The sequence below is a fragment of the Anoxynatronum buryatiense genome (genome assembly GCF_900182905.1).
Taxonomy (GTDB): domain Bacteria; phylum Bacillota; class Clostridia; order Peptostreptococcales; family Tindalliaceae; genus Anoxynatronum; species Anoxynatronum buryatiense.
Genome location: NZ_FXUF01000014.1, coordinates 1 through 57671 on the forward strand (window position 1 = coordinate 1; position 57671 = coordinate 57671).

The following is a 57671-nucleotide window of genomic DNA, read 5'->3' on the forward strand; positions in this document are numbered from 1 at the left end:
ATGGCCTCACTTCAACTGATATTGTTTTTCAATTCCGAAAACTTAATTTTGTGTCCGTGGTCACAGCCAGATCTGTTTTGCTCCGGTATACTGATGTAGCAAGCTCATAGAAATCAGCAAAGGAGTTGATCCCATGAATCCCTGGCGCCAGTTTTCAGAAGGCCCCTGGCAAACGCAGGTGGATGTGCGGGACTTTATACAACGAAATTACCAGCCCTATGCAGGTGATGAATCTTTTTTGGCCTCTCTTTCCTCCAAAACACAACGGCTCTGGGAACAGGCCGATGCATTGATTCAACAGGAGATTAAAGCCGGTGTGCTTGACGTTGACACCACCCGCTTCTCCGGCATTGATGCTTTTGGGCCCGGCTATCTCGACCGGGAAAACGAAGTAATCGTTGGTTTTCAGACAGATGCGCCCCTGAAACGCATTGTGAATCCTTACGGCGGCTACCGAATGGTCCAGGATTCTCTGGATGCTTACGGGTATGCCATGAACCCGGAGCTGTCAGCTGTTTTTCAGGAGATCCGCAAAACCCACAACCAGGGCGTTTTTGACGCATATACCGATGAAATGAAAGAAGCCCGTTCTGTGGGACTTCTCACTGGTTTGCCCGATGCCTATGGCCGGGGACGGATTATTGGCGACTACCGGCGCATCCCTCTTTACGGCACCAATTTTCTGATTGAAGAAAAGCAAGCCGATCGAAAACGGCTTCTGAGTGGCCCGGCAACAGAAAAGTTGATTCGCCTGCGGGAAGAGGTCAGTGAGCAGATCAGGGCGCTGAAAGCCATCAACAGCATGGCGGCCCGCTATGGAGTGAATCTTTCTCACCCGGCAGCCAATGCCCGGGAAGCCGTTCAGTTCTTTTACTTTTCCTACCTGGCCGGCGTGAAAGAAAACAACGGAGCTGCCATGTCTCTTGGACGAAACACCGCATTTTTGGATATTTACCTGGAACGGGACCTGCAGGAAGGTGCTTTAACTGAAGCCGAAGCCCAAGAACTGATTGATCAGCTGGTGATTAAGCTGCGGATGGTTCGCCACTTGCGCACACCTGATTACAACGCTCTTTTTGCCGGTGATCCCACCTGGATCACCGAGGCCATTGGCGGCATGGGCCTGGATGGCAGAACCCATGTCACCCGCACCGCTTATCGGTTCCTCCACACTCTTACCAATCTGGATCCTGCCCCAGAGCCCAACATGACGGTGCTTTGGTCTGAAAAACTGCCCACTGCCTTCAAGCGATATTGCATGAAACAGTCTGAAACCACTGGTGCCATTCAATACGAGAATGACGATCTGATGCGCCCTCTGTATGGCGACGATTACGGCATTGCCTGCTGTGTCTCTGCCATGGCCATCGGAAAACAAATGCAGTTCTTCGGCGCACGGGCCAATCTGGGCAAAGCCCTGCTCTACGCCATCAACGGCGGTATGGATGAGTTGAAATACCAGGCAGACGGCACTCCCCACCGCCTTATCGAAGGCATTGAACCTCTCAAGGGGGATGTGCTGGACTATGATCAGGTGATGATTAATTACCGAAAGGTGCTCACTTACCTGGCTCAGCTTTATGCCGACACCATGAGCACTATTCATTACATGCATGACAAATACGCTTACGAGGCCGGTCTCATGGCTCTTCACGACACTCACGTTCACCGGTTTATGGCTTTCGGCATCGCAGGGATTTCCATTGTGGCAGATTCTCTCAGCGCCATTAAATATGCCCGGGTGAAGCCCCTTCGAAACCGTTTTGGCATTGCCGAAGACTTTATTATCGAAGGCAGCTATCCCGCCTATGGCAATGATGATGACCGGGTGGACCAGCTGGCTGTTGACATTGCCCAGTATTTCAGTGATGAACTGAAGTCCAACCCCATCTACCGGGAAGCGGAGCACACCCTCTCCATCCTCACCATCACTTCCAATGTGGTATACGGGAAGAAAACCGGCAGCACTCCTGATGGCCGCAAAAAAGGCGAACCCTTTGCCCCCGGTGCCAATCCCATGCACGGCCGGGATACCATGGGAGCCCTCGCTTCACTGAATACCGTGGCCAAACTGAAATATGAAAGCACCTGCCAGGACGGCATTTCCAACACTTTCTCCATCGTTCCGGAGGCTCTTGGCAAAGAACCGGAGACCCGCCACCGTAATCTGGCCGGTATTCTGGACGGCTACTTCTCTCAGGGGGCTTTCCACCTGAACATCAATGTCTTATCCCGTGAGCTGCTTATGGATGCCATGAAGCACCCTGACAAGTATCCCACCCTTACCATTCGGGTTTCCGGATACGCCGTTCATTTTAACCGCCTGACAGAAGAGCAGAAACAGGAAGTCATTCAACGCACTTTCCATCAGGCTGTCTAACATCGCCTTCTCCTTCTTCGCCGGGCCGAAAGAGCAATGCCTTCGGCCTGGCATTTTTCCTTTTTAAGTCTGCATCTCCTAAAGGAGGATCACAATGCTTCAGGGAAGAATTCACTCCATCGAAACCATGGGCCTGGTTGACGGCCCCGGGGTTCGCACCGTTTTTTTTCTTCAGGGCTGCCCTTTACGCTGCAGCTATTGCCATAACCCGGATTCCCAAAAGACCTGTGGCGGCACTCCCATGACCCCTCAGGAAGTGGTGGCCCTTGCCCGTCGATACCGCCCCTATCACCAGAGCACTGGCGGCGGTGTTACTTTTTCCGGCGGCGAACCCCTCATGCAGGGGGAGTTTTTAGCACAGTGCCTGGCACTTCTAAAAGCGGAAGGTTTTCATACCGCCATTGACACCAGCGGTTTTGGTCCAGAAAAATGGATGGACAGCATTCTGTCCAACACCGACTGTGTTCTTATGGATCTAAAAGCCACTGATCCTGAAACTCACCTGCAGCTCACCGGCAAACCCCTGACAGGCCGTCTTCCTTTTTGGCTACGTCTGCAGGCATTTCAGGGGATGGTTTGGATCAGACATGTGGTGGTTCCCGGATTTTCCGATACCCCCCAGGTGATGGAAGCCCTCTTTCACCAGGCCTGCCAGATAAAGATGGTTGAAAAAATCGAGCTTTTACCGTATCATAAGCATGGAAGCGCAAAATATGCCCTCCTGGGACTGGATGATCCACTGGCCGAAACCCCCGCCATGGATCAACAGCAAACCCGCCAATGGGAAAAACAGCTGATGGACCGCCTTACCGCCTTTAAAGCAAAGCAGCCCGCCATCACTCCCATGGTGCCAAAAGCCTCCTGATGAAGAACCTGACAGGGTGACGGCTTTTGAGAGTTTCATACCCGCCATCAGCCATCTATGAAAAGGATGTTGCCATTGTGTCAAGATGCCCCCAGTGCCGCTGCGAGACCTGTCAGGGCCCTACCTGCCTCAATAAAACACCGCTGCTTTCCAACCTGACCCGGGAAGAAGCGGATAAAATATCTACCGGTGTCTCTTCAAAAATCTTTCATAAAGGAGAGACGCTTTTTCATGCCGGCGATACCGCTGACAGGCTTTATATTGTCTGCAGCGGCAAAGTGAAACTGCTGAAGCACACCGCCGAAGGCAAAGAGCAGATCCTCTATATCCTGAAGGCTGGTGATTTTTTCGGTGCCTTTAACCTGCTAAAGGAAGACTTGTTCGACTGCACGGCTGAAGCCCTCACCGACAGCCTGGTGAGCATGCTGAAAAAATCCGAGTTTGACCGTATCATCCTCTCCAACCCGGAAATCACATTGAAGGTTTTCGAAAAAGCCTACGAGCGCATTATTAAACTGGAAACCCTCATCGAGCGCCTTTCCACTGCCAGCCTGGATGCCCGGGTGGCCGGGTTGCTGCTGAACCTGATCCCTGACTTCGGCACACATACGCCCGAAGGCACCTTATTGCGATTATCCATCAGCCGGGAAGACATGGGCAGCTACTCCGGTATTGCCAGGGAAACCATGAGCCGAAAGCTCCATCTTTTTGACGAACTGGGATATATACAGCTGAAAAGCACCCGCCAGATTCTCATCAAAGACCTGGCAGGTCTCCAGTCACTCCTCCACGAATCACATGAGTAATCACCGATAAGATATATGTAAACGTCCGGAGCACATTTCCGGACGTTTTTATTGTTTTTTATTTATAATGATTATCATTCCCATTTATGGATATAATACTAATGTGTGAGTAGACGGGATTCCCGTAGAATAAACCCATTAACCGAGAATCAAAAGGAGGATACACATGACTTATCAACTACCTAAGTTACCTTACGATTACAATGCACTGGAACCACACATCGACGCATTAACCATGGAAACACACCATTCCAAGCATCATCAAACCTATGTCACCAAACTGAATGAAGCGCTGGAAGGGCATGAAGACTGGCAACAACTGGAAATCAAGGAACTGGTTGCCCGATTAAGCGAACTCCCCGAATCCGTTCGCACTGCAGTGCGCAACAATGGCGGCGGTCATTATAACCACTCCCTGTTCTGGGAGCTCATGTCACCCACTCCCAAAACCGAACCCACTGGAAAACTGGCGGCTAAGATCAATGAAGTCTTTGGCAGTCTGGAAAGCTTCAAAGAGAAGTTTAAACAGGCGGCACTGGGCCGGTTCGGCAGCGGCTGGGCGTGGCTGGTTCTTGACAACGGCCAGTTGGCAGTGGTTTCCACCGCCAATCAGGACAACCCGGTTACCGAAGGCAAAGAAGTGCTCATGGGCATTGACGTATGGGAACATGCTTATTATCTGAAGTATATGAACAAACGCCCTGACTATGTGGATGCCTGGTGGTCAGTGCTGGACTGGAAGAAAGTGGAAGAACGTTTTGAAACCCTGTCAAAATAGCTGATATCACAAAAGAATCACTCTTGTTTAAATATCTAACCCCCGACGTTGCAACAACGTCAGGGGGTTTTTATTTGAAGTCTTTTAACCAGTGATCGTCTCTTTTCATATGCCTGCTCATCTCCATTTGATATGCAAAGCAAGCCTTTTCATGCTGATATCTGACTGAATGATTGCTTTAAGGAACCTATGAAGGATATTGAGAAAGTGGTATAATAACCTTGTTATGTTTTGAATTATTTGCACTATTAACAAGTGGACGATTAACGCCAATAACTGACAGGACGGTGATTAAATGTTTTCCAAGAAAATGATCTTTATGGTTTTTTTATTCTTCCTGCTCCTGAGTATTGCCTCCCCAGTATTTGCCGAAAGCCTTCAAGTGATTGATGCTGGTTCAGCCTGGCCGTCGAATGTGGTCGGTGTCTACACAGCAGATGGAAGCTTCAATGGAAAAACATGTTATCGGGGGCCAGATGGTTATTGGCTCTACCAAACAGAATGGAGCGGCTTAACCGGCTGGTTTATTGGTAAACCACTGGGAGAGAGCGAAATCAACAGCACTGAGGTGCGTTTCTATTCCTTCACAACAGCCGATACCCCACCTTTAAATGTAAACTTTACAGCTACCAATAATGCCCTCGGGTCTGTTCAGGTGACAACGGGCGGCGGCACACCGCCGTCTGTACCCAGTGGCATCTTCACCCATACGGCCACCACTTCTTCTTTTACAAGCAGCTGGTCAGATATACCTGACGCCACCGGATATAAACTGGAAGTATCCACTGCTGACAATTTTTCTTCTTTTGTGACCAATTACGGGCCCTTTGTCATAACCATTCCAGAAGGAACTCCGTTTGCCAACCGTCCAAGGAACCATGTAGTGAGTGGCCTTGCTCCTGGAACCACCTATTATTTTCGCATGAAATCTTTCAATGGATTTGGTGACAGTTCACCTTCGGTGGTTTCATCCATTACCACAGTTCCTGCAGCACCCGTTGTTCAGCCCGCCAGCGATATTTCTGATGTTTCGTTCCAGGCAAATTGGTCTTCCCAGTCTGGTGCCACCCATTATCTTCTTTATGTGTCACTCAACAGCGACTTATCTTCACCCTTTGTTGATGGGCAGTTCGTCTCAACCAGCCATCACCCGGTCACTGGACTCAATGCCAACACAAGCTACTACTACCGCGTCAAAGCAGTCAATGCATCTGGACAAAGTGATCTCTCATCAATTCAGCAAGTGACTACAGGTCCTTCAAAACCCAGTGCTCTGGAAGCTTCCATGATTCAGACAAATGCCTTCACTGCCAATTGGACCGCAGTACCAGAAGCAACCGCCTACTATCTTGACGTGGCAACCGATGGTTCATTTAATCACACGTTACCCGCATACACCGCTAAAAGTCTGGGGAATGTGACTTCACATGTTGTGGATCAAGCCCTTTTGCCGCATACTGCTTACCATTACCGCATCCGTTCGGGCAATGCCCTTGGAACCAGTTCAAACTCAAACATTGTCAGTGTAACCACTGCCGCTGTTTTGCCGGAAGTTACAACTGATTCCGTCACACTGACAGCTCCCGCTGCAGTCGAAATGGTGGGCACCATCATCACTGAAGGCCAGCCCGCATTGACACAGCACGGCTTTGTCTGGAATACGCTGCCAAACCCAACAACTGCACACAGTAAAACTGAGATGGGCGCCTATTCCGGAACAACTCCCTTCACCAGCATCACCGATCTTTCTTATGAGACAACCTATTACATACGTGCCTATGCGCAGAGTAATGCCGGAACTGTTTATGGTGCTCAACTTGAAGTCACAACAGAACCTGAAAAAGTGCCATTGACGATTAAAGTACAGGACGCTGATAAAATCTATGGAGCGGCAGATCCTTCCTTTTCCGTGAGTTATAATGGTTTTGTAGGGGATGACACCAGTGAAGACCTGACCGGAACACTCACTTTTTCACGGGAAGAAGGAGAAACTATCGGTCTTTATGTTGTGTCTTCTTCCGGTCTTTCTTCAGATAAATATGACATTATCTTTCAGCCTGGCAATTTAGCCATTGTTCCAAGGCCACTGACGGTCATTGCAGATTCGGCAGAAAAGATCTATGGACAGGATGATCCACTTTTCTCTTACCAGCTCACCTCCGGCGAACTCGTTGGAAGCGATGCTTTCACCGGTTCTCTTTCAAGGGATACAGGTGAAGATACCGGCAGTTACCTCTTACACCAAGGGTCTCTTTCTGCAGGTGATAACTACCTCATTCATTTCGTGGATGCGGCTCTGACCATTGCGCCAAAGCCACTGACGGTCACTGCCGATTCGGCAGAAAAAATCTATGGGCAGGATGATCCGCTTTTCTCTTACCAGCTCACCTCCGGCGAACTCGTTGGAAGCGATGCTTTCACCGGTTCTCTTTCAAGGGATGCCGGTGAAGATGCCGGCAGTTACCTCTTACACCAGGGGTCTCTTTCTGCAGGTGATAACTACCTCATTCATTTCGTGGATGCGGCTCTGACCATTGCCCCAAAGCCACTGACGGTCACTGCCGATTCGGCAGAAAAAATCTATGGGCAGGATGATCCGCTTTTCTCTTACCAGCTCACCTCCGGCGAACTCGTTGGAAGCGATGCTTTCACCGGTTCTCTTTCAAGGGATGCCGGTGAAGATGCCGGCAGTTACTCCTTGCACCAGGGGTCTCTTTCTGCAGGTGATAACTACCTCATTCATTTCGTGGATGCGGCCCTGACCATTGCCCCAAAGCCACTGACTGTCACTGCCGATTCGGCAGACAAGATCTATGGACAGGATGATCCGCTTTTCTCTTACCAGCTCACCTCCGGCGAACTCGTTGGAAGCGATGCTTTCACCGGTTCTCTCTCAAGGGATGCAGGTGAAGATGCCGGCAGTTACTCCTTACACCAGGGGTCTCTTTCTGCAGGTGATAACTACCTCATTCATTTTGTGGATGCGGCCCTGACCATTGCGCCAAAGCCACTGACTGTCACTGCAGATTCGGCAGAAAAAATCTATGGACAGGATGATCCGCTTTTTACCGTTGCCTATACCGGTTTTGTTTTTGACGATACCCCCGCAGCACTTCATGGTGAACTCTTGTTTGTCAGGGAGCCTGGTAATGACATCGGCACTTATACCATCACCCCTACGGGACTGACTTCCTTCAATTATGAGATCACTTTTATCCCTGGAATATTAACCATCTCACTTTATCATCCAAAACTGCAAGACCTGAAAATCAGTCAGGGTATCATGAACCCCACTTTCAATCCCAATGTAACAAACTATCAGGTTAGCGTCGCCCATCATATATCCAGCCTAACGCTCACACCATTCGCCAATAATTTACTTGAAGTCATTCATATCAACGGCCAGCCAGCCGTTAGCGGCCAATTGTCCAGAAGCATTCCCTTAAGCCCGGGCCTGAATGCCATCACCATATCCATTGCAACCGCAGACGGTCTTCATCAAGAAACCTATCACCTTGCTGTCTCACGGGCATCAGCAGCAGCCAGCGACAGTGAATCAACCTCCAGTTCCCCGCCAACTTCTCAACCTCAGCCTCACAGTAAGCTATTCGTTAAATTAAACCAGGCTTTGTCTGGAGAAGGCACAGCACGATTCACTGCCACGATTAATGCACAAGAAGTATCCAATGTCATTCAAACACTTAAGGCCAACGGTCTGTCCAATCTGATGATTTTGACAGAAGCGGAATCAGGAGCAACTGCCTCAGTCATTGATATTCACGTGCCAGAGCGTACTCTCGTTGAGTTATCTGAAAACAACATCTCTCTGGAAATTGCCACAGCCTTTGGTTCCCTTGAAATTCCAGTTGAACTACTGACTTCACTGATTGATCAGGCAGCCTCATTAAGTATCACCATTGAAAAAATACCCCCTCACGAATCGGTTGTCGCGAGACAACTGGCTGCCGCCACCGGAAATACCCCTCTGGGAGAAGATACGCAGATCCTCACCAACATCAGTGGTCGCACCCGTGTCACCCTTTCCCTGTCGGGAATTGACATGCCTGTAGATTCTGATGAACGACATCACTTGCTTTCATCGCTTGCCGTCTTTGTTTACCACAGCGATGCTACCACCGAAGTGATTGAGGGAACCATTCAATATGATGATGCGGGTAATCCTGTCAGCATTTCCATTTGGGTGAACCACTTTAGTACCTTTGTGATTGTCAAGTTGCCTGAAGACGGCATTCAGCTGTTCATCGATTCAAAAGTGGCGATCTTCAACGGTATCGAGTTCTCGTTGGATGCGGCTCCTTTGATTGATTCAAAGACCAACAGGACTTTAGTACCCGTGAGATTCACAAGCGAAATGTTAGGTGCTGATGTCCAGTGGTTTGCTGATTTGAAACAAGTCCACATCACTGACAACGATCGGCAAATCATTCTCACGATCGATTCCGACAGGGTACTCCTTAACGGCACTGAACACCGGCTGGATTGTGCGGCAACTATTATTGACGGACGTATGTACGTACCTCTTCGATTTATCAGTGAGACCTTGGGTGCATTGGTCGAATGGAATGGCGCAGCAAAAAGCATCATCATTAAAAAATGATATGCTCTATTCCTGCTGTCATTTGCTTGATTTCAGTGGATTCTTCAACTCTCTATTTGGTGCATGAAATGAGAGGCTCACTACACTAAAAAAACCTATACTACCTTTAAAGGAGTTTGATGGAATGGATTGGATTGAACGGCTGAACGGTGCCATTAACCACATCGAAGCACATTTGACGGAGGAGATTGATTACGAGAAGCTGGGACAGATCGCCTGTTGTTCCTCTTTTCATTTTCAGCGGATGTTTGGTTACATGGCAGGCATGCCCCTTTCGGAATACATCCGGCGCCGAAAAATGAGCCGAGCCGCAGTGGAACTGCAGGGCGGCGATGTTAAAGTAATCGACGTCGCCCTAAGGTACGGGTATGAGTCTCCCACTGCTTTCACCCGTGCTTTTCAGAGCATTCACGGCTTTGCACCTTCTCTGGCCAAAACCGAAGGGGTCACACTGAAATCCTTTCCCCCCATCAGATTTCAAATTTCCATTAAAGGAGCGGGTCAAATGGATTACCGCATTGAAAAAAAGGAAGCCTTTCGTGTTGTTGGAGTTAGTATGCCCCTGGAAAAGGAAATCGAAAAGAATTTTGAGTCAGTTCCAGTCTTTTGGAACCAAGCGGCTTCTGAAGGCATCGTGGACGCCTTATGCACCCTCATGAACAGCGCTCCCCAGGGAGTTTTGGGGATTAGTGCTCCCAGCGAAACTTGTGACACCTGGCGGTACTTCATCGCCGTCGCCACCACCTTGCCTGCTGGGAAGTTTGAGGAATACACCGTTCCCGCGGCCACCTGGGCTGTTTTCCCAGGCGAAGGCCAATGCCGCTCCATTCAGGAGCTGGAAAAACGGATTGTCACCGACTGGCTGCCCACCTCAGGGTATGAATATGACAACGCCCCGGACATCGAGGTTTATCTTGATCCAAATCCTGAGAACACAAAGTATGAGGTATGGATCCCCATTCAGAAAAAAAATGACTAACCGGAACGTCTCAAGGCTCCAGTAACAAAGCTCTCACGGGAGATGCTTCAGCCCCTTTTATTTTTAAAGGCACCGCCACCAACAGATAGTCCCCTTGCGCCACATCAGCCAATCGAAGTCCTTCAAGAATCAGTATGCCGTTTCCCAGAAGTGTTTTGTGCGTCATTCGGTCCGGCTGATCACGCTCGATGCCCAGGGAGTCAATTCCCACACCGGTCACTCCCATGTCTTTAAGGTAGACAGCGCCTGATCTTTCCAGGTAGACAAAATCAAGATCGAAGATTTCCTGAAAAGAGTTGCGTGTTTTTAGCAAAATGAACTTTCCAGGCTGAATGTCTTTTTTTTCAAGATCCTGCTGCGTGATTCCGCCGGCTGCTTCTGTCAGATCCACCACCTGACAAGGTGTGATCACTTGTTCCAAACGAAGGTCATCCAGTGTTTCTCCGTCTGGCAGCATATGCAGCGGCATATCCAGATGGGTGCCGGTATGCATTCCCAGGGTTACTGTTGTTTCATAGGCTTCGCCTGTTGTAAAGTCCCGGGTGACTTGAATCCGGGGCTTGTTTTCTTCCCGGTTTTTATAGACCATCATATTTTCTGAGATTTCCATACTGATATCGATGATGGTGCCTGGCCATTTCATTGATTTTCCTCCTTTTCCTCCCATGCTGATGCATGTTTCAACCGCTCCTCATAGACTGGCCCTTGCGATCCTTTCGGGTAGGATTTCACCGCTTCGGGGTGTGCTGCTGCCCAGGACGTCAGATGGTCAATCCATATCCAGGAGGCTTCCACTTCATCCCAATGGGTAAAGGAGCTTTGATCTCCCTTCATGGCGTCCAGCAACAATTTTTCATATGCCTCGGGCGTATTGGTGCCGGCCAGACAGTTCTGGCAGAAATCCATGTTGACGGTCATCAGCTGATCCATTGTTCCCGGTTCTTTCGAGTTAAAGGTCAGGACAACACCTTCCTGAGGCTGGATCTGTATGATGAGCCGATTCGGCGCAAGCTGCTGCTGGGTTTGCCTGAGACTCCATGATCCCATGGGCAGCTTGTACTGGATCATGATGCCAGCTGTTTTTTCTGCCAGCGCTTTCCCTGTGATCAGGAAAAAGGGCACGCCCTCCCAACGGGGATGATCCAGAAAAACTTTCAGGGCTGCGAATGTTTCAGTGGTGGATTCCGGTGCCACTTTCGGTTCGTTGTGATACCCCTCATACTGCCCCAGCACCAGCCTGTTTTCCATGGTTTCAGGTGCAAGGGGTATCAGACTTCTAAGAATCCTCACTTTTTCAGCCCGAAGCTTTTCAGCAGTCAGGAAATTCGGCATTTCCATGGCCGTCAGTGCCAGCATCTGCAACATGTGGTTCTGCAGCATATCCCGCAGTGCTCCAGCCTGGTCATAGTAAGCGCCCCGGGTACCCACCCCTTCCATTTCTGCTGAAACAATCTGCACATGATCAATGTGGTCTTTATTCCAGGTTGGTTCAAAAATCTGGTTGGCCGCACGGATGGTCATCAGATTCTGAACCATTTCCTTGACCAGATAATGATCAATCCGGAAAAGCTCTTCTTCCTCAAAAACCTTCCTCAGTGTCTGGTTTAGTTCTCTGGCAGAGGCGGCATCACGGCCAAAGGGTTTTTCGATCATCATCCGCTGCCAGCCGTGTTTTCGATCAATAAGGCTTTGGTTTTCCAGATGCTGTACAATGGTTCCAAAATATTCAGGCGAGACCGCCATGTAGAAAAGTCGGTTTCCCTCGCTTTCCAGCTTTTTCTCAAGGGTATCCAGTTTCTTTTTCAGCGACCCATACTGATCTTCCTGATCAAACTCAAGGGGCTGGTAGTGGAATCTGTTTGCCAGCTTGCTCCAAATTGCATCTTCAAAAATCTCATGGGTGTGCTCTTCGGATTTCTGCCTGATATGCGTCAGATACTGGTCAGTGGAATACGCTTTTCTGGCAACCGCCACCACTCCGAAAGCTTCAGGGAGCAGTTCTTTTACTTCCAGATGGTAAAGGGCTGGCACCAGTTTGCGACTGGTCAGGTCTCCCGTGGCACCAAAAATAACCATCAGACAGTTCATCTCTCCCCCATCCCACGCCATTAGGCTTCCTCCTTTTTCACCGTTGCATGGCCGCCAAACTGGTTCCTCAGGCCGGCCACCACTTTTCCTGAAAAAGTATCTGCCTGTTGAGACCGATACCGTGTGAAAAGAGATGCGGCAATGACAGGCACCGGCACAGACAGGTCAAGGGCTTCCTGCACGCTCCAGAGGCCTTCACCGGATGCGTGAACAACCCCTTTGATTGAGGCCAGATCAGGGTCTTCCTGAAAGGCTTTTTGTGTCAGATCCATCAACCAGCCCCGAATCACCGAACCGTGGCGCCACACCTCTGCCACCTGGGCATAATCCACCTCAAAAGGGCTTTCCTTTAAAATTTCAAAGCCTTCTCCGATGGCCTGCATCATCCCATATTCAATCCCGTTGTGGATCATTTTTACATAATGTCCGGCACCTTCCGGCCCTACATGGGCCAACCCGCCAGGCACACAGAGATCTCTCAGCACCTCTTCCACCTGGCTGAAATCTTCATCGCTGCCCCCCACCATCATGCAGGCGCCATGCCGGGCACCTTCAATACCGCCGCTGGTGCCAATATCCATGAAATGAATGCCTTTTTCCTTCAGCTCACCGGCACGCCGCAGGGTATCCCGGTAATGGGAGTTACCGCCATCAATCACCAGATCGCCTGCTGCCAGCAAGGGCGTCAGGTCTGTCAACACAGCATCCACCGGCGCTCCCGCTGACACCATGATCCAGATTCTCCGGGGTTGGTCCAGTTGCTTCACCAGATTCTCCAAAGAGTTGGTTCCTGCAATGCCTGCTGCCTGAAGGGCTTTCACTTTTTGAAGGCTCCGGTTATAGCCGATCACGCTCTGACCCCGCTCATGCATGTTCAGGGCCAGTTGGAACCCCATTTTACCCAGTCCGATTAATCCGATTTTCATGTGAATTTCCTCCTTCTCCAATATCCAATAAAGCTTCATTCATTTTCAACTGACAGTACGGTGACGACTGTTGACAGTCAGTCGTATGACAAAAACAGTGATGCGGCGCAAACAGGCTTATGGTAAAAACAACCATTGAAACAGTTTCTTCTGCCAGGGCTTAAAGGAATCTTTTAACTGGGTCAGTGCCGCTCCTCCAAAGATTTCCGATTTGGTGGGGTAGGCATAAATGATGTTCATGAAATCCGACACCTTCAGCTTCTTCACAATGGCCAGGGAAGCCAGGGAAATCATTTCCCCTGCCTGTTCGCAGACCAAGGTGGCGCCGATGACCCTTTTTTTGCGGTCCAGCACCAGCTTCAAGAGCCCTTCCCGGTCGTTTTCGATGATGGCCCGGTCCACCTCCCGAAAAGGATGGGTGATGACAGACCCCAGCAACCCGGCTTCTTTGGCGGTTTTTTCCGCATAACCAGCATGAGCCACCTGGGGGCTGGTGTAGGTGGTCCAGACCACATGGCGGTAATCCACTTTTTTCTTCAGGGACAGAAACAGGTTTCGCACCACAATCCCCGCCTGGTACCCGGCCATGTGGGTGAACTGATGGGGGCCTGCAATATCGCCGCAGGCGTAAATATGCGATTGACTGGTTTGCAGGGTTTCGTTCACCACCACAAATCCCCGCCGGTCAGTTTTCACACCGGCAACCTCCAGACCCATACCTGCCGAAGCCGGCCGGCGGCCCAGGGCGATGAGGAAGGCGTCTCCTTCAAGAACCGAGGATGTATCTTTTGGGGTTTCTTTCAGTGCAAGGCTGATCCGGCTCCCTTCCCGGGAAACACCGGTGATGTCGCAGCCATAGAGGAACCGGATGCCGTCGGCTTCCAGTTTCCGGGCCATGATTTCTCCCACCTCCGGTTCATCCTTCTTGAACAGCTCATGACCCCGAAGAATGACTGTGACCCGGGAACCCAGCTGAACAAAGGCCTGGCCGATCTCCATGGCGATGGGGCCGGCTCCCCAGATCATCAGGTGCTCCGGCAGTTTTTCCAGGGAGAACAGTGTTTCATTGGTGAGATAGCCCACCTTATCCAGTCCTTCCAGTTTTGGAACCTGAGGACCGGAACCGGCTGTAATCACAATTCTTTTTCCTGTGAGAACCCGGTCCCCCGCCTGGACCGTATACGCATCCAGCAACCTACCATGAGACTGGATCACCTCCACTCCCATGGACTGGAAGCGTTCCACTGAATCGTGGGGGGCAATTTCTTCGATGACCCGATGGACCCGGTTCATAACTTTTTCAAGGTTCACAGGCGCCAGGGAACCGTCCAGTCCCATTTTTTCGGACTGCCTGATCCAGTTTGCCAGATGGGCACTGGCCAGCAGGGCTTTGCTGGGAACGCACCCAGTGTTGAGGCAGTCTCCCCCCATTTCATTCCCTTCAATCAGGGCCACCTTTGCACCCAGGGCAGCGGCCCCTCCCGCAGTCACCAGCCCGGCACTGCCGCCGCCAATGACGATGACATGGTATTGATCATCCATTCAGACATCTCCTTCCTGCCCCTTTTTTCCTGGCATTGATGCCGTCAGGAATACATCAGGTGAATCTGTTCCGGCAACCTTATTTCCACCGTCTGGCCGATACTCAGGTCACATTGGAAATCGCCTTCAATCCAGAGGGAGATGTCACCCACCAGCACCTTCACCCGTCGGCTTTTCCCCAGGTAGCGTATGTCTATGATTCTGGCATCTCCATCTCCTGATGTCACGCAGATCCCACGTTCCGGAATCAGGCCGGTGGCCGGTCCTTCAGGTATGCCTACTGATAAAAAGCACCCCAGTTCACAGTGAAACTCTCCCTTAACAACAGATCCTTCCACCAGGTTCCCGGCTTCCATAAAACGGGCAGTTGCCATCTTTTTCGGTCGTTCATAGAGCTCTTGGGGGGTGCCCGACTCCAGCACTTTTCCCTCTTTCAGCAACAGTATTTCATCGGATAGCTGCAGGGCTTCCGTCACATCATGGGTCACAAAAATAACCGTCAGATTCATCTGACGCTGCAACGTCTTCACCTGCTGACCCAATTCCCGTCGAAGGGAAGGGTCCAGACTGGAAAAGGGTTCATCCATCAACACCAGGGGATTTCCAGGTGCCAGGGCCCTGGCAATGGACACTCGCTGCTGCTGCCCCCCGGAAAGGGTTCCCGGGATCCGGAGCTCCAATTCGCTGATTTGAAGCACTGCCAATAATGCCTGCACTTGATTCCTGATTTTCCCCTTGTTCCACCCCGCTGTCTCCAGCCCAAAGGCGATGTTCTGGTATACCGTTAAATGGGGAAAAAGCAGGGGCTGCTGAAAAATCATGGGGATTCTGCGCCCCTCTGCCGGAACTGCCGTCACATCCCGGCCCTCCAGAAGAATGTGGCCCTCCTCCGGCTTTTCCAGGCCGGCAATCAGTTTCAGCAGGGTGGTTTTACCCGTTCCGGAATCTCCCAGTATGGTATGGAAGCAGCCCTTCGGCGTCCGGAAGCTGACAGATTGGATGATAGACTGTCTGTCCAGCTTTTTTGACACATTCACCAGCTCAAGCATGGGCAGTCTCCTTTACAACAATGGTCTCATGCATGACAGGATTGCATTAGAACAGATAATCTGTTTGTGACGAACTTCGGCGAACCCAGCCATCGGCCAGGTAAAACAGGCTCAGGTGAATGGCCAGGAACAGGGTGCCCATGACAGCACCGGTCCCCCACTGGCTGCTGGTCAGAGCTGGGTACATGATCATGGAAAAAGTGAGCACATTACCACCACCCAGCAGTAACACGGAAAAAAGCTCCGAAAAAGACAGTAAAAACCCGATACAAAAGGAAAAAAAGAGGCCGGGCATCATCAGGGGCAGCAACACTTTCCGATGATACTGAATGGTGCTGCAACCCAGTGTTTTGGCAGTTTCTTCCAATTCGCTGCCAATTCCTTTGCAGTAGGCTGTCAGGATTGCCGTGGCATAAGGCAGGCTGATGATCACATGAACTGTCAGGACAGCGGCTCCGGTGTTGGCCAGGGAAAGCCGTAACATCACCAGGTGAAGGCTGAGCATCAGCACCACCGCCGGCACGTACAGGGGCAGGGAAATCAGCGCAAACCATGACAGGGAGGAGGATGGCTCCATCCGGGACAGGCTTCGTGCCGTCACCATTCCCAGCAGTGTGGTGATGAGCCCGGTGAGGAAGGCCAGCCGGACACTGGTGTACAGCCCTGGCAGGAACAGGGCATTGCGCCCCAGGGTGTTTTCCCAAAATTGCAGAGAAAAACCTCTGGGAATCAGCTCCGGAAAGGGAATGGCTGCAACAAAAGAAAAGAGGATGACGTAGCCCATGGGCATAAGCCACAGGACCGAGATCAGTACCAGGCCCACGGAACCTGCACTGATGAACCCTGTCGGTGTGTCCTTTCCCTTGTCTGAAGCGGGAAACCACCGAAAATACGTGGTGCTTTTCAACAGCCGGTTGAGCAGGCTCAGGTACAAGGCAGCGGTGGCGGCACCAAGCACCAGCATCATCATTCCCTGGGCCATGGCTTGGTAATAACTGGAAAGGCCGGGGCGCAGGTACAGGGTGTAGAGGCTGGCTGACAATGGACGGGGAGAAAAGGCACTCATCAGATGGGGAACCTCAAAGGATCCCAGGGCGTAAGCAAAATGAACCAGACAACTCCACAGAATGACCCTGCGGCACAAGGGCAGGTAAATGGCAATCAGCTGCTGCAGCCGTCCGGCACCCAGGGTGCGGGCAACGCTCCGGTAATGGCCGTTGATGCGGGTCATCACTGTCAGGCTCATGAGGGCAACGAAGGGAATTCCTTTAAAGGCGTAGACCCAGATCATGCCCACCCCGGCAGTATCAAAGATCAGCGGGGGAAAGGACTCGGGACTGTCAATGGCCCCCAGGGCCAGGGCCAGTCTCGACAGCAAGCCGGCCTGACCCAGCAACAAAAACGCCAGAAAAACCACGTACAGGTAGGGAAGCACCAGACCTGCCTGCATCACCCGTTCCGACAGGCGGCGCAACACCGCTTTTTCACTGGTGGCAATGCCATAGGCTGTCAGGGTACCTACCACCGCAGCCAACAGGGAAGCGACAACCGCCAAATAGAGGCTGTAAAAGGCGTTCGTCCAAAACTCGGATTGATTCAGCAGGGTCCGGTAGTGGATTAGTGTCAGGGCAGCCCCTGAATCGCCGGGATCAGTGAGGCTCGTTATGAACATGAGCACCAGTCCTCCTGCCACCATCAGGATCAGGGCCATGACAGGGAGCAGTCTTCGGATGTTTCGGTTCATCAGCGTCCCCCCACTTCCTCCTGCCAGATTTCCTTGATCCAGTCAATGGTGTGGGCATGCATTTCAGGCACCCGGTAAGCCGCCAGCATTTCCAGGGAAGGCATCCCCGGCTGGGATTCAATGGCGGCCAGTTCCTGCTGCAGTTCAACTGTCAGACGGGAAGGATCAATGGCGGGCATATCCCCCCACACCTCCGGTTTGTACTTGTGCAGCTGGGCTTCAGGGCTTTGGAGAAAATCGATGACCAGCAGGGCGCCGGCCTTTTCAGGGGCATTGAAAGGCACCGCCAGGTAATGGGAGTTGCCAATGCTGCCACTGTCAAAAATCAGGGTTTCCACGGTTTCCGGAAAGACCCCTTCCCGGATGAGGCCCAGCACCTTTCCCACTTCAAAGCCCATGGAAAAGGCGGTTTCCCCGTTGCGGAAAAAATCATCCAGCTGTGCCTGGGAGGCGGGGTAGGCTTTCCCTTGGTGCCATAGGTGGGGTTGCAGCTCCCGGAAATAGGCCATGACCGGCTGTGAAATCTCATGGATTTCTTCCCGGCTCATTTCCCGGGTGAGTTCCCCTTCTGTCAGGCTGGCGAGCTCATAATAGGCAGACCGGATAAAGGCAGCCCCGGCAAAATCATCCACCGGGTTGGGGTAGGTAAACCTTCCCGGATTCTCCCGCGCCCAGGTCAGAAGCTCTCCATAACTCCGGGGCGGCTCCGGAATGCGGGCGGCGTCGTAGGCCATGATCAGTTGGGCACGGCCCCAGAGGGCTTCAAACCCATCAATGGGCACTCCGGTGTCAAAATGAAGGTCCGGGGATTCCGGGTTCATGTAGGCCTGCTGGTTAGGCAGCAGGTGGGTAAAAGGCCCCCAGAGGAGGTCGGCTTCCCGGGCAGTCCGAAAGTTTTCTCCGTTGATCCAGACCAGGTCTGCGGTTCCTCTGCTGAGACCGCTGCGTTTCTCGTTGATGAACTTTGCCATGAACTCCGGTGCGTTCATGGGCACCCGGCGGAGGGTGATTTGGTGTTGTTCCAGAAGCGCCGGTGCCACCCATTCGTCCATGTACCGGTTCACCTGGTCATTACCGCCCCACATGACCATGGTGACGGTGGTGCCTTCTCCGGATGCCGCCACTTCTTCCCAGGTGTCCGGCTGAAACATTTCCGGCGAAGCCTCCTGAGCCGGCGAAGCGCAGCCGGCCAGGAAAAGCACAAACAGGATCATCCATCCAACAGGACAGTTTCTTTTTCGATCATTTTGACGAGATCGTTTCACGAAATCACTTCCCTTCAGTCTTTTCATCAGACTTCGATGAAATCTGCTCCTGTCGGATCAGGCGGTAAAACCGCAGGATGCCGGTGACAAACATCAGGGCGTTGAAAACCATTAAGAGGCCGAACTGGCCGGCGGGCCAAAGAATCATTCCGGTGAAAAGCAGGAAGGTCTCCGTTCGCTCCAGAATCCCGGGGTCATAATGCATGCTTTTGCCTCCCCTGTTGGGAAACAGAGCCCCCGCGGCCAGAAAGGTGGAAAAATTAAAAATGACGCCCACAAAAAACAGCAGGTGGGCCAGGGCATGCTCCGGTGCAACGGCGTAAAAACCCAGGATCACCGCCGCTTCCACCATCCTGTCCAGAATCAGGTCCATGAGAGCCCCCGTAGCGGAAACCCTGCCGCTGAGACGTGCCACAGTGCCGTCCAGTACATCCATGATGCCGGAAAGCCACAATAGCACCAATGCCATCATCATCCACTGCCGGCTGATGAAGAAGCCGGCAGCCAGGCCGGTGACGCATGCGGCCAAGGTGATCTGAACCGGGGTGAATCCTGCCCGGCAGAGGTTTTTTCCCGTTTGGTCGAACAGCGGTTGTACCCGGTGATGCAGTCTGGTATCAATCATCGGCGAGTCCTTTCTGTCTTTTACGAATCTGCCCTGGTATCAGTGACACGAAAACAAAGAACACCGCTCCAATCCCCAGGTATAACAGAACCCGGCGCGGATCCCCTTCTCCGGCCACCACAGACCCGGCCATGAAATTGTAGGCGGTAATGCCGGGAATCATGCACACCCAGGACACCAGTACATAAGTACCCAGGGAAATGCGGGTTAATCCGTAGGCGAAGTTCTGCAGGTTAAAGGGGAACAGCGGCACCATCCGTGTCACCATGAGCATCCGCCATCCCTGCTTTTCCACCCCCCTGTCAATCCGCCGGAAAGTTTCGTTTTCACCCAGCCAGTTTTCCACCATGTTCCGGGCGGCGTAGCGGGCGGTGAGAAAGGCAGCGGCGGCACCCAGGGTAGACCCGATGGAGGTGAAGACAGCCCCCCAGACAGGCCCGAAAGCGAGCGCTCCCATGAGGGTCACAGGAAAGCCCGGCAGCATCAGCAGGCAGGCGGCTATGTAAATCAGAATGTAGATCATCGGCCCGGCCGCACCGAAACCAGACACCCAGTCTCGCAAAAGGGTGGCGTTTTCCAGCCGGATGAACCGGCTGATCCCCAGCAGGCGAACTGCCAGTATGAGCGTGATCAGAATCCCGGCAATGGCCAGCAGCCTTCTTCGGTCCGGTTGTTTTTTCATGGATGTTCCTCCCGTTCACGTGGTGCTGTCATGGCTGCTCCCAGCAGCTGCCAGTGCACTTACTTTTTTGAAGCAGAATCCGGACAATCCAGCAAGTGTGTCATCATCTCAACAAACACATCCAGCGGGCGTCTGTTGCGGCTTGATTTCATCCGCACCATGGCTCCCTGAAAGCTGTTGACCAGGAACTCAGCCATTTGATGGCTGTGAGTGACCAACGTGGGTTCCTCTGACAGACACTGGGCGATCTCTTCGACGACGGCGCTCAGAATTTCATCCGCCGTTGCTGCAATGCGGTCGTTCAGATCTCCCATTTCCTCTGAAAAGTTACCCACCAGGCATCCCATTTGGTAGTGAAAACCTTCCATCTTTTGAATGTTGCCTATGAAAAAGGCTTTCACCCGCTCTTTGGGAGGCATGGATGTGTTCTTCAGTACCACCAGCAGGTGATCTTTCAGCTGTTGGTGGTAAAAACGCAGGGCCTGAATCGCGTATTCCTCTTTACTTTCAAAGTAGTTATAAAAGGAGCCCTTGGGAATCCCCGCCGCATCTGCCAGCTCTTGGATGCCGGTACCGTGATAGCCCTGCCGGTAGATCGTGTGGATGGTTTTTTCAATGATTTCGTTGCGTTTAAGCTGTTTTTTATCCATTTTGATGCACATGAACTGCTGCCTCCCTGCGCTGTGTGCCAGTCATGCGGCGCCTTCCTCTCAACAATTTTCCGGTACATTAAAATAACCTGCTTCAGTTCATCAATCGTGCAGTTGTTCTCAAGACAGGCAACATTATTTCACCCTTTTGTTTGTCAGATGATTGAGGATAACACCAGCAGACTCTCCGGCTCTCCGTCAAGCGCAACCTCGATGGCTCTTTTGAGAATCTTTGTCTGTGTTTCCCCATCACCGGCATGACCAAAAATCGTCCCCAGCGAATAATCCACCTGAATCATCCGGGGCGGCCGCACAATTTTTCCGATATTGGGCAGGTTCATAAGGGAAACGGTGCGGATTCCATTCTCTTCCATTTCCCGCTGGATCAGTCCCACGGACTGATGGCAGGTGTATCAGCCAGGAGTCAGGACGACGATGTCCACCCCGTCCTCCAGCAGGATTCGGGCAGCTTCCGGAGCTGTTTCGTTCACCAGAGGCCCCACATCAGGGATATAACCCATGAAACTAATGTGACTGGATGCTGATGAAGCCACAAAACCCTCTTTCACCAGCTCTTCCAGCCGGTCCATGGGGAGAAGGCAGTTCACATCTGCCCGCACATCGGTTTCATCATAATGACCGTGAGTAACGGTGATTTCAGTTTGGGATGTGTTTCGGGGAATCAGCCGGAAGCTGTGGTCTCCATTCTTTGGTGTGAAGGGTGCCTGGTTTTTCAAATGAATCCCGCCGGTGGTGATCAGTGCCACCCGGCATTCTTCCCTTGGTTTGGTTACGGTAGCAATGACCGGCTTTGTCATTGGCCTGCCAATCTGGATTTCAAACAACTTTGCGCGAATCCGTTCTTTGTAGGTAAGCCCGTCTCTTGGCATTTCACCACCCCCTTCAATACTTCCACTGACTTCCCGAGCACTCTCTTGAAAGATTCCAACGCCATTTGATTGACTCAACCTTATCTGCCGCCAGTTATCGCCGCTGAATCTCAAATTTCATCGATCCATTTCCACTTAATCATCCCTGACACACTTTTTTTATTTGAATGAATCATCGCAAGATCATTTCTGGTCTCACATCAAATTAGACGACTGGTCATCTAATTTGATGTGAAAAAAATAGGCATCATGCATTCATTTCATCTACATCATACCCCCCGTATATTGTCTTTAATCGCTGCAGCAAAGACTTTTCAGATGCTCAACAATTTATATTGTCATTGAAAAGTGGACTCATTGGATACCCTGATACCGTTCATGAAAGAATCTACAACTTAAGATGATACCAGGGCTCCGAAAGATCATCCGTCGCCCTGGCCACAGGTGAATCATCATCCCAAGCTACATCAAACGGTAAAGGTAACCGGACACCACCGCACCCACCAGGCTGTAGGCCAGGTACAGGAAAAACACTTTGCGTTTCACAATGGAGTAAACGGCTGCCATGGCCGGTATGGAGGTGGCCGCACCGCCGATCATAAAGGCCAGGGCAGTTCCCTTGTCCATTCCCAAATCCATGAGCCCTCTGATTACCGGCATGGCTGAAATGCTGCTGGCATAGGCAGGAATCCCCACCAGTGCTGCCAATAGAGGACCGGCGTCGTTGCCACTGCCCAGTAACCCTGCCACCCACACCACTGGTACGTACTGCACTATCAGCGCTTCCAGTACGAAGGCCAGCAAAATGTATTTCCCAATGAAGATCCCCATGTCAAAGGTGTTGATTATAAAAGACTTCATCATTTTTCCGTCCCATCTTCTATCAGGCTCCGATTCCTGTTGACAGGATGATGTGCCACAGCCTTGCGTTCCCATGGAGTACCGCAATACCTCCGGTTCAATTCTTCCTGTTTTCATCAAATACCAGGTACCGTAGCCGGCAACAAGCCCAATACCCAAAGTGGCCGTCAATCGGGCCACGGCCATCCCACTGCCCAACAGGCTGTAGGTGAGCACAAAAGACTCAGGACTCATGAGCGGAGAAGTAATCCAGAAAGCCATGATAGGAGCCAGGGGAATTCCCGCCGCCAACATGGCCGCAATGGCTGGAATGACACCACAGGAACAAAGCGGACTGAAAGCACCGGTGCCTGCAGCCACAGGAATGGAAACCAGTTCCCTTCCCTTAAAGGCCTTTTTGAAAGATTGTTCAAGCTTCAGGGTTTTAATCAGTGATGCCACCGAGATGCTTAATAAAAAGAATGGAAAAATACTTTTGACTGCATTGACAGTAAACATCAGCACAAATAAAATGGTTTCACTCATGGAAAACACTCCTTTTTAATGTTTTTCATATTTAATGTTTTTTCATGGAATCACCAGAACATTCAACCTTCAGGTTAAGCCGATCTGTTGAAGGAATGATCACCTAAATGGTTGAATACATCTGATTCAGGTAACCGATATATTGCTTAATGCATTTATTGTATTATGCAAATAAATAGCATGGCTATAGGTCTTTTTTGTTTTGATCGTTCAACAGCAGTTGGGATTGGCTTCATCAAAAGCCTCCACCAATAGTGCCACTGCCTGTAACACCTCCCTCACCTGACCTTCCGGCAGATTGGCAACAATTTTACGATAGTAATCCTGAATCGACACCTCCACTGTTTCTGCTGCTTCCTGCCCTTTTTCTGTCAAACTTACCACCACCATACGCCGGTCCTTTTCTTCCCGCATTCGCTCAATGTACCTGTCGCGCACCAGGTTATTCACAATACGTGTCATGGTACTGGTGCGGGCATTGAGTTTTTCGCTCAGCTCATTCATGGTCAGGCGGGGGGTGCGTTTCAGCTGCGTGAGCACATAGGCCTGCGAGGTGGTGAAACCATGGGGTTTAATCTGATCACGTTCGAAAAGCTGCATCACCCGTACCAAATGCTGTACCGTCTGGCCCACTTCTTCCACACAGCAGTCAGCTGAAGTTTCACAGGTGCATTGGGTAGGTACTCCTTGCCCGGCAACTGATTTCATGGTAAAACCCCCTTTATTTATTTGTATCATGCAACCATTTATGTGTCAATCATTTTTTCATCCGTCCAATCAACAACACCGTTCTTTGTTTAAACCAGGCAACACCATGGATGGATACCTGGATCTGGTGAAGCCGCTTTGGAAATCCTGCCTTAGTCCAGTTTAAGTCCCATCGACATCAGGTCATAATACTGCCCCTTTACCTTGAACTCCCGGGTAATGATGCCTTCCACCTGAAATCCTGTCTGATGATAAAGTCGAATGGCCCCCACATTATCGGTGCGTACCCGAAGGTTGATTTTTCGGATGGTTCCCGTCCCTTTTGCCCAAACGATCAGCCTTTCCAATAAAGCACTGCCCAGCCCCTGTCCCCAAAATTCCCGCAGCACGCTCATGCCAAACTCGCCTGCATGGGCAGTTCTGGGACGGTTTCCTCCGGTGAAATGGAGATTGCCGATGATGCGGTTCTCAACTACTGCCACCAGAAACAGCGCGTTTGGCTGGCTGTTGACTGACCGGATAAAATGAGCCTCTTCTTTTTTCGTTATGTTCAGTTCCCCCGGCCCAAAGGTCAGGTTATCGGATTCCCTGCTGATCTGATTCATGTAGGCGATCAGCGCTGCTGCATCCGCCTCCACAGCTTTCATGATATTCACCTTCTGACCGCTTTTCAGGATGGCAGTGACCATGGTATCGCTCCTTTGCCTTTGTCTCTTTATCTGCACTTTCTTCTTTTGCCATCGACTGAGGCTGTCCCTGAACGGAGACAGCCTGATGTGATCATACAATCGATTGGTGGTGATTTTGATGCGTTTAAAGCAGGACGAAACCAATCAGCAATCCGGCAATAAGTCCGGCATTGGCCATATGGCTGTGCATGCTGTTGGACTGTGGAATCAGTTCGTCATTGACAATATAAATCATGGCACCGGCGGCAAAAGCCAGGGATCCGGCAATAAAAGCTTCTGAGATCCCAAAAACCAGCAGCCCGATGGCTGTTCCGACGGGAGTCATCAGTCCTGCACCCAGGGTGAACAAAATCACCTTCACATTGGAGAGGCCGCCCGCTCTCAGAGGTCCGGCCACTGCCAATCCTTCAGGAATATTGTGAAGACCAATGGCCAGTGCAATCACCATTCCCAATTCGGGACTGGCTTCCAGCCCGGCACCAATGGCCAGTCCTTCAGGCACATTATGTAACGCAATACCAAGGAAGATCAAATACCCCGTTCGTAATACCGTCTGGTTGTGTACTTGATCTTCATCCACGTTCTCCACTTCCAGATCATCACTTTTTGACATGTGGGCGTGGGGCATGAAGCTGTCCAGCAAGAACATCATACCGCACCCCAGCAGGAAGCCCACCAGTGTTACCAGCATGGAACCCATTTCCAGCGCTTCGGGCATTAGTTCAAAAACTGAAACTGCCACCATGATTCCCCCTGCGAATCCCAGGAGAGCCGCCATGGTTTTTTTACCGGGAGTTCCGAAAAACATGAGAATGATGGCACCCAGCACCGTAGATGTACCGGCAAGAAAACTGTAAATCATACTTTCCATCGTAGTTCACCTCCTGTTTGTCAGCACAAGGGCTGTCATTGATCGCAATGCCACAAAGAGACATCGGCATTCCTTCTCATTTATACCGTCGAAACCCATTTTTATTCAATGTAAGGGTGTTTTTTTCATATGCACAGAAAACAGGCACATCCTTTCGAATATGCCTGTCGAAAATGCTTCATCTACCGGTTGATGAATATTTTGGTTGATGAATGATGTTAGAATTCTTCTGACAACAGCCGTTTTTCACCTGTAATGGCCTGAATCGGCTTGATATTCTGGGTCACTTCCAATGTTCCCAAGTATTCGCCGGCATCGTTTCTCACAGCAAAGTAACGAATATAGATGAAGGCATCTCCCATGGTAATCCAGAAGTCTTCATGATCCTTTCTTCCACTTTTAAAAGCATCCAGAATAGCTTCCACCACATGAACACTGGCCGGCGGATGGCAGTTCTGAACTGTTCGGCCAATCACCGATTTCGTACGGGGGAAAATGCGTTCTGCCGACTGGGAAAAATACTTCACCACATCATCCTGATCAATAAACGTCATGTCAAAGGGGAGTGTATTCAGCATGCGGGTAAGTTCATCCACACTGAAGAATCCGGTTTCCAGTCGAATCATCCCATCATGAGCGGCTTCAGTCAGCGTTTCATTTCCTGTTTGACGGGCAGGCATCCACCGGTCTTCAGGGCTGACAATGCAGTACCCGATTTCTTCGCTGTCTTCAGCGATGGCCAGCCATTCATCTTCTGTGAGAACATCCAGCAGCATGGGCACCATGATGCTTTCTTCCTTAACAATCATGTCCAGTATTTTAGTGGTCATTTCTTCAGCGGCTTTCTTAAGGCTCTCCCCCGTGGTTTCATCAGACTGGAGCAGCACCTTGAACGCCTTGATCATGGCACGAATTTCATCATCAACGCCCCACATCACCTTGGGCGGTGCGGTGATTCCATATTTTTCCATGTAGGGAAAGAAGATGTTTTCTTTGCGGCTGTAATGCTTATCCAGATCCATGAGTAAGTTGATGTGTTCCAGCAGGCCATAACGCTCTTTCACCGTGGGCTGTGTTCCCAGTTTGTGAATCATGGGAAGAATGCTCCCCTTAATGAGGTTCGTCACAGCGAAGTTTTCTTCTTTAAGCACCCTGACAGGGTGTCCCGGCCTTTCTTCTTCCCGGGAGGCTGTGTGTACTTCTTCCACAGAACCCTTAAAGATATCAGCATGAAGGTCACAGAGACGTTGTACTTCTTCAATGGGCATGCCGTCAGCGATGAGTCCTGCTTCCATTTCGGAAATTTCACTGGCAGCCACGCCATCGATGAGACTGGCAAACTGTTGTTGCACCTCTCCGGGATCTTTTCCGTCATGCAGCTGCAAAATGATTTCCTTCAGGATTTTCTGGCGCTCCTGTCGGTTGGATGCCTGTTTTCCCCGGTTGTCGATGTGTTCACTCATTCATCATCGCCCCTTTCACCACTGTGTATCCACTGTCTTCCAGCACTTTTATCACCTGGTTCAACTCAATTCCTCTCATGGCAGCAGCCTTCGGAATAGTCATGACGCGGGCAGCAGTGCGCATCATCACCGGATTGTCGATACTTTCAAACCCCAGTGACTTGAGCACATCCACCAGCTCCGGATGCTCACGGCACAAATCGTATACGCTTTGATCCAATGATAGCATACCCATTTTAATCCACCTCACGCCTTTTTTCTGTTGCTGGATCAATCATATGCTTTCATGTCTTCCCATGCTGTGATTAGAATCACGCCAACACATTAAAAGCTGCCGGTATTCGCCGGCAGCCTTTGATATCAGGTGTTTATGTCAGTTCTTTTCGGATGGTGCTTTCCACTTCATCTTCCTCCGGGAATCGGCCCAGGGATTTTTTGGAAAACAGTAACCGGTCTTCCAGTTTAATTTCAAAAACTCCGCCACCGGAAGGAATCAGCACCAACTCCACAATCTGGTCTTTATGCTCGTTCAGAAGTCGTTCAGCCAGGCCCACGGCCTTTTCAAGATAACCTCAGGCGATGCAATACTCAATACTGATTTTTCGTGTCATCGAAAACCCTCCTTTTTCATTCAAAGCCTTCAGTGTCTATGGGTTTTTCATACCCTGCCAGCTGATCTTTAATCCCCGCAGCTTCATGATGACACTTTTCCCACCAGTACTTTCTGAAGAAAATCGCGGGCTATTTGACGCACCCCGTCATGAAACCGGATTCCCACGCTGGTTTCTGAAACACTGGTCACTTCTCCCGGTCCGAAGGTCTGGTGAATGACTGCCTCCCCCTTGGTGAGAGATGGGAAGTGCCCTGCAAACATCTCCGGCAGTGCATGTCTGACTTCACTGACAAAAAGGCTTTCCTGCAGACTTTCGCGAAAGCAGGACTGGGGGCAGCACAGCCACAGTTCTTTTCTGGCACGGGTCATGGCGACGTACATGAGTCGCCGTTCTTCCTCCAGCTGGCTTTGATCGCCTTTTTCCAGAGCAGTTTTCACACTTCCCGGAGCCGGAAATGTGTGAGCTGCCACATCCAATACGGCCACACAATCATATTCCAGCCCTTTCGCCCCATGAACTGTACTCAGGGTGACTCTGGGAGTTGTCTGGTTATCCGATATCTGAACAGGATCATTGCCCCTTTTACCGGTATCCAGCAACTGTTGACGCAATTGCAAAGGCTGGTGGATTGACCGGCTGAGCCAGTGAATCATTTCAAGGAGCTGAAAAGCCGTTTCCCTTGAAATCTGTTTTTTTCGTTCCAGATACTGGCCATAGCCCAGTTGATCCACCAAAAAGGGAATGATGCCTTCACCGGTTTGCCGGGTGAGAGATTTCAGATTTCTGGCCAGCTCTTTCACCGACTTCTGCCGGTAGTGTTCCGACAGCAGCGGTGACTGGCACAGGTGATTGAGCAACGGCTTTTCCTTCTCTGCAGGATGTTGCTTCAGCCAGGCGATCATTTGCTTGGAGACGTAGCCGTTCAACTTGTAATATATTTTTTCAAACAGTTCCAGGTTGTGGGGTGCATGGGCAAAGTCAATGATGTGCAGCAGATCCTGGGTCAGCCAGTGGGAGTAAAATGTCATTTTCAAATCCCTTGATCGAAAGGAAATCCCTGCTTCATGCAGGGCATCTGCCAAAACCACCGCCGATAGATTGTTGCGGTATAAAAGGCCCACGCTCGCTGTCTCCTGTTGCAGCCACTGTGTTACTTTGGTGATGATCCCTTCCAGCTGTTGCTTGCCATCGGCAAAGGAACGGATCTCCAACTGACCGCCACTCCCCGCCTGACTGATAGCTTCTTTGGCATACCGCTGCCGATTCAGCCGAATCACCCCATTACTGGCCGTCACCAGCTCTTGGGGGCATCGGTAGTTCTGGTCCATCACATAAACAGCCGCTTCCGGGTAAAGGGTGGGGAAATCCAGCAGCAGCCGGGGCGAAGATCCCCTGAAACTGTAAATCATCTGATCATCATCCCCCACACAGAAAAGCTGATTTTCGGGTGCTGTCAATAATCGGATAATCTCCCACTGAATCGGTGAAGTATCTTGAAATTCATCCACCTGCCAATACAAGTAGCGGTTTTGATATTGTTTCAGAAGCGTGGGGTTCCGGGAGAAAACCTCCCATGTAACCACCAGCAGATCGTCATAATCCAGCCAGTGATTGGCTTTTTTATAGCTTTCATACCGCAGATAAATATCCCGAAAACGCTTCACTGCACCGTTCAACGATTCCAGCTCATTCTCGGGAATCATTTTATTTTTCACCAGGCTGATCTGCTGTAACAGTTCTTCCATTTCATCTTCGCCAGGGAAAGTCTGGTTGATCTGCCGGTAAATGGCACGGAGAATCCGTGGTTTGTAGAGCTGCTGCCGCCGGTCTTCGATTAGATGAATGTGTCGGTTTTCAAGCCGATAGGCCCGGGACACCACCTGATAAGCCAGGGAATGGATGGTGGAAAACCGTACCTGATTGCTGCCGGAAAGGTGCCCAAAGAGCTGCTGAAACCTGGCAGCCATATCCCGTGCTGATGCCCTGGAGAAGGTAAGGTTACAAATGGCTGCCGGATTCACCTGGTGTGCCGTCATCAAGTGGGCAATACGACTGCACATCACGGTGGTTTTACCTGCTCCGGCCACGGCCAACACAATGGCAGGGCCATCATGGTGTCTGGCCGCCGCCTGCTGTTGTGGATTGAGTGGAATCAAAAAATCACCTGCCTGTTCCTTTGCCTGAAAGCGGCTTGATATCGTCTGAAAAACACCTGAAAAAGCCCGAGCAGATTCCCCTCAGGCGAAAAACAGACGATCCATTGTTGTGGATATCATGCCTACTGATTGATAAAGTTCACGAACAACCTGCGATTTTGCCTGAAGCGCTGTTCATCTTCCAGCTGGTCGATGAAGTGCGCCTCAAAATGCGGGTCTTTTGTTTTGAGGACATCAAAAATCTCCTGACTGGAGGCCAGGTCGTATTCCGGATGAAACTGCACGCCCCAAATGGGCTGTTCATCATACTGAAAAGCATGAACAGGGCATCTTTCCGATACTGCCAGCAACTGAAATTTTTCGGGCAATGCGAAGGCTTCATCGTAATGAGACAACACAAACACCGGATTTTCAAGCCCCTCAAAAAGTGGGTTGGCAGGCAGTTGAATGTTGGCCCATCCAAATTCCGGCTTTGGTGCCACTCTCAGGTATTCTTTTCCTGCCAATAGCCGCACCAGCAGCTGATGACCGTAGCAAATCCCCAGCACAGGTTTTCGGTTTTCCTGGCAATGCGCCAGTACAGCGGCCATGGGGGTTTCCCACCCATAATCCTCCATGGGTGATGCTTCCGATCCCGAAAGGATCAGACGGCTGAAAGGCGAAAGGTCTTCCAACAGCTCCGTCACTTCCTTTTCGCCACGGACCCGAAGGAAATGGACCGGTTCACCGGTTTCTTCCAGCTGATTGCAGATGACCCGATCAAAGGTTGCGGCAAAAACATCATCAAGAAAAAAGTTCAGCACCAGTACCATATGCATTCCTCCAGTAATTGGGTTTTTCATCATCGACAGATTTTTTCATGCATTGTTTCATCAAGTATAGCATATTTTTCCCATGCCGGCAGCTGGTTTCTGGCACCCCCGTCCCCCGCTGTATCAGGGGTGCTGTTTTTATGCACCGATGACAGAACAGCCGCCACCCGTGAAGACATTTCAAATGATCAACAAAAAACCTCCCTAAGGCCAGTTTATCGGCCTGTAAACAGGGAGGTTGGTGTTTTTCGATTCGCCTCTAATCGTCTTTACTTCTATTCGTCGAAGGCTTCACTGACCTTCCATTCTTTCCAGACATTGCCCACCAAGCCAGGACCAGGTTTCAATGTCGCTTTGCCCGGTTTCCATCCTGAGGGAGTTGCCTCGGTGCCGTTGCTGGCTCTCACCAGTTGGTACGCCTGAACCTGACGAATGCTTTCGCTGACATTTCTTCCCACCGGCGGTGTCAATACTTCAAAGCCTTGTATCACACCATCCGGGTCAATGATGAAGCGGCCACGGGTTTCCACACCACCATCTTCATCGTAAATTCCATACATTTTTCCAATTCTGCCATCCTGATCTGAGCACATGGGGAAGGGAATATCCTTGCCGATCATTTTGGAGAGCTCAGTGTCATTCCACATTTTATGAACAAACACACTATCCACACTCATGGAGAGTACCTGAACATCCATCTCTTTCAAAACAGGGTTTTTTTCAGCAACTGCTGAAACTTCGGTGGCTCAGACGAAGGTAAAATCACCGGGATAAAAGCAGAGCAAGACCCACTTTCCCCTATATTCGGAAAGATCCACATTTACAAATTTTCCTTCAAAAAAAGCAGGAGCAGAGAATTCCGGAGCTGGTTTTCCAACTTTAACCATTGTTTGAACTTCCTCCTTTTCGGGTTGATCTATCGCCGTTGTTTCTGGTGACACACTCTTTTTCGTGAGTTCCGGTCGCTTGCATCCTGGCTTGAATTCTTCGGGCAAATCGACACCTCCTCATATTGATGAACGTTGATTTGATTGCATTCATATTAAAAATGCAATCATTACACTCATTGATTATCATTATACACCTATTGATGGATCAAATGCAATCCTTTTTGGAGATATATTTATCTTGATATGAATAGGTACACCCTTTTGCTTGATGGCATTAAAAAACTCCGGGAAACAGTTATGTTCTGTTCCCGGAGCCGTATGCACACCGTGGTGTCCAATGATTTTAGTTTTCGCTGTTTACCCATGCATCAAATTTTTCCATTACCCGGTCATAGGTTTTTTGTGAGATTTCAGGTAAACCTCCCAGTGCTTTCTCAGCTTCCTTAAATCCCTGAATGATGGCGTCCCGAAGAAGTTCTGCCTTCTCTTTATCGCCACCGGAAAGAGCTATGGCAAAGTCAACGATGCGATCACTGGTTTTTTCAACACCATATTCTCCGTCAGGACCCAGCATGGCTTCAAGTTCAGCCCTTGCTTCGTTATCAATATTAACTGGTTCTCCATCCTGTTTCAGGCGATCTGCAGACATTCCCTGGCGTTCCAACATGCGGATGACCAGTTCACGCAGCTGTTGATGTGCCCGGTTGCTTTCGTCCATCAGCCGTTGAATCGACTGTTCATCACGAACAGGTGCCGGTTTTTCATAGGTTGCCTTGGTTTCCGGTTCGCCTTTGATCAGCTGGTCTTTGACAACGCCCGCTTCTTTTTCCTGTGCCTTTTCTGCCTTAGTTTCCCGACTCCCTTCGTGCTTCTTCTGATTTAAGGCCGCCGCTTCATAGGCCGCCTGGGACCGATCTGTCACTTTCATCAGAAAACGCCTCCTTTCATAAAGGTTATCGGCAATTCTCCCTGAATTTAAAGCTTTTTTTCTTAAACATCTCTTCGACATCATCCTGTTTCAATGGCGATTCTGCCTGTCAACTGAAATCCTATCTCGATGACTGAAGGTCTGTTTCCAATCGGTATAACCGCTCCCGTTCCTTACCGGTCAGCTTTTCCAGTAGTTCCTGGCGACGGTACTGGCCTTCTTCTTTTTTATTCCTTTTTTCAGACATACGATGCTTTTCTTTTTGGGTGTCAGTCCAGCCAACTTTTCTGTTTCGGTAATAAAGATCAAAATCTGCCAGACGCTTGCCCTCATCATCATATTCCAATCCCATGAGTATTTTTTTAATGGCCTCCGGCGGCAGGAAACTGAAAAGGCGCACCTGATAGGCCATCACCGCCAGCAGGGTAAGGGCGTGGTCCCGCGTCCAGCTTTCTCCCAGAATAAACCCCAGCTCCAGTGCAGCAATCACGTGAATGAGCCGGTGGTAATGCAACTCATACTGTCCCCGGTTATCATAAAGATTGATGCGGTATTCATACCATGATCCATCTTTCAGCGTATGGGTGATATACAGCAGTGCTTCCCTGCGCAGCTGGGCATAGCAGTCATGGAGGGGTTGGTCGATGAGGAGCTGTCGGGGGTAAACGGCCTGTTCTCCCAGCGCCTGGTGCAGCCGGTGAGTGGTGAGTCCCAGCAGGGTTTGGTCTTTTTCTCCCAGCCGAACCCCTTCGTGCCAAGACACTGTCTGCGCCTGATAGTCTTTTGCCAGTGCGTCCAGCACGGCTTCTTCATGTTCCGGAACCCGCATGAGCAGAATGCGGGGGCCCATATCCACCCGTTCGATGATGCTGCTGAGCCCTTCATTGATGATTTGACTGAGCACTGCCGTCCCGCTGCCCTGGGCCAGCAGGATTCCGTGAGCATCGTCAGGGTCTGTGATTTCAAGACCAGTGGGTGTCACAAAAATAAGGCAGGTGTTTTCATCCGACTCCCGCTGGCCTTCATCCAGAGATACCCGGCGCAGGTGCAGCTTCTGAGACAACTGGCGGCAGGTGTCTTCGGGAGATGCCGCACGCAAAAACAATAGCCTTGTTCCAATGCGCAAATAGACCATTTTCATGCCTCCCTGATCTGTTTATAGCCCCGTGGGATTCCGGTCCATTTTCCGGAATTTATTCGTGCCTGGCGGGTATTCCAGATGGTAGACCTGCCAGGTTTCCACATCGATCACATGAATGTGCAACAAACCATTGAGAAGTATTCTGGTGTCTTCTTCCCTGCTGGCCGGCTGAAACTGATGGCCGAAACAATAATACCCCGGTTCTTCCCGCTGGTTTTCAAGGATATGCATCAAATGAAATCTTTTTCCATATAGCTGAATGGTGCGATCTTTCAGAGCTTCCCCGGGAAACAGTTTCATTAGCGTGGGAAGGTCGTCGTGGTTTCCCGGTGACACATGAAGTTGAGCGCCACTGATTTTCACCAGTTGATTCAGAAATGGCACCACAGACTGCTGGTACTGACTCAGCTGGCTGTTCTGCTTTTCTATTTTATAGTTGTCTGCCACATCTCCTGTATGAAGGATATGCGCCGGCTTAATGAGGGTCACCAACTGATAGAGAAATGGATAGATTTCTGCCGGTGTGTCACTCATATGTAAGATCAGCGGTCCCCGGGTAGCAGCCAGTTCAGGGGGAATAAAGGCACGGTCAAACAGGCTGTACATGGCTGATTTAAATCGATTGGCGTAAATTCCCATTCTCAGGTTCCTTTCATCATCTGCCCACTTCCCGCGAGCCTGACGCGCTGAATACACCAATCCTTTTAACGATTCTCATATGATCAGCGCATTCAACGATTCATGATCTGTTTGATGTCCCTGGCCAGCTGAATGGAGGCTTCAATCTCCACCCGGTTCACCGAGACACTCTCCACATTGCATCCAATAGGGATTCCCTTTTCACGGCCAAACTCCTGGAGTTCAACAAAGGCCTGCCGGGACAGGTGAATGGAACGGTCCAGAATATCACTGCTATAACAAAGCTCATTTTCAAGCCAGCGGGGAATATTCACTCCCAGCCATTTCATAAAAGCAAGTGTTTTCAAGGATCCACAGGGTGTCAGGGTGAGCACCACCGGCATCAGGGGAAGGCTTTCACTGCGGCAGTGATAGTAGTAGTCCGACAAAAAATTCTTGGAGGCCTCCACGTTATACACCGCCTGGGTGACAAAGTAGCTGCAGCCTTTCTGCTGTTTGCTGACCACCCGCAGGTGTTCATCTGATTTAAGAAGATGGCGCTCCGGAATAGCCACGCCGCCCAGCAAAAAGGCATCATTTTTCGATACCAACTGATAGGCCTGGGCCAAAGACATGGACACCGCCTGGCTGGAAGAAGCTGCCCCAACAAAAACCGAATAGCGGGTGGCCGTTCCCTTGCCTTCGATCCACTGTTTCAGGACTTCCGGCGGGTACTTCCCCACACACCGGTAGATGATATGGGGGATAGCAAGATCTGCCAGGTATGCCTGGCTGTATTCCTGAGGATCAAGGGTTTTCATGAAAGGAAAGGGTCTGGCTTCTGTTACCCGTTCTTTTTCGTCCTGAATGTCGTATAAAATGAGGGCGTCTATGTCAATCCCCTGAATCCGGTCCACCTGACGACGGGCAATTTCACGGAGTTTCTCCTCCGGCTGTCCTGCTTTTGGGGGCGTGATGCCATAAGTGAGAATTCCCGGTTGCCGCTGGCGTATTTTATCTTTTAACTGATCTGTCATGTGCCTGCTCCCTTCCTTTCCAATGTTAAAAACCGGCAGCGTCACCCTTTGGATGCTCTGCCGGCGCTACTATTTTTCAAAATGGCTTCAGCCGCCTCCCACAGGCGGAAAAATGGAAACAACATCCTCCGGTTCAAGGGGGTTGTCCAGGTGTCCATCCCGTCCGTTAACAAGCAAAATGGCCACTTCTTCTTCCGGGATCGTCAGCTGGTCAATAATCTGGCGGCAAGTCATTCCTTCGGGCCCTTCCACCAACATTTCCTTATCCCGACCCTCTCGAAGGGTGGCAAACAAACGCACTTTTATCTTCATCTGCTTCACCTCGTCAGCGTGATATACATATCATTATACCCGTTTTTCCTCCATTGTCACGTCTAACTCTATTTCTGCCGAAATCCACTATTGCCGCACCCTCGCCAGCATTCTCTTCAGGGTCAATATTGAGAAACAGCACCAGTTTATGGACACATGACGAAACGCCTGGCCCACAGGCAGTCAGCACAGGTGGGTTGAACACCGTAACAGTCTTCCTTCGTTTCTGTGGCGTACTCACAGCCTTCCACCAGATCACAATCCATACAGGAGGGATAGAAGTTGCAGTGAATCTGGTACCTGAACCGTTGGTAATCAACACTGTTCCAGATTTCAAGCAACTTTTTTTCTTTCAGACTGCCGAAACTATGTTTGGTCACCTGTTTTTTGCGGCCAAACACGTATTCTTCATAGGGATGTGAGAAACGGTAACAGGGAACCACATCGCCCCCGGCTGTGATATACGTGGTCACATCTTCAATGAAAGCGCAGGCCCTTTCTGTTTTTAGCACCGCCTGGGGAAACTGGACGGTGACAGTTTTTCGATGGGAGTACATGCGGATCTTATGAAACAGCAACTGAGTTTCGTGGGATGTCAGACCGGCAAATCCGTACAAATACTGATGTTTGTTTTCTTCTGTTTGTGGAATCAGATGTGACAGGATGAGTTTGCCGCAACCCAGCTCATGGGCCAGATCCAGTACTGCATAAATCTGATCAATGTTCTGGCGGGAAGCCACAAACTGAAGACTGATGCGGGGCCAGGCAGTATCCAGTTCACTCTTGCGTTGTTGCAGGCGCCGGATGCCTTCTGCCACCACATCCACACTGATCCCCCGTATGGCTTCAAAGGCTTTCCCCACCCCGTCGACAGAGATGGTGATTTCCTGCACACGGCCCACCAGAGCATCCACCATGGCCGCTGACATCATGGTACCGTTGGATGTAATATGCAGCGGATACTGGCTGAACCGTTCCAGTATTTCCAGTATTTGAGGGTGGTACAGGGGTTCTCCGATCCCCCCCAGCACCAGCTTTTTGATCCCCTTCACTTCTTTCAGACTCGCTTCCACCTTTTTTAGGACGTCTTCACTCATATCCAGATTGAACTGGTCTTCATCCCAACTCTTGCGGTAGCAAATGGCGCAATTCAAATTGCACCGGTCGGTCAACTCCAGATAGATTTTATGAATTTCATCGCCGGGCAGCAAATGTGCCCGATATCCCAGTTCCAGCAGGTGGGTCCGGTCTTTCAGGTTGTCTTCATAAAGGTATTCATGAATAAGGGTTTCATGGGACTTGGTTTCCATGGGACAACTCCTTCGGTTGTGAAAAAGAGCTCCCAGGGGAAGCTCTTTTTCAAGATGCATTAAATCAGAAGTCGATGTTCATCAACAGCAGGGGAACAGGATTCTTTTCCTGGATGTTAAATCCCCAGTTCATCCAATTTTGCCTGAGTGGGCACGCCTTCAGCATCCCATCCACGCACATCATAATACTTGGGCAACAGAACACCCAGCTGCGAAAGGCTTCCTTTTGACGGGCCTTCTGCAATGGGATCTTCCAAAAGGCGCTTCGGCAGCGTATCGTCCGCTTTGCCAAGACCACTGTTAATGTTAAAGAGTTTTTCCATGTTCCAGATTCTGTCGCCGGCGGCCAGAAGACTGGCGGCGTCAAAGTCGGTGCCGGTAACGGCATTCATCATATCAGCATAGTCATCTGCATTCATGGCAAAGGAGGTGAAGAGGCACATGCCTGAGGAATCAATGGCTGCTGTCAGATCCTGGAAGATTTTTACCCATTCCGGCTTGCCGGCCAGGTCAAAGCGATCCAGTTTTTCAGGAAGCGCCAAAATTTCCGGTGAGATCAAATATGCCCGCACGTGGCAGCCGCCCCGGTTTGAAGTGGCATAGGCCAAGCCTTGACCCTGGATGGCCCGGGGATCATAGGCCGGCAGCTCCTGCTTCTTAACACTCATGGAAAGCTCCGGTGCGCCGTACATCTCTCCCAAACGATAGGAGCCTTCGGCCATTTTATCCCCCAGGCCTTCCCGAACACCCATCCGCTTGGTCCATTCAATGACCGCTTCCGCATTCCCAAACTCAAGGGAAAGCCCATCAAGTTCATCGTCTTTAATAAGCCCTTTCTGGTAGAGCTCCATGGCTGCTGCGATGGTGGCAGAGGCAGAGATGGTATCCAGACCCACCTCATTACACCAGTAGTTGGCTTTAATGACTGACTTCAGGTCGGAAACGCCGCAGTCGGCCCCAAAGCCCCAAATGGTTTCGTATTCAGGCCCGCCGCCTTCGATGTCGTCCACTTTACAGTGACGCCCACAGGCGATGGGACATCCATAACATCCAACACGTTTCACCAGGTATTTTTCAGCCAGCGCTTCGCCACTGATCTCTTCTGCCAGAGCAAAGGTGGACTGCTGGAAATTATTGGCTGGAAATACGCCGTTTTCATTGATGATGTTAACCAATACAGCGGTACCGTAGGTGGGAAGCCCCTGGCCGGTGACACCATTTTCGCGGATCTTTTCGTTAACCCGTTTCACCACTTCTTTCAGTTTGTCAGGATCTGCCACTGCCGGTTTGCCGGAACCCTTCACCACAACTGCTTTCAGATTCTTGGAACCCATGACGGCACCCACACCGGAACGGCCGGCAGCACGGTCAATGTCGTTCATCACAGCAGCTATACGGGAGAGCTTTTCGCCGCCTGGGCCAATGTTCAGAACTTTCGCCTTTTCATTGTTTTCCTTCAGCAGCATTTCGGTGGTTTCACTGGTCATTTTTCCCCACAGGTGAGAGGCATCTTTAAGGGTCACTTCATCATCTACTATATTGATGTAGACAGGCTTTTCAGATTTCCCCTCAACAATGATCATGTCATAGCCGGCAAATTTCAACTCTGCCCCCCAGCGTCCGCCGGAGTTGGAAGAAGCAATGGTGCCGGTTAGGGGTGATTTGGTGATAACCATATACCGACCACCGGTGGGTACTGTCTGAACACCACTAAGGGGACCAGCGGCAATGATCAGTTTGTTTTGCGGATCAAAGGGCTCTATTTTGTTATCCACTTCATCTGAGAAAATCTTCTCTGCCAAACCGCGGCCACCCACATATTTCTTGGCCAACTCCAGATCCAGCGCCTCTTTTTTAATATCGCCGGTGGTGAGATTAATGCGTAAAATAGTTCCACAGTATCCGTACATACATTTTCTCCTCCTTCACACGTTTCTTTGGGATTCTTCTTTCAGAGACAAACTAAGAGCACCTGCTCCACTAAATGATGTGCAAGTTACATGCCAACCATCTGCTGTTTTCACTATATTTTTAATAGTTCTTCTTAGTCTCTCTTTTTCCCTGTTTTCCAACAAAGAAGGAGCCTGGACTTTCAGGCTCCTTCTTTGTTGCTGATTAAGCTAATATGGGTATGTTCTGTTTCGGATCAATATCCAGGCTTTGTAAGTGTTCCAAAGTTGATCACTGTTTCGTTTTAGAACAGTCGATCTGGTACTTTTTCGCCTTGCGATAAAAGGTGTTTCGTCCAATCCCCAATGCCTCTGCTGCGAGAGATACATTCCCGTTATAGCTTTGATACACTCGTTCGATGTGTCGTCTTTCCATTTCTTCCAAACATTCGATCTCATTTTCCTGTGGTGTTGTTTCCAGGTCTCCTGAAATTATCTGACAGTCCTGTTCCCATAATCTGCAGGTGTTCAGGTTAATGATTTGTTCCACAGCGTTTTCCAGTTCACGAATATTTCCCGGCCAGTGGTAGTCTGTCAGTCGGCGAATCTGGTCACGGCTGAGCATCACCGGGTTTTTCCCCAGTTTCATGGATTTGACAGTGATGAAATAATCCACCAGCAGGCTGATATCATCTTTACGTTCGCGCAGGGGCATCAACTCCAGGGGCACCACATTCAACCGGTAGTACAGATCTCTTCGAAAGTTTCCCTTTTCAACCTCTGTTCGCAGGTCTTTGTTGGTGGCCGCGATAATGCGAACATCCACGTCAATTTCCTTGTTGCCGCCCACCCGGAACAGTTTGCCTGTTTCCAGCACCCGCAATAAATTTGTCTGCATGTCATAGGGCATTTCGCCAATCTCATCCAGAAAAAGAGTGCCTCCGTCTGCCCACTCAAATTTGCCCATCTGCCCGCCTCGCTTGGCTCCGGTAAAGGCTCCGTCTTCGTAACCAAAGAGTTCTGATTCAATGAGATTTCGTGGCAGCGCACCACAGTTGATGGCCACAAAAGCTTCATCCCGCCGATCGCTGGCATTATGAATGGCCTGGGCAAATACCTCTTTCCCCACACCGCTTTCACCCGTGATAAGAACCGTCGAAGGGCTGTCACTCACCCGATGGGCATAATCAATGAGTTTTAAAAACTGCTGGTTGCGGCCCACAATTTTATCGAAGGTGTAGACCGCCCGGCTTCCCGCCATTTTATGAGCTATTTTCCGCAGCCTGCGGGCTTCCTTGATGACACAGACTACGCCCTGATGCTCCCCATCTCGGTATTCCACCGGGTAAGTGCTGAAAGTACAGTGAATCCGTCCGTTTTTTCCATTGGCATCAATTTCTTCTTCCATATAATTGATGCCTTTTTCAAGATTTTGCTGGATATTCTCCCAGTTGTCCACCACACTGGCAATATGAAGCCCCCTGATTTCTTCCGGTTTGTAACCCAGCATTTCACTGGCAGTTTTGTTCATGGTTTTGATATAGCCCCGGGGCCCCACTGTAAATATACCGGAAGTAATGGCATCGATGATGGTGCTGATGGAGTTCCGGGCCAACTCCAGTTTCTGATTGGCCTGCCGAATGGTCAGCATCTGTTCAATGGCGTTGACGGCGGCCACCACCATTCCCAGCGTGTGGGAATGCACCAGGTGACTGCGGCCGGTAAGATCCAGCGTGCCAATCATGCGTCCTTTGGGGTCATGAATGGGAGCGGCCGAACAAGTCCACCGGTGATATGCCGTGACATAGTGCTCATCGCCATCTACCTGTACCGGGATTTTTTCTGCCAGGGCAGTGCCCATGGCGTTGGTTCCAATATGACGTTCATGCATGTAGGCTCCCGGATTCATTTCCAGTCTGGCCGCTTCCCGCAGCACTTCCTCATCTCCCTGAATGTCAAGAATGCAGCCTTCCCAGTCTGTCAGAATGGCAAAAAAACCAGAACCACGAACGAAATCGCACAGCTGCTGAAGAAAGGGCATGGCGGTTTCAATCAACTCCCGGTTCTCTTCCATTTTTTCCCGAAGCGCTTCTCCCCGAAGGATTTTTGAGCTGTAAATCCGCCCCAGCTCCACGCCATATTCCTGACTGCGAACGTGCGAACGGGTGATATAATCCTTGACCGCCTGTTCCTGTTTAAATTCACGCAGTTCCGACATAGCTGTCTGGCTCATTTTCTTTCATCCCCTTTTCATTCACCGCTTCCCTGTCTTCCCTTTTATGTGACCTTCGTGCGGACTACCACCATCACCAATACCCGCCGTTCCATCAATGAGATTGCAATATCAACCTGTGATGGAGGCCAGCGCCCTGTCATAGTCTGGGTGGTTGGTCACTTCCGGCACAATTTCGGCATAACGCACCACTCCCGATTCATCAATCATCACCACACCGCGGGCCAGCAGGCGCAGTTCCTCGATCAGGTAGCCAAATTTCAAACCAAAGTCAGCATCTTTGTGGTCTGACAGCACCAACGAGTTCTCAATTCCCCTGTCGGCGCAATACCGGCTCAGGGCAAAGGGAAGATCCATGCTGATACTAACCACCACGGCATTTTCCAGCTTCGCTGCCTCTTCGTTGAAACGTATGGTCTGCAGATCGCAAACCGATGTATCGATGGAAGGCGCCACGCTGATCAATACTTTCTTTCCCTTTAACTCACTGAGTTGGAAAGGTTTCATATCCCGGGTCACGGCTGTAAAATCAGGTGCCGGGGCACCTTCCTTCACCGGACTACCCACCAGTGTCATGGGATTGCCCTTCATTGTGATGATACCTTTTCTTTTTTCCATTGATAAACCTCCTTATTCGTAATCGCTCCCGACATCCTTCGTGAATGACTTGTTTAAACAAATTCGATGATCCTTCACCCACCGGTGAAACCGGTATCATCTTTGCTATTCATACCCAAAACTTAGCAGTTGCAACGGTCATTGAATCATTCGCCAGGCTTCATCTCATCACGGCAATCCGTTTACCCCTTACCCTCATCAGCATCCCGGCAGCTTCGTTGCCATTACCCTGCTATTGCCTTTTGCTTCAACCCAGCTATAATAAAAGTAACCTCGCACTTGATGAAAGGATGATATGAATGCCTATTTTTCAAAGCGCTTGTTCTTTAGATTGCTGGGATGTCTGCAGCATGAAGGTCACTGTGGAAAATAACCAGGTTCTTCAGGTAACTGGCGATCCCCGCGACCGCATCACCCAGGGATTTTTGTGCCAAAAAGGCGGGGCCATCGCTGAACGGTTTCAGCACCCTGACCGGCTAAAACATCCCATGAAGCGCCACGGAGAATCATGGGAAACAATTTCCTGGACACAGGCACTGGACGAAATTTCCCTGAAGCTGAAACAACTGCTGGCAGATCACGGCCCCACTGCCATGATTCATTACAGCGAGGGCGGCCATGGCGGCCTCTCCAAAAATATTGACACAGCCTTTTTCAACGCATTGGGAGGCGTCACCACCCCTGTGGGCAGCCTGTGCCTGGGGGCAGGCATGGCGGCCCAGAAACTGGATTTCGGAAACAGCTACAGCCATCCTCCGGAAGATCTGACCAATTCCCACTGCCTGGTGCTCTGGGGGCGCAACCCCGCCGCTACGAATATTCATTTAGTCCCTTTTATTAAAAAGCTGAGAGAACGGCAAGTGCCTGTCTTTCTCATTGATCCGGTGAAGAGCGCCAGCGCTTCCCTGGCTGATGAGCATTTGGCACTGCGCCCCGGCAGTGACGGTCATCTGGCCCTGGCCCTGGCCAAACTGCTGAAGGAAAAGCAATTGCTGGATATGAGTTATCTCCGCCGGCATTGCCAGGGAGCCGGTGCTTTCCTTGATCAACTGGAACAGTTTTCCATGGAAAGCCTGATCGTGGCCACCGGACTCAATATTGATCAGGTTCACCGTCTTGCCGACACCTACGGCCAGGCACCATCTGCTGCCATTTACCTGGGTTATGGCGTTCAGCGAAATCGGTTTGGGGGCCGCAATGTGCGCCTCATCGATGCCCTGGGAGCCATCACCGGCAATCTGGGAGTACCCGGCGGCGGCGTCAATTACGCTCACCGGCACACCAGCCAGTGGATTGACCATGACTATCTGGAAAACACTCCGGCAACAACTGGCCGCACCTTTCCCCGAAGCCGGTTTGCTGCTTTTATCAACAGCCATCCTTCACCAGCGGTTCAGGGTATCCTGGTGACCAGGGGCAATCCCGTTGTTCAGCTGCCTGACACCAACGCCACCCTGGCGGCCTTTCGGCAGATTCCTTTCAAAGTGGTCATTGATCATTTTATGACCGATACCGCCCAGCAGGCTGATTACGTGTTGCCCGCCACCATGATTCTGGAAGAATCTGACGTGGTGTTCGGTTCCATGTGGCATAACCAGCTTACCTGGACTGAGCAGGCCGTTACGCCTCCAGCAGATGTGCGCCATGAGTTCACCATTTTTCACGAACTGGCTCGCCGGCTGGAACTGAAGGATTTTTTGGATCGATACCCAAATGTGGATACCTACCTTTCCACCGCCGTGGCTCCTTTGTGCCGCTACCTGAACATACCCCCGGATGATCTCAAAGGAAAACGCATCACCGTTCCCGGAAGAGAACTGCCCTGGGACAAAGGTGTTTTTGAAACACAATCGGGCCTGTTTGAGTTCCTGAAACCAGAAGATCCAGATGCATTCTTTCTGGCTTCCCCCCACCAGCCCGACTATCCCTACCATTTACTGACAGTTCACGCTTCCAGTTCACTTCACACCCAGCACCTGCGCACGCAACCCGCTCACCAACTCCCTGAAGTGCGTATTCACCCCAACACCGCAGAAACTAATGGCGTTATTGAGGGTGCCAACCTCTATCTGGAATCTGCCAACGGATCACTGGCGGTTCGTTTTCGACTGGATGACCGGGTACGTCATGACACCATGGTGATGAATCAGGGCAGCTGGTTACGCCAGGGAGCTGTGAACCATCTGACAGATGCAGGTTTGTCAGATCTTGGCATGCAGGCCATCTACTATGACTGCCGCTGCCGCATTGTCAAAACACCCGCTCCACAGCCTGTCTCTTTTTGATGAAGCGGACCGCCCCATCGATATAACAGCACCCAATGAGTCCTCTCATCAGTCGACCACCCGGATAGTGCCAGTCTGAACCAGACTGGCAACCCATGCCTTCTCCATCAATATCAGGCAGCAGCAGCGGTTCCTCAAGAAATGGCAAAGAGGATTTCCGCTTCTGCTGCCTTTTCGCCGTTCACCGTCGCCACACCTTTTCCGGCTCCAAAGGAACGACGCAGTTTGGTGATTTCAATTTCCAGACGCAGCACATCACCCGGCACTACCTTGCGCCGGAACCGGGCTTGATCCACCCCGGCAAAATAGGCCGTTTTCCCTTTGTAATCCGGTTCGTTTAGCAACAGCACAGCACCTACCTGCGCCAAGGCCTCCAGAATTAAAACGCCTGGCATCACAGGCTCCTGAGGGAAATGCCCCTGAAAAAAAGGTTCGTTGATGGTGACATTTTTAAAGCCCACTGCTCTTTTTCCCGCTTCTTCAATCTCCACACCGTCAATCAGTAAAAAGGGATATCGGTGGGGAATACAGGCCATAATTTCCATTACATTCATTTTCATGGTTTAGCACCTCACTTCACGATTTCGATGGAGTTTTCTTGAAAATCAGTATATCATATTCCTCCATTGTGCGACAAGGCAGGTGTGTCATTTTCGTACGATGCATCCTTTCAAAAGTGTTCTATTTTGTAACACTGTTCCGTTTAGTTGTTCTATTAAAGCACATTCCATTTTTCTTTTTTACCTTCCCTCTTTTTTTTCTGCTATTTTTTGTGGGGCCCTCAAAATATTTATTTTTTTTCTTTCACCTCCACCTCTTGCTATTGGCGGTTTATTTTGAATTGTTACAATATTAACTTTATTGTTCGTTTTTTCACATGATCAGTTGGTATAACCCTTGCATTTTATCGGTAGTACACACACCCGGTGCTTTTATGCACCAAAACACGCAGGGATAAAAAAGGAGGCAAATTGTATGTCAAACTCGTATTTCATGCCGTCAGTCAACCACATGGGCCCCGGCGCCGCCAAACTGGTGGGCGAAGAGGCCAAGATGAGAGGTTTGAAAAAAGCCCTCATTGTCACCGACAATTTCCTTGAAAAAGCAGTGGCCCCTGATGTTGCCAAGTATCTGAAGGATGCCAAAGTGGACGCTGTTATTTTTGGCGGCGCCCAGCCCAATCCCACCGACAAAAATGTGCATGATGGGGTGGATGTCTTCAAGGAAAACAAATGCGACTGCATTGTTTCCCTGGGAGGCGGTTCTTCTCATGATTGTGCCAAAGGGATCGCCTTTGTTGTTGGCGGCGGCGGCCATATCCGGGATTATGAAGGTGTCAACAAGAGCAAAAAAGCCGGACCGCCATTGTTGGCCATCAACACGACTGCCGGTACTGCCAGTGAAATGACCCGCTTTTGCATCATCACCAACACTGATACCAAAGTGAAAATGGCCATCGTTGACTGGCGCTGTACCCCAACGGTCTCCTTCAATGATTCCGAAATCATGAAAGGCATGCCGCCGTCTCTGACAGCTGCCACCGGTATGGACGCCCTTACCCACGCCGTCGAAGCGTATGTGTCCACCGTATCCACTCCTGTAACCGACTCTGCAGCACTGATGGCCATCCGTCTGATTTCGGAAAATCTGAGGGCAGCCGTTGCCAACGGCCAGGACATGCAAGCCCGCGATGCCATGATGTATGCCCAGTTCCTGGGTGGAATGGCTTTCAACAACGCAGTTCTTGGTTATGTCCATGCCATGGCTCACCAACTGGGCGGTTTTTATGACCTTCCCCACGGCGTCTGTAACGCAATTCTCCTGCCGGCTGTTTCCAAATTCAACCTCATCGCTAAAATGGACCGTTTTGCCGATATCGCAGAAGCAATGGGCGAAAACCTCGACGGATTATCCACTCGTGACGCAGCCGACAAAGCCATCGATGCCATTCGCAAGCTCTCTGCAGACATCGGTATTCCTGCCGGTCTGAAGGAAATTGGTGTCAAAGAGAAAGATCTTGAAGTCATGGCGAAAAATGCCATGAAAGACGCCTGCGGCGCCACCAACCCCCGATGCCCCGACTTGGAGCAGGTCATCGGAATTTTCAGGGATGCCATGTAACCCATCGCCATCACAGCCTCCCACAAAGCACCTTCAGAGCGCCATACGCAAGGAAAGGCAGGCAGCTGAATCAGCTGCCTGTTTTTCCTTGCGAAAAAACTCCCACTTTAATTCATCCTGCGTCTTACAAACAGCCGCGCAACCCGGTATGACAATCGTGCCGCCACACATTTCCAGAAAAGGACTTGCGCATCGACTTAAATTCTGTTATTATTTTTTTAGTATCTGGTCCTAATAGTTATCACTATATCCTGTTCGTATTTTTCCCTTCGGGTCTGAGGAGTGAATGCATTGAGTCTACAACAAAAGGCAATTTTGAGCGGCATCGGCAGTCAGGTGCCTGAAACTGTCATTACCAATAAGGACCTCGAACGTCTGGTGGATACCAATGATGAATGGATTCGTACCCGCACCGGCATCCATGAACGCCGTCAGGCAGCTTCTGGTCAGGCAGCTTCTGACCTGGCAACCGAAGCCGCTGAAAAGGCACTTGCCACAGCAGGTATTGAAGCTTCTGATCTGGGTGCCATCATTGTGGCCACCAGTACCCCCGACATGATTTTTCCTTCCACCGCCTGTGTCCTGCAAAAAAATCTGAAGGCCTTTAACGCTTTTGCCTATGACCTCAGCGCTGCCTGCGCCGGATTTTTGTTTGCGTTGTCCAATGGCGCCCAGTACGTCGAAAGTGGTGTTTGCCGCCATGTGCTGGTGGTGGGTGTTGACCTGATGACCCGCATCGTTGATTTTCAGGATCGTAACACCTGCGTTCTCTTTGGTGATGGTGCCGGTGCCGTTGTACTGAGCGGGTCAGAAGATTCTCAGGGATTGTTGGGAACTCAGTTGGGTTCCGACGGACGCTATGGCGACATTCTGCAGGTACCCGCCGGCGGCAGTCGCATCCCCCTGACAGCAGAAACCTTCCCCCTGCGACAACACTATATTCAGATGAACGGCAGCGAAGTCTTTAAAATGGCTGTTCGCGCCATGGAACAGGCCGCCCTGAACCTGCTGGAAAACACCGACACACCCCTGAGTGCCATCGACTGGCTGGTGCCTCACCAGGCCAACCGGCGCATCATCGAAACCCTGGGCAAGCGCCTCCAGATCCCGTCGGAAAAAGTGTTCATGAACCTGCAGCATTACGGCAACATGTCGGCCGCCTCCATTCCAGTGGCACTGGATGAGGCCTGGCGCAAGGGACTGATAGAACCCGGACAACTGGTATTAATGCTGGCCTTTGGCGGCGGTCTCACCTGGGGAGCTTCTCTTCTCAGGTGGACATGCTGATACTCACACGATGGTACACGAAAAGTAGCAAGGAGGAACTCCCATGAACTTTCAGACCCCTTTATGTCAACAATTAAATATACGTGTTCCCATTCTCCAGGGCGGTATGGCCTGGGTGGCAACCGCATCGCTGGCCGCTGCGGTCTCCAATGCCGGCGGCCTTGGGATCGTCGCTGCCGGTAATGCGCCTGCACAGGTGGTTGAAGCAGAAATTATCCGCACCCGCTCTCTGACAGACAAACCTTTTGGGGTGAATGTCATGCTCCTTTCCCCATTTGTGAACGAAGTGGTGGAAGTTGTCTGTCGACAACAGGTGCCTGTGGTTACCACCGGTGCCGGGAACCCTGGAAAATTCATGGAACTATTCAAGTCCTATGGAGCCAAAGTCATTCCCGTCGTCCCTTCCGTTGCTCTGGCCAAGCGCATGGAAAAACAGGGGGCTGATGCTGTCATTGTGGAAGGAACCGAAGCTGGCGGTCATGTTGGTGAACTCACCACCATGGCGCTGGTGCCCCAAGTGGTGAGAGCGGTGAAAATTCCCGTGATTGCTGCCGGCGGCATTGCCGATGGCAACGGCCTATTGGCAGCACTGGCCTTGGGGGCACAGGCGGTTCAAATGGGCACCCGCTTTGTCTGCTCTGTGGAATGCGAAGCCCACCACGCTTACAAAGAAATGCTGGTGAAAGCCGGCGACCGGGATGCCATCGTCACCGCCCGCAGTACCGGTCATCCGGTACGGGTACTGAAAAACAAATTCACCCGTGACCTGCTCCGCATGGAGAAGGAAGGCATTAGTCAGGAAGAACTTGAAAAAATGGGAACAGGCCGTCTGCGCATCGCAGTTCAGGATGGCGACATTGAAAATGGTTCCGTCATGGCCGGTCAAATCGCCGGTATGATGCAGGATATTCTGCCCTGTGCCGACATCATTCACCAGATCATGGAAGCTGCCGGCCGGCAGCTGGAAATGTTGAACCAATTGAAAGGAGTGACCGCCCCATGACCCATCTGGCATTCATTTTCCCCGGTCAGGGCGCTCAGTATGTGGGAATGGGCAAAGACTTCTACCAGCAGCATCCCCTGGCCCGGGAAACCTTCCAGGAGGCAGAGGAAGCCCTGGGCATTCCCCTTGCACGACTGTGTCACGAAGGCCCCGAATCGGAACTGACCCGCACCGAAATCACTCAACCGGCCATTCTGACCACCAGTGTGGCCATGCTTCGCACCCTCACCGCCCTGGGATTCCAGTCCACCATGACAGCCGGTCTCAGCCTGGGGGAATACACCGCCCTGGTACATGCCGGTTCCCTGGCCTTCGCCGACGCCGTGCGTCTGGTTAAATACCGGGGAAAGTACATGCAGGAGGCTGTTCCCGAAGATAAGGGCGGGATGGCCGCCATTCTGGGTCTTGACCCGGAAGCACTTGAAGACTGCCTTTCCGCAGGGCGCCGTGTCGGCTTCGTGGCCGTTGCCAATTTCAACTGCCCCGGACAGATTGTCCTTTCGGGCGAAACCGCTGCTGTGAAAAGAGCCATGGAAGCCTGCAAAGAAGCCGGCGCCAAAAAAGCGGTGATGCTCACCGTCAGTGCTCCCTTCCACACTCCCATGCTGGACTCTGCAGGCGAGCGGCTGAAGATCAACCTGGCCTCCATTACCCTGCAGGCACCCAATCAGCTGTTTTTCAGCAATGTCACCGGTGGCGACATGGCCGACACCACCGAAATTGCCGCTGCACTGGTGAAACAGGTAAGTCACCCCGTTCTCTGGGAAAAGAACCTGTTGAACATGATGCACACCGGATGCAATACCTTTGTGGAAATTGGTCCTTCCAACAGCCTGACTGGCTTTGTGAAGCGAACCGCCAAAACTCATGGGTTGAAAGCCTCCGGCATGCACATCGAAACTTATGATCAGTTAAATACCGTTGCAGAAACATTAACAAAGGAGGGTTATCATGGAATTGTCCAATCAAGTGGTGCTGATCACAGGAGCCTCCCGGGGCATCGGCCGGGCCATTGCCCTGAAGATGGCTCAATCTGGCGCACGGATCGTGATCAATTATGCCCGGCAGGAGAGCTCGGCGCTTGAAGTCAAACAAGCCGTCGAAGCCCTGGGTTCCGAAGCCATGATCGCACAGGCTGATGTTTCCGACGAAGAACAGGTCACCCGCATGATGGCATCCATCAAGGAAACATTTGGCCCTGTCACCATTCTGGTAAACAACGCCGGCATCACCCGGGACGGGCTTTTGGTACGCATGAAAACCAGTGACTGGCAGCAGGTGTTGGATACGAACCTGACCAGCGCCTTTCTCATGAGCCGGGCTGTTGCCAAAGATATGATGAAGGCCAAAGGTGGCCGCATCATCAACATCTCTTCTGTTGTGGGCGTTATGGGAAATGCCGGCCAGGCAAATTACAGCGCTTCAAAGGCAGGTCTCATCGGTCTGACCAAATCCCTGGCTCGGGAACTGGCCCCCAAGCACATCACCGTGAACACTGTGGCACCAGGATTCATTGAAACCGAAATGACCGACGCCCTTTCAACCCAGGTAAAAGAACAGTTGCTGGCCCAGATCCCATTGAATCAATTGGGCAAAGCAGAAGATATTGCCGAAGCCGTTGCCTATCTGGCAGGAGCAGGCGGCCGGTACATCACCGGTCAGGTACTGCAGGTGAACGGCGGCATGGCCATGTAACATTAGATGAACCCTCATTCAATGGATTATCATCGAATGAGTTCATGCCATAAAATCAATCAACCAACCATGAAACCAACATTAGGAGGAAACCAACCATGTTTGAAAAAATCGCTAAAATCATTGCCGAACAACTTGAAATTGATGATCTGAGCAACATTAAGCCGGAAACATCCATCATGAACGACCTTGAAGCGGATTCACTGGACGCCGTGGAAATTGTCATGGCCATTGAAGATGAGTTCGGCATTGAAATCTCCGACGAAGATGCAGAACAGTTCAAAAACATCGGCGACATCGCCCGCTACGTTGAGTCACGTCAGGCGTAAGCCTATCAGTGTCTTGCAGCCATGATTGAACAGGACACTGCCGCTGACGGCGAAGTCCTGTTCTTTTAGAAGGAGGGTTTTTATGAACAATCAACGTGTGGTGATCACCGGCATGGGATGTGTCACTCCCATCGGTACCGGTGTTGACAGTTTTTGGAAAGGGCTTGTGAGTGGTGCCGTGGGCGCTGGTCCCATTACCCATTTCGATGCTTCCGAATTTCCCGTCCAGTTTGCCGCTGAGGTGAAAAATTTTGAACCAGATCAAGTGCTGGATAAACGAGAAGCCAAAAAAATGGATCGCTTTACACAGTTCGCAGCTGTGGCATCACTGGAAGCGCTGAAAAACGCCGGGCTGGATCAGGGCGGTATTGACCCTGACGAACTGGGTGTGATTCTGGGTTGTGGCATCGGCGGCCTGGCCACATTGGAAGAGCAACACCAAAATCTACTGAGCCGGGGCCCCCGCCGGGTCAGTCCTTTTACCATCCCCATGATGATCTCCAATCTGGCTGCCGGCCAGGTGGCCATCCTCACCCATGCCAAGGGGCCCAACATGACCATCGTCACCGCCTGTGCCTCTGCCACCAACGCCATCGGCGAAGCATTCAAAATGATTCAGCGGGGCGCGGCCAAGGCCATCATCACCGGAGGTACCGAAGCTTCCATTACCCCTATTTCCATTGCCGGCTTTTCTTCCATGAAAGCCCTCTCCACCCGAAATGACGACCCAGCCAAGGCCAGTCGCCCTTTCGATGCTGAGCGAGACGGCTTCGTGATGGGAGAAGGTGCCGGGATTATTGTTCTGGAATCACTGGAACACGCCCAAGCACGAGGCGCCACCATCTATGCCGAAATGGCAGGGTACGGCACCCACACAGATGCCCACCATATCACTGCTCCCGACCCGGAAGGCGCCGGGGCCGCCAGAGCCATGACAAAGGCACTGGCAGATGCCGGTTTAGCTCCGGAGGCCATTGATTACATCAATGCCCACGGCACCAGCACTGATTACAACGACCGGCTGGAAACCCTTGCCATCAAAAAGGTCTTTGGCGATCACGCTGCCAGCCTGTTGGTCAGTTCCACCAAATCCATGACCGGCCATCTGCTGGGGGCTGCCGGCGGTGTGGAAGCCATTGCCTGCGTAATGGCTCTGCAGCACCAGCTGGTACCGCCCACTGTTAATTATGAAAATCCCGACGCCGCCTGCGACCTGAACTACGTGCCCAACAAGGCAGTTTCGGCTTCAGTTAAGGCCACCCTTTCCAATTCACTGGGCTTTGGAGGACATAATGCCAGTATTCTTATCAAGGCTTTTGAATAATTAATTCCGTCGAAAAACGAGTCACCATTAGTACTCCTCCAATAAAGATGCCTACGAAAATCATATTTGTTGATCTTACAACCACCCGATTACCGATGAATTGTAAAAGAACGCACAGGCTGATGCCTGTGCGTTCTTCACTGTTACCATCTATTTCGTCTTTCTCACGCCATTTTCATCGACTTCATACCTGTCAATCGTAGTACAACACTATGTCTTGCTGATAAGCACTAGTTTTTCTTTATACCTCAATCAACGGTCAGTTTGATGTAGCGGTGAAGCATGGAAGAAACCTCTGCACGTGTTGCATTTGATTTTGGGTTGAACGTGTTGTTTGTTCCGCCCGTCATAATGCCTGCCTGCTGCATGGCTATGACCGCAGTCTTGTAGGTGCTGTTTATACTGGAATCGTCTGCATAGGTAGTTGCCTCACGGGTTACAGGCAGGTTGGCTTCGGTAGCCTTGGTGAATTTTGTCACAATGACGGCTATTTCCTCACGGGTGATTGCCCTTTCAGGAGCAAACTGATCATTGCCAATGCCCCGAATGATGCCTTTTTCATGCGCCCATTCAATATATGGCTGAAAAGCGCTTCCCACTTTCACATCAGTGAAACTGCTTGTGGTATAACTGCTTACATTCGCTTCTGCCAGTCTGCCCAGCGCTGCTACAAGCATTTCGCGCGTCATGGCGGTGTCAGGTGCAAAAGTCGTTTCTGTTATGCCTGGTAAAATTTCGTTGTCCACCAGATAGGCAATGTTTTCCTTTGCCCAATGGGTACTGATATCGGTAAGCTTTTCGCTTGGTGCGGTGTAGCCTACCCCATACATAGAGAAATGTGGTGTCGTCAATCGAACACTGCCACTGTCTACATGATAGGCTGAACCTTCCACACGGGTTGCATGACCATTTTCATCCACATAAACGGCGTACAAGCCACTTATCACTTCACCATTTGCCGGTGTGTATGGGATGGCTATCGTCGCAAACCCTTCGCCAAAGCTGGAGACTGTGTCGTTATTTCCATCACCTACGGTGATGTTGTATACGGGTCTTGTGCCAATCATTTTCTTTGCTGCTTCAGTAAGGTTCGTTTTCGGAGCAATGGTAATGTTTATGGTGCCGCTTGTTTGTTTTTGGATTTCTCTCAGCGCTTTTTGGTCAAAGGTGACTCTCACAGGGGCACCGTTGATTTCAAGATGTGTGACGCCTGCACTCACAAGGCTGTTCAGGGCATTACGTGAGAAGGTTGCTGTGAGTGCGGTTGTGTCTTTTGGCATGGCAACAGTTAACGCAATCGCTATACCGTTTTCGGTTTTCTCCTGTTTGGTTGCCTCAGCCTGTGCTTTAGAGATGGCGTCAGTGACAGCTTTATCGGGAATGGCTGCGCTGGCGGTGCCGTTTGTTCCGGCTGTGGCCGTGACGGAAGCCACTGCTGTAATCGGCTGGTTTGGCTGATTTTCCGTTACAGTGATTGCATTTGTAGCACTGCTGCCACTTGAACTGTTGCCGCCGGAACTGCTGCCGGAGGATGAGCCGTCGCCGCTTGTATAGGTAGATACTGTCACGGTGCAATTTGCTGTGTAGCCGCCGTCGGTGGTTCTCACGGTAATGGTCGTGGTGCCGTTGCCAATGGCTCTTACTGTGCCGTTTGTATCTACGGTGGCAACGGATGTGTTGCTGCTCTGCCATGTTACGGATTGATCTGTGGCACTGGCAGGCGCGACGGCGGCTGTCATGACTGCCGTTTTGGGTGTGGTGTTGCTGTAAAGGGACAGGCTGTGTCTGTTCAACGTCACTCCGGTGACCGGTGTGACGCCAGCGGGAATATTCTCATAGGTTGCGGTTATCTCCACATCGTTCGCTGGCATGGTAAAGGTGGTGCTTGATGCCTGTGGATTTACAAGGGTGATACCGCCGCTTTCAACCGTCCACTCTTTGAATTGTTTACCACTGGGTGCGGTATTTGCGGTTATTGAAACAGTTGTATTCTCCGCCGCTGTGGACGGACTTGCAGTACCGCTGTTGACGGTGACAGCATGCTCTGTTATGTCGCCGCCAACTGAAACGCTGAGATACGCTACACTACTCCCAGCAATGCTGTTCCCTTCACCATAAGCATTGCAATAAATCATTGCGCCGTTCATCTTCTCGGTGACATTGTTGATGGTCAGCGTCGATGTTGTTGCGCCAGAAACTTTATTAATGGTATCTTGGATCCTTCCGTTACTATCCCACGGGATGTCATTATCACTAGCAGTAGTGTACCACTGATAACTCGTCGCATTGTCCGCGGTTATGGTAAATGTGGCAGTGTCACCCTCCAGCACGGTAACATTCTGCGGGTGCTTGGTAATGACCGGAGCGGCGACGGGAAGATCCTCATAGGTCGCCGTTATCTCCACTGCACGTGCAGGCATGGTGAAGGTGGTGCTTGATGCCTGTGGATTTACAAGGGTGATACCGCCGCTTTCAACCGTCCACTCTTTGAATTGTTTACCACTGGGTGCGGTATTGGCGGTGATGGTAACCGTTGTATTCTCCCCCGCTGTAGACGGGCTTGCAATACCACTGTTGACGGTCACCGCGTAGGTTGTGAACGTCCCTGATTGTATAATATACCCACCGTCTCCCACCGTCACAAAGATACCGTTGGCGTAACTTACTGCATGGGGGTAGAAGTCATCAGTGAAGTTGAAAATTTGGGGGGTCCATGTCACTCCGTCCTGTGAGATCCAAATGATTCCATTATCTCCCACCGCCACAAAGGCGCCGTTGCCGTAGCTTACTCCGCTAAGGCTCCCGTAAATAGCGGAGCCAGAGGTTCGGGAGGTCCAGGTCACTCCGTCCCGTGAGGTCAGAACGGTTCCACTTGCTCCCACCGCCATAAAGGTGCTGTTGCCGTAAATTACTTCCATGAGATAATTAGCGTTGCCGGAGGTTTGGAAGGTCCAGGTCACTCCGTCCGGTGAGGTCCGAATGTCTCCAAACGCTCCCACCGCCACAAAGGTGCTGTTACCGTAACTTACTCCTCTGAGGGGCCTCATGGTATAGTCTTGGCGGGTCCAGGTCACTCCGTCCGGCGAGGTCAGAATAATTCCAACATCTCCCACCACCGCAAAAATGCCGTTGCCGTAACTTACCCCAAAGAGTAAATTAGTTGTACCGGAGATTTGGGGGGTCCAGGCCTCTCCGTCCGGTGAGGTCAGAATGGTTCCACTCCTCCCCACCGCCACAAAAGTGCCGTTGCCGTAACTTACTCCATAGAGGTCTTTCGGGGTGCCGGAGGTTTGGGATATCCAGTTCATTCCCTCCAGTGAGGTCAGAATGGTTCCACCACTTCCCACCGCCACAAAGGTGCCGTTGCCGTAACTTACTCCATAGAGGTCATTCGTGGTGCCGTAGGTTTTGTTAGCCCAGGTCTCTCCGTTCGGTGAGGTCAGAACGGTTCTACTCCTTCCCACCGCCACAAAAGTGCCGTTGCCGTAACTTGCTCCCCAGAGTTCATTCGTGGTGCCGGAGGTTTGGGTGGTCCAGGTCTCTCCGTCCGGTGAGGTCAGAATGATTCCACCTGTTCCCACCGCCACAAAGGTACTGTTGACGCAACTTACTCCTCTGAGGTGATTCGTGATGCCAGAGGTTCGGGGGGTCCAGGTTACTCCGTCCGCTGAGGTCTGAATGGTTCCACTACTTCCCACCGCCACAAAGGTGCTGTTGCCGTAACTTACTCCCCAGAGTTCATTCGTGGTGCCGGAGGTTCGGGGGGTCCAGGTCACTCCGTCCGCTGAGGTCAGAATGGTTCCACTACTTCCCACCACCACAAAGGTGCTGTTGCCGTAACTTACTCCTATGAGGTTATTCGTGGTGCCGGAGGTTCGGGGCGTCCAGGTCACGCCGTCTGGTGAGGTCAGAATCATTCCAACACCTCCCGCCACCCATCCCACTGCAACAAACATATTGTTGCCGTAACCTACTCCCTTGAGTAAATAAAAGCCGCCGGATTTTCGGGTGGTCCAGGTCACGCCGTCTGGTGAGGTCAGAATGGTTTCACTTTTTCCCACCGCCACAAAGGTGCCGTTGCCATAAGTTACTCCCCAGAGGTCATTCGTGGTGCCGGAGTTTCGGGTGGTCCGGGTCACGCCGTCTGGTGAGGTCAGAATGGTTCCATTATCTCCCACCGCCACAAAGGTGCCGTTGCCATAGCATGTACTTCGAAGCAAATCACCCTCTGCTAATGGACTCCGGACGCTCCACCAATTGAAAGTATAGGGTAATCGATTCACCGTCAAGGTAAAGTCCTGTGTGTAATCTGTACCGATTTCAATGCCATTTGCGATGGTCGCTGTTACCGTAACGGTACCATCAACTGGCGCAAATAGCGTGCCTTCGGTAATGGAGGCGCCAGTGGTTCCCGCATCTTTAATGCTCCAGGAAATAGCCTGATTTGATGCGTTTGCAGGGGCAACCGTGCCGATTAGAGTAACGGAATTACCCATTCCCAATGTGTCCTGCACCTGAGTAATGCCTGTAACAGGAACAAATTCTAACACCTTTACGGTTATCGTGGGTGGCGTTACACCGGGTGCCAGTGTCACATCCGGCGATAAATCAAGGGTTGGTGTCAAGGTATAGGTACCTGCCGTATTGCTGTCATAAACAGGAGCATATACCCAGGTGGATACGGTTGCTGTGGAAGGTACACCGCTGGTTATGGTGACATTCAACGTGCCTGGAAGGGTTAATGCCTCCTCGGGTGTGCCGAATGCTACTTCCTGTAAAGCTACCTCCTCTGCCAAATCTGCAAAGGCAGTGATTTCGCTTGTGGAATCTGCAAAGGCTGCTATCGGCAGCATTGTAAAGATCAGGCACACCGCCATCAGCAGACTGCCGATTTGTTTTCTTGTTTGTTTCATGTTTAATATGACCTCCTTCATTTCTGTTTTGGTGACATCAAAAGGGTACCGTAAAATGTTTTCTGTGTGTGAAAGGTCAAGAAATCTTATCTGTCTAACAAAATGCTGGTTCCCTGTTACGGAGACCAGCATTTTGCCTGAAATCTTTACTTCGGTTTTCTCACACCGTTTTCATCGACTTCATACCCGTCGATCTGGGTGTTTTTGGCAAGTGAGCCATCGGTATTGAGGTAATACCATTTGCCGTCCATTTCCAGCCATTTGCCGGTGGTCATGATGCCTTCTTTGTTAAAGTGGTAGGTCTTGTTGTTGCCGTTGGCATCGATCTCTTGCCAGCCTGTCAGTGCTTTGTTGCCGGAGTAGTACCGCAGGTTGCCGTTGTCTTTGACCCATCCGGTTTTCAAAACGCCTGTTGTGTCAAAGAAATACGTTGTGCTGTTGATCGTCTGTGTACCGGTGAGGGTTTTGCTTTCCTGATAGTACACCCACTGGCCGGCATCGTTCTGTGCCCAGCCCTGGGCTGTGTCTGGGTTGATGCTCAGTTTGATGTAGCGGTGTAGCATGGCGGAGACTTCTGCGCGGGTGGCTTTTGATTTTGGGTTGAATTTGTTGTTTGTTCCACCCATCATGATGCCGGCCTGCTGCATGGCTGTTATGGCTGTTTTGTATGTGGTGTCTATTTGGGAAGCGTCTGCATAGGTGATTGCTTCCCGGGTTACCGGCGGTGTATAGCCGGTGGTTTTGGCGAATTGTGCCATCACAGCTGCCAGTTCTTCCCGGGTTATTGCTTTGTCGGGTGCAAATTCATTGCTGCTGGTCGCTGGCATGATTCCTTTTTGATGCGCCCATTCGATGTATGGTCGGTAGGGGCTTGTTGCTTTCACATCGGTGAAGCTGTTTTTGGTGTATTGGCTTGTATCAACTTCTGCCAGTCTGCCCAGTGCTGTCACCAGTATGCTGCGTGTCATGGCTGCATTCGGTGTAAAGGTGGTTTCTGTTGTGCCGGTGAGCAGTTCTCTGCCTGCTATATAGTCGATGCTTTCTTTTGCCCAGTGGCTGCTTATGTCGGTAAGCTTTTCGCTTGGGGCGGTATAGCCGATGCCGTACATTGAAAAATGGGGTGTTGTTAAGAGGAGGCACCCGCTGTTTGCA

The 57671-nt window shown here is 51.0% G+C and carries 47 protein-coding genes and 1 pseudogene (1 of these 48 running past the window's edge); 14 read left to right on the forward strand and 34 right to left on the reverse strand.

The features are described 5' to 3' along the window. Positions 1–133: 133 nt before the first annotated feature. The 6 genes from pflB to QOL74_RS14645 all read left to right on the forward strand — a co-directional run bounded on the left by pflB (position 134) and on the right by QOL74_RS14645 (position 10426). Positions 134–2380: a formate C-acetyltransferase gene (gene pflB, locus QOL74_RS14620; RefSeq protein ID WP_283410239.1), complete on the forward strand. Its 2247-nt coding sequence runs from the start codon at positions 134–136 to the stop codon at positions 2378–2380. Positions 2381–2474: 94 nt separating this feature from the next. Further along, entirely contained in the window at positions 2475–3245 is a 771-nt protein-coding gene (gene pflA, locus QOL74_RS14625) for a pyruvate formate-lyase-activating protein (protein ID WP_283410240.1), read from the forward strand. Between the two features lie 26 nt (positions 3246–3271). Further along, on the forward strand, positions 3272–4051 hold the full coding sequence (locus tag QOL74_RS14630; protein WP_283410241.1) for a Crp/Fnr family transcriptional regulator: 780 nt from the start codon (positions 3272–3274) through the stop codon (positions 4049–4051). A gap of 166 nt (positions 4052–4217) precedes the next feature. Further along, complete coding sequence (locus QOL74_RS14635) at positions 4218–4829, forward strand: superoxide dismutase (RefSeq protein ID WP_283410242.1); 612 nt, start codon at positions 4218–4220, stop codon at positions 4827–4829. 295 nt (positions 4830–5124) lie between these two features. Continuing rightward, positions 5125–9447, forward strand: coding sequence for an MBG domain-containing protein (locus tag QOL74_RS14640; RefSeq protein ID WP_283410243.1), 4323 nt, complete (start codon positions 5125–5127; stop codon positions 9445–9447). 124 nt (positions 9448–9571) lie between these two features. Next, a complete protein-coding gene (locus QOL74_RS14645) occupies positions 9572–10426 on the forward strand; it encodes an AraC family transcriptional regulator (RefSeq protein ID WP_283410244.1) in 855 nt (284 codons plus the stop codon). 10 nt (positions 10427–10436) lie between these two features. Here the strand turns inward: QOL74_RS14645 and QOL74_RS14650 are convergent, their stop codons facing one another. The 31 genes and pseudogenes from QOL74_RS14650 to tpx all read right to left on the reverse strand — a co-directional run bounded on the left by QOL74_RS14650 (position 10437) and on the right by tpx (position 41562). Beyond that, complete coding sequence (locus QOL74_RS14650) at positions 10437–11069, reverse strand: cyclase family protein (protein WP_283410245.1); 633 nt, start codon at positions 11067–11069, stop codon at positions 10437–10439. After that, a complete protein-coding gene (gene zwf / locus QOL74_RS14655) occupies positions 11066–12535 on the reverse strand; it encodes a glucose-6-phosphate dehydrogenase (RefSeq protein ID WP_283410246.1) in 1470 nt (489 codons plus the stop codon). Before zwf ends, QOL74_RS14650 begins: the two co-directional genes overlap by 4 nt. Continuing rightward, a complete protein-coding gene (gene gnd, locus QOL74_RS14660) occupies positions 12535–13440 on the reverse strand; it encodes a phosphogluconate dehydrogenase (NAD(+)-dependent, decarboxylating) (protein ID WP_283410247.1) in 906 nt (301 codons plus the stop codon). Before gnd ends, zwf begins: the two co-directional genes overlap by 1 nt. A gap of 117 nt (positions 13441–13557) precedes the next feature. Further along, positions 13558–14982, reverse strand: coding sequence for a dihydrolipoyl dehydrogenase family protein (locus QOL74_RS14665; RefSeq protein WP_283410248.1), 1425 nt, complete (start codon positions 14980–14982; stop codon positions 13558–13560). A gap of 44 nt (positions 14983–15026) precedes the next feature. Continuing rightward, the gene (locus QOL74_RS14670; RefSeq protein ID WP_283410249.1) at positions 15027–16031 is read right to left on the reverse strand and encodes an ABC transporter ATP-binding protein; all 1005 of its coding nucleotides are present in this window, start codon (positions 16029–16031) and stop codon (positions 15027–15029) included. A gap of 46 nt (positions 16032–16077) precedes the next feature. Continuing rightward, positions 16078–17775, reverse strand: coding sequence for an ABC transporter permease (locus QOL74_RS14675; RefSeq protein WP_283410250.1), 1698 nt, complete (start codon positions 17773–17775; stop codon positions 16078–16080). Next, positions 17775–19040 (reverse strand): ABC transporter substrate-binding protein, encoded by a 1266-nt coding sequence (locus tag QOL74_RS14680; RefSeq protein WP_283410251.1) that lies wholly within the window; start codon positions 19038–19040, stop codon positions 17775–17777. The genes QOL74_RS14675 and QOL74_RS14680 overlap by 1 nt, the downstream gene beginning before the upstream one ends. Before the next feature lie 4 nt (positions 19041–19044). Continuing rightward, positions 19045–19665: a CDP-alcohol phosphatidyltransferase family protein gene (locus tag QOL74_RS14685; protein WP_283410252.1), complete on the reverse strand. Its 621-nt coding sequence runs from the start codon at positions 19663–19665 to the stop codon at positions 19045–19047. Further along, positions 19658–20347: a TVP38/TMEM64 family protein gene (locus QOL74_RS14690; protein WP_283410253.1), complete on the reverse strand. Its 690-nt coding sequence runs from the start codon at positions 20345–20347 to the stop codon at positions 19658–19660. The genes QOL74_RS14685 and QOL74_RS14690 overlap by 8 nt, the downstream gene beginning before the upstream one ends. A 59-nt stretch (positions 20348–20406) precedes the next feature. Then, positions 20407–21009 carry a TetR/AcrR family transcriptional regulator gene (locus tag QOL74_RS14695; RefSeq protein WP_283410254.1) on the reverse strand — a complete coding sequence of 201 codons (603 nt, stop codon included), beginning with the start codon at positions 21007–21009 and terminating at the stop codon, positions 20407–20409. Positions 21010–21152: 143 nt separating this feature from the next. Beyond that, entirely contained in the window at positions 21153–21371 is a 219-nt protein-coding gene (locus tag QOL74_RS14700; RefSeq protein WP_283410255.1) for a hypothetical protein, read from the reverse strand. A gap of 39 nt (positions 21372–21410) precedes the next feature. Next, on the reverse strand, positions 21411–21965 hold the full coding sequence (locus QOL74_RS14705) for a glycine/sarcosine/betaine reductase selenoprotein B family protein (protein ID WP_283410256.1): 555 nt from the start codon (positions 21963–21965) through the stop codon (positions 21411–21413). A gap of 384 nt (positions 21966–22349) precedes the next feature. After that, positions 22350–23273 carry a permease gene (locus QOL74_RS14710; protein ID WP_283410257.1) on the reverse strand — a complete coding sequence of 308 codons (924 nt, stop codon included), beginning with the start codon at positions 23271–23273 and terminating at the stop codon, positions 22350–22352. A gap of 210 nt (positions 23274–23483) precedes the next feature. Continuing rightward, positions 23484–23981: a MarR family winged helix-turn-helix transcriptional regulator gene (locus QOL74_RS14715; protein WP_283410258.1), complete on the reverse strand. Its 498-nt coding sequence runs from the start codon at positions 23979–23981 to the stop codon at positions 23484–23486. Between the two features lie 152 nt (positions 23982–24133). Further along, positions 24134–24670, reverse strand: coding sequence for a GNAT family N-acetyltransferase (locus tag QOL74_RS14720; RefSeq protein ID WP_283410259.1), 537 nt, complete (start codon positions 24668–24670; stop codon positions 24134–24136). A gap of 124 nt (positions 24671–24794) precedes the next feature. Further along, positions 24795–25541: a ZIP family metal transporter gene (locus tag QOL74_RS14725; protein WP_283410260.1), complete on the reverse strand. Its 747-nt coding sequence runs from the start codon at positions 25539–25541 to the stop codon at positions 24795–24797. 218 nt (positions 25542–25759) lie between these two features. Next, positions 25760–27004: a DUF438 domain-containing protein gene (locus QOL74_RS14730; RefSeq protein WP_283410261.1), complete on the reverse strand. Its 1245-nt coding sequence runs from the start codon at positions 27002–27004 to the stop codon at positions 25760–25762. Continuing rightward, positions 26997–27239, reverse strand: a complete 243-nt coding sequence (locus QOL74_RS14735; RefSeq protein WP_283410262.1) for a DUF1858 domain-containing protein — start codon at positions 27237–27239, stop codon at positions 26997–26999. The genes QOL74_RS14730 and QOL74_RS14735 overlap by 8 nt, the downstream gene beginning before the upstream one ends. A gap of 133 nt (positions 27240–27372) precedes the next feature. Next, positions 27373–27564: pseudogene (locus QOL74_RS14740) on the reverse strand (SelT/SelW/SelH family protein); the annotation flags it as partial. Positions 27565–27698: 134 nt separating this feature from the next. Next, complete coding sequence (locus tag QOL74_RS14745; protein ID WP_283410264.1) at positions 27699–29774, reverse strand: ATP-dependent helicase; 2076 nt, start codon at positions 29772–29774, stop codon at positions 27699–27701. Between the two features lie 122 nt (positions 29775–29896). Next, positions 29897–30586 carry a type 1 glutamine amidotransferase gene (locus QOL74_RS14750; RefSeq protein ID WP_283410265.1) on the reverse strand — a complete coding sequence of 230 codons (690 nt, stop codon included), beginning with the start codon at positions 30584–30586 and terminating at the stop codon, positions 29897–29899. Positions 30587–30861: 275 nt separating this feature from the next. Continuing rightward, positions 30862–31581, reverse strand: a complete 720-nt coding sequence (prxU, locus tag QOL74_RS14755; RefSeq protein WP_283410266.1) for a thioredoxin-dependent peroxiredoxin — start codon at positions 31579–31581, stop codon at positions 30862–30864. Between the two features lie 238 nt (positions 31582–31819). After that, entirely contained in the window at positions 31820–32404 is a 585-nt protein-coding gene (locus tag QOL74_RS14760) for a hypothetical protein (protein WP_283410267.1), read from the reverse strand. Between the two features lie 121 nt (positions 32405–32525). After that, entirely contained in the window at positions 32526–33539 is a 1014-nt protein-coding gene (locus tag QOL74_RS14765) for a hypothetical protein (protein WP_283410268.1), read from the reverse strand. Positions 33540–33560: 21 nt separating this feature from the next. Further along, positions 33561–34184, reverse strand: a complete 624-nt coding sequence (locus tag QOL74_RS14770) for a metallophosphoesterase (protein ID WP_283410269.1) — start codon at positions 34182–34184, stop codon at positions 33561–33563. 92 nt (positions 34185–34276) lie between these two features. Beyond that, the gene (locus QOL74_RS14775) at positions 34277–35200 is read right to left on the reverse strand and encodes a methylenetetrahydrofolate reductase (RefSeq protein WP_283410270.1); all 924 of its coding nucleotides are present in this window, start codon (positions 35198–35200) and stop codon (positions 34277–34279) included. 87 nt (positions 35201–35287) lie between these two features. Continuing rightward, positions 35288–35512 carry a MoaD/ThiS family protein gene (locus QOL74_RS14780; protein WP_283410271.1) on the reverse strand — a complete coding sequence of 75 codons (225 nt, stop codon included), beginning with the start codon at positions 35510–35512 and terminating at the stop codon, positions 35288–35290. 146 nt (positions 35513–35658) lie between these two features. Then, a complete protein-coding gene (locus QOL74_RS14785; RefSeq protein WP_283410272.1) occupies positions 35659–36822 on the reverse strand; it encodes a radical SAM protein in 1164 nt (387 codons plus the stop codon). Between the two features lie 116 nt (positions 36823–36938). Beyond that, complete coding sequence (locus QOL74_RS14790) at positions 36939–38732, reverse strand: aldehyde ferredoxin oxidoreductase family protein (protein ID WP_283410273.1); 1794 nt, start codon at positions 38730–38732, stop codon at positions 36939–36941. Between the two features lie 271 nt (positions 38733–39003). Next, a complete protein-coding gene (locus QOL74_RS14795) occupies positions 39004–40944 on the reverse strand; it encodes a sigma-54-dependent Fis family transcriptional regulator (protein WP_283410274.1) in 1941 nt (646 codons plus the stop codon). Between the two features lie 111 nt (positions 40945–41055). Further along, positions 41056–41562 (reverse strand): thiol peroxidase, encoded by a 507-nt coding sequence (gene tpx, locus QOL74_RS14800; protein ID WP_283410275.1) that lies wholly within the window; start codon positions 41560–41562, stop codon positions 41056–41058. Between the two features lie 299 nt (positions 41563–41861). On the opposite strand from tpx, the gene QOL74_RS14805 reads away from it, so the two are divergent. Next, positions 41862–43847, forward strand: a complete 1986-nt coding sequence (locus tag QOL74_RS14805; protein ID WP_283410276.1) for a molybdopterin-dependent oxidoreductase — start codon at positions 41862–41864, stop codon at positions 43845–43847. Positions 43848–43981: 134 nt separating this feature from the next. Here the strand turns inward: QOL74_RS14805 and fabZ are convergent, their stop codons facing one another. Then, positions 43982–44407, reverse strand: coding sequence for a 3-hydroxyacyl-ACP dehydratase FabZ (gene fabZ, locus QOL74_RS14810; RefSeq protein ID WP_283410277.1), 426 nt, complete (start codon positions 44405–44407; stop codon positions 43982–43984). Positions 44408–44822: 415 nt separating this feature from the next. Here fabZ and QOL74_RS14815 point away from each other — a divergent pair, with 415 nt between their 5' ends. From QOL74_RS14815 to fabF, 7 genes are all read left to right on the forward strand, one after another. After that, positions 44823–45968, forward strand: a complete 1146-nt coding sequence (locus QOL74_RS14815) for an iron-containing alcohol dehydrogenase (RefSeq protein ID WP_283410278.1) — start codon at positions 44823–44825, stop codon at positions 45966–45968. Between the two features lie 291 nt (positions 45969–46259). After that, positions 46260–47255 carry a beta-ketoacyl-ACP synthase III gene (locus QOL74_RS14820; protein WP_283410279.1) on the forward strand — a complete coding sequence of 332 codons (996 nt, stop codon included), beginning with the start codon at positions 46260–46262 and terminating at the stop codon, positions 47253–47255. Positions 47256–47298: 43 nt separating this feature from the next. Beyond that, positions 47299–48258, forward strand: a complete 960-nt coding sequence (fabK, locus tag QOL74_RS14825) for an enoyl-[acyl-carrier-protein] reductase FabK (protein ID WP_283410280.1) — start codon at positions 47299–47301, stop codon at positions 48256–48258. Next, entirely contained in the window at positions 48255–49343 is a 1089-nt protein-coding gene (fabD, locus tag QOL74_RS14830; protein WP_283410281.1) for an ACP S-malonyltransferase, read from the forward strand. Before fabK ends, fabD begins: the two co-directional genes overlap by 4 nt. Continuing rightward, positions 49231–49953 carry a 3-oxoacyl-[acyl-carrier-protein] reductase gene (gene fabG / locus QOL74_RS14835; protein WP_283410324.1) on the forward strand — a complete coding sequence of 241 codons (723 nt, stop codon included), beginning with the start codon at positions 49231–49233 and terminating at the stop codon, positions 49951–49953. The genes fabD and fabG overlap by 113 nt, the downstream gene beginning before the upstream one ends. Positions 49954–50051: 98 nt before the next feature. After that, entirely contained in the window at positions 50052–50282 is a 231-nt protein-coding gene (acpP, locus tag QOL74_RS14840) for an acyl carrier protein (protein ID WP_283410282.1), read from the forward strand. Positions 50283–50364: 82 nt separating this feature from the next. Beyond that, positions 50365–51606, forward strand: coding sequence for a beta-ketoacyl-ACP synthase II (gene fabF / locus QOL74_RS14845; RefSeq protein WP_283410283.1), 1242 nt, complete (start codon positions 50365–50367; stop codon positions 51604–51606). A 248-nt stretch (positions 51607–51854) separates the two neighbouring features. Here fabF and QOL74_RS14850 read toward each other — a convergent pair whose 3' ends face one another. After that, positions 51855–56519, reverse strand: coding sequence for an S-layer homology domain-containing protein (locus QOL74_RS14850; RefSeq protein ID WP_283410284.1), 4665 nt, complete (start codon positions 56517–56519; stop codon positions 51855–51857). Between the two features lie 146 nt (positions 56520–56665). Then, positions 56666–57671, reverse strand: partial view of an S-layer homology domain-containing protein gene (locus QOL74_RS14855; protein ID WP_283410285.1) — the 3' end only. 2915 nt of this gene lie beyond the right edge of the window; only the last 1006 of its 3921 coding nucleotides appear in the window; its start codon lies beyond the right edge, outside the window; its stop codon occupies positions 56666–56668.

Coding starts and splice junctions, on each gene's coding strand:
- QOL74_RS14700 (WP_283410255.1), bottom strand. CDS start 21,371: ATGGAAGAGAATGGAATCCGCACCGTTTCCCTTATGAACCTGCCCAAT.
- QOL74_RS14640 (WP_283410243.1), top strand. CDS start 5,125: ATGTTTTCCAAGAAAATGATCTTTATGGTTTTTTTATTCTTCCTGCTC.
- QOL74_RS14645 (WP_283410244.1), top strand. CDS start 9,572: ATGGATTGGATTGAACGGCTGAACGGTGCCATTAACCACATCGAAGCA.
- QOL74_RS14685 (WP_283410252.1), bottom strand. CDS start 19,665: ATGATTGATACCAGACTGCATCACCGGGTACAACCGCTGTTCGACCAA.
- QOL74_RS14670 (WP_283410249.1), bottom strand. CDS start 16,031: ATGCTTGAGCTGGTGAATGTGTCAAAAAAGCTGGACAGACAGTCTATC.
- gnd (WP_283410247.1), bottom strand. CDS start 13,440: ATGAAAATCGGATTAATCGGACTGGGTAAAATGGGGTTCCAACTGGCC.
- QOL74_RS14675 (WP_283410250.1), bottom strand. CDS start 17,775: ATGAACCGAAACATCCGAAGACTGCTCCCTGTCATGGCCCTGATCCTG.
- QOL74_RS14785 (WP_283410272.1), bottom strand. CDS start 36,822: ATGGAAACCAAGTCCCATGAAACCCTTATTCATGAATACCTTTATGAA.
- QOL74_RS14780 (WP_283410271.1), bottom strand. CDS start 35,512: ATGAAGATAAAAGTGCGTTTGTTTGCCACCCTTCGAGAGGGTCGGGAT.
- fabK (WP_283410280.1), top strand. CDS start 47,299: ATGAACTTTCAGACCCCTTTATGTCAACAATTAAATATACGTGTTCCC.
- acpP (WP_283410282.1), top strand. CDS start 50,052: ATGTTTGAAAAAATCGCTAAAATCATTGCCGAACAACTTGAAATTGAT.
- pflA (WP_283410240.1), top strand. CDS start 2,475: ATGCTTCAGGGAAGAATTCACTCCATCGAAACCATGGGCCTGGTTGAC.
- QOL74_RS14760 (WP_283410267.1), bottom strand. CDS start 32,404: ATGAAAGTGACAGATCGGTCCCAGGCGGCCTATGAAGCGGCGGCCTTA.
- QOL74_RS14730 (WP_283410261.1), bottom strand. CDS start 27,004: ATGAGTGAACACATCGACAACCGGGGAAAACAGGCATCCAACCGACAG.
- QOL74_RS14735 (WP_283410262.1), bottom strand. CDS start 27,239: ATGGGTATGCTATCATTGGATCAAAGCGTATACGATTTGTGCCGTGAG.
- QOL74_RS14815 (WP_283410278.1), top strand. CDS start 44,823: ATGTCAAACTCGTATTTCATGCCGTCAGTCAACCACATGGGCCCCGGC.
- fabF (WP_283410283.1), top strand. CDS start 50,365: ATGAACAATCAACGTGTGGTGATCACCGGCATGGGATGTGTCACTCCC.
- QOL74_RS14850 (WP_283410284.1), bottom strand. CDS start 56,519: ATGAAACAAACAAGAAAACAAATCGGCAGTCTGCTGATGGCGGTGTGC.
- zwf (WP_283410246.1), bottom strand. CDS start 12,535: ATGGCGTGGGATGGGGGAGAGATGAACTGTCTGATGGTTATTTTTGGT.
- QOL74_RS14650 (WP_283410245.1), bottom strand. CDS start 11,069: ATGAAATGGCCAGGCACCATCATCGATATCAGTATGGAAATCTCAGAA.
- fabD (WP_283410281.1), top strand. CDS start 48,255: ATGACCCATCTGGCATTCATTTTCCCCGGTCAGGGCGCTCAGTATGTG.
- QOL74_RS14805 (WP_283410276.1), top strand. CDS start 41,862: ATGCCTATTTTTCAAAGCGCTTGTTCTTTAGATTGCTGGGATGTCTGC.
- QOL74_RS14710 (WP_283410257.1), bottom strand. CDS start 23,273: ATGAGTGAAACCATTTTATTTGTGCTGATGTTTACTGTCAATGCAGTC.
- QOL74_RS14715 (WP_283410258.1), bottom strand. CDS start 23,981: ATGAAATCAGTTGCCGGGCAAGGAGTACCTACCCAATGCACCTGTGAA.
- QOL74_RS14750 (WP_283410265.1), bottom strand. CDS start 30,586: ATGGTACTGGTGCTGAACTTTTTTCTTGATGATGTTTTTGCCGCAACC.
- QOL74_RS14790 (WP_283410273.1), bottom strand. CDS start 38,732: ATGTACGGATACTGTGGAACTATTTTACGCATTAATCTCACCACCGGC.
- tpx (WP_283410275.1), bottom strand. CDS start 41,562: ATGGAAAAAAGAAAAGGTATCATCACAATGAAGGGCAATCCCATGACA.
- QOL74_RS14795 (WP_283410274.1), bottom strand. CDS start 40,944: ATGAGCCAGACAGCTATGTCGGAACTGCGTGAATTTAAACAGGAACAG.
- QOL74_RS14765 (WP_283410268.1), bottom strand. CDS start 33,539: ATGGTCTATTTGCGCATTGGAACAAGGCTATTGTTTTTGCGTGCGGCA.
- pflB (WP_283410239.1), top strand. CDS start 134: ATGAATCCCTGGCGCCAGTTTTCAGAAGGCCCCTGGCAAACGCAGGTG.
- QOL74_RS14665 (WP_283410248.1), bottom strand. CDS start 14,982: ATGGATGATCAATACCATGTCATCGTCATTGGCGGCGGCAGTGCCGGG.
- QOL74_RS14775 (WP_283410270.1), bottom strand. CDS start 35,200: ATGACAGATCAGTTAAAAGATAAAATACGCCAGCGGCAACCGGGAATT.
- QOL74_RS14725 (WP_283410260.1), bottom strand. CDS start 25,541: ATGGAAAGTATGATTTACAGTTTTCTTGCCGGTACATCTACGGTGCTG.
- QOL74_RS14690 (WP_283410253.1), bottom strand. CDS start 20,347: ATGAAAAAACAACCGGACCGAAGAAGGCTGCTGGCCATTGCCGGGATT.
- fabZ (WP_283410277.1), bottom strand. CDS start 44,407: ATGAAAATGAATGTAATGGAAATTATGGCCTGTATTCCCCACCGATAT.
- QOL74_RS14770 (WP_283410269.1), bottom strand. CDS start 34,184: ATGGGAATTTACGCCAATCGATTTAAATCAGCCATGTACAGCCTGTTT.
- QOL74_RS14635 (WP_283410242.1), top strand. CDS start 4,218: ATGACTTATCAACTACCTAAGTTACCTTACGATTACAATGCACTGGAA.
- QOL74_RS14720 (WP_283410259.1), bottom strand. CDS start 24,670: ATGGTCACTGCCATCCTGAAAAGCGGTCAGAAGGTGAATATCATGAAA.
- QOL74_RS14695 (WP_283410254.1), bottom strand. CDS start 21,009: ATGTGCATCAAAATGGATAAAAAACAGCTTAAACGCAACGAAATCATT.